At 61.2% G+C, this 55,264-nt stretch carries 62 protein-coding genes and 2 pseudogenes (1 of these 64 cut by a window edge); 19 read left to right on the forward strand and 45 right to left on the reverse strand.

The window, feature by feature from the left end:
• Window positions 1–79: 79 nt before the first annotated feature.
• Together BP846_RS10650 and BP846_RS10655 are read right to left on the reverse strand one after the other, a co-directional pair.
• Window positions 80–622 (reverse strand): RNA-guided endonuclease TnpB family protein, encoded by a 543-nt coding sequence (locus BP846_RS10650; protein WP_292395216.1) that lies wholly within the window; start codon window positions 620–622, stop codon window positions 80–82.
• A 178-nt stretch (window positions 623–800) separates the two neighbouring features.
• Window positions 801–872, reverse strand: a pseudogene (locus tag BP846_RS10655) (helix-turn-helix domain-containing protein); the annotation flags it as partial.
• A gap of 331 nt (window positions 873–1,203) precedes the next feature.
• Between BP846_RS10655 and BP846_RS10660 the strand changes: the two are divergent.
• On the forward strand, window positions 1,204–1,668 hold the full coding sequence (locus BP846_RS10660; RefSeq protein ID WP_292395217.1) for an LEA type 2 family protein: 465 nt from the start codon (window positions 1,204–1,206) through the stop codon (window positions 1,666–1,668).
• A 15-nt stretch (window positions 1,669–1,683) separates the two neighbouring features.
• On the opposite strand, the gene BP846_RS10665 is transcribed toward BP846_RS10660, so the two are convergent.
• From BP846_RS10665 to BP846_RS10680, 4 genes are all read right to left on the reverse strand, one after another.
• On the reverse strand, window positions 1,684–2,283 hold the full coding sequence (locus tag BP846_RS10665; protein WP_292395219.1) for a CDP-alcohol phosphatidyltransferase family protein: 600 nt from the start codon (window positions 2,281–2,283) through the stop codon (window positions 1,684–1,686).
• A gap of 168 nt (window positions 2,284–2,451) precedes the next feature.
• A complete protein-coding gene (locus BP846_RS10670; protein WP_292395221.1) occupies window positions 2,452–2,667 on the reverse strand; it encodes a hypothetical protein in 216 nt (71 codons plus the stop codon).
• 82 nt (window positions 2,668–2,749) lie between these two features.
• The gene (locus BP846_RS10675; RefSeq protein WP_292395223.1) at window positions 2,750–3,928 is read right to left on the reverse strand and encodes an FAD-dependent oxidoreductase; all 1,179 of its coding nucleotides are present in this window, start codon (window positions 3,926–3,928) and stop codon (window positions 2,750–2,752) included.
• 118 nt (window positions 3,929–4,046) lie between these two features.
• Window positions 4,047–4,547, reverse strand: coding sequence for a rubrerythrin family protein (locus BP846_RS10680; RefSeq protein WP_292395225.1), 501 nt, complete (start codon window positions 4,545–4,547; stop codon window positions 4,047–4,049).
• A 151-nt stretch (window positions 4,548–4,698) separates the two neighbouring features.
• On the opposite strand from BP846_RS10680, the gene BP846_RS10685 reads away from it, so the two are divergent.
• The gene (locus tag BP846_RS10685; protein WP_292395227.1) at window positions 4,699–5,565 is read left to right on the forward strand and encodes a cation diffusion facilitator family transporter; all 867 of its coding nucleotides are present in this window, start codon (window positions 4,699–4,701) and stop codon (window positions 5,563–5,565) included.
• Here the strand turns inward: BP846_RS10685 and BP846_RS10690 are convergent.
• A complete protein-coding gene (locus BP846_RS10690) occupies window positions 5,557–6,165 on the reverse strand; it encodes a flavodoxin family protein (RefSeq protein WP_292395229.1) in 609 nt (202 codons plus the stop codon). The two genes, BP846_RS10685 and BP846_RS10690, sit on opposite strands and share 9 nt — an antisense overlap.
• A 126-nt stretch (window positions 6,166–6,291) precedes the next feature.
• Between BP846_RS10690 and BP846_RS10695 the strand changes: the two genes are divergently transcribed.
• The 8 genes from BP846_RS10695 to BP846_RS10730 all read left to right on the forward strand — a co-directional run bounded on the left by BP846_RS10695 (window position 6,292) and on the right by BP846_RS10730 (window position 13,283).
• Window positions 6,292–6,531 (forward strand): hypothetical protein, encoded by a 240-nt coding sequence (locus BP846_RS10695; RefSeq protein ID WP_394339972.1) that lies wholly within the window; start codon window positions 6,292–6,294, stop codon window positions 6,529–6,531.
• Window positions 6,532–6,546: 15 nt separating this feature from the next.
• Window positions 6,547–6,675 (forward strand): desulfoferrodoxin FeS4 iron-binding domain-containing protein, encoded by a 129-nt coding sequence (locus BP846_RS10700; RefSeq protein WP_292395233.1) that lies wholly within the window; start codon window positions 6,547–6,549, stop codon window positions 6,673–6,675.
• A 2-nt stretch (window positions 6,676–6,677) separates the two neighbouring features.
• Window positions 6,678–7,034 (forward strand): carboxymuconolactone decarboxylase family protein, encoded by a 357-nt coding sequence (locus tag BP846_RS10705; RefSeq protein WP_292395235.1) that lies wholly within the window; start codon window positions 6,678–6,680, stop codon window positions 7,032–7,034.
• 3 nt (window positions 7,035–7,037) lie between these two features.
• Complete coding sequence (locus BP846_RS10710) at window positions 7,038–7,682, forward strand: peroxiredoxin (protein WP_292395237.1); 645 nt, start codon at window positions 7,038–7,040, stop codon at window positions 7,680–7,682.
• Window positions 7,683–7,723: 41 nt separating this feature from the next.
• Window positions 7,724–8,338, forward strand: coding sequence for a flavodoxin family protein (locus BP846_RS10715; RefSeq protein ID WP_292395239.1), 615 nt, complete (start codon window positions 7,724–7,726; stop codon window positions 8,336–8,338).
• On the forward strand, window positions 8,335–8,961 hold the full coding sequence (locus BP846_RS10720) for a flavodoxin family protein (protein WP_292395241.1): 627 nt from the start codon (window positions 8,335–8,337) through the stop codon (window positions 8,959–8,961). Before BP846_RS10715 ends, BP846_RS10720 begins: the two co-directional genes overlap by 4 nt.
• A gap of 193 nt (window positions 8,962–9,154) precedes the next feature.
• Window positions 9,155–11,578: a PAS domain-containing protein gene (locus BP846_RS10725; protein ID WP_292395242.1), complete on the forward strand. Its 2,424-nt coding sequence runs from the start codon at window positions 9,155–9,157 to the stop codon at window positions 11,576–11,578.
• Window positions 11,484–13,283 (forward strand): PAS domain S-box protein, encoded by a 1,800-nt coding sequence (locus tag BP846_RS10730; protein WP_292395382.1) that lies wholly within the window; start codon window positions 11,484–11,486, stop codon window positions 13,281–13,283. Before BP846_RS10725 ends, BP846_RS10730 begins: the two co-directional genes overlap by 95 nt.
• A gap of 18 nt (window positions 13,284–13,301) precedes the next feature.
• Here the strand turns inward: BP846_RS10730 and BP846_RS10735 are convergent, their stop codons facing one another.
• Entirely contained in the window at window positions 13,302–13,886 is a 585-nt protein-coding gene (locus tag BP846_RS10735; RefSeq protein ID WP_292395384.1) for a site-2 protease family protein, read from the reverse strand.
• Between the two features lie 100 nt (window positions 13,887–13,986).
• Here BP846_RS10735 and BP846_RS10740 point away from each other — a divergent pair, with 100 nt between their 5' ends.
• The gene (locus BP846_RS10740) at window positions 13,987–14,271 is read left to right on the forward strand and encodes a chorismate mutase (protein ID WP_292395244.1); all 285 of its coding nucleotides are present in this window, start codon (window positions 13,987–13,989) and stop codon (window positions 14,269–14,271) included.
• A 7-nt stretch (window positions 14,272–14,278) separates the two neighbouring features.
• On the opposite strand, the gene argB is transcribed toward BP846_RS10740, so the two are convergent.
• From argB to BP846_RS10765, 5 genes are read right to left on the reverse strand one after another with little or no spacing between them, the layout of a single operon-like run.
• A complete protein-coding gene (gene argB, locus BP846_RS10745) occupies window positions 14,279–15,148 on the reverse strand; it encodes an acetylglutamate kinase (RefSeq protein ID WP_292395246.1) in 870 nt (289 codons plus the stop codon).
• A complete protein-coding gene (argJ, locus tag BP846_RS10750; RefSeq protein ID WP_292395247.1) occupies window positions 15,145–16,296 on the reverse strand; it encodes a bifunctional ornithine acetyltransferase/N-acetylglutamate synthase in 1,152 nt (383 codons plus the stop codon). The genes argB and argJ overlap by 4 nt, the downstream gene beginning before the upstream one ends.
• On the reverse strand, window positions 16,293–16,778 hold the full coding sequence (locus BP846_RS10755; protein WP_292395249.1) for a CBS domain-containing protein: 486 nt from the start codon (window positions 16,776–16,778) through the stop codon (window positions 16,293–16,295). The genes argJ and BP846_RS10755 overlap by 4 nt, the downstream gene beginning before the upstream one ends.
• 10 nt (window positions 16,779–16,788) lie before the next feature.
• Complete coding sequence (argC, locus tag BP846_RS10760; RefSeq protein WP_292395251.1) at window positions 16,789–17,775, reverse strand: N-acetyl-gamma-glutamyl-phosphate reductase; 987 nt, start codon at window positions 17,773–17,775, stop codon at window positions 16,789–16,791.
• 26 nt (window positions 17,776–17,801) lie between these two features.
• Complete coding sequence (locus tag BP846_RS10765; RefSeq protein ID WP_292395253.1) at window positions 17,802–18,707, reverse strand: ADP-ribosylglycohydrolase family protein; 906 nt, start codon at window positions 18,705–18,707, stop codon at window positions 17,802–17,804.
• 159 nt (window positions 18,708–18,866) lie between these two features.
• On the opposite strand from BP846_RS10765, the gene BP846_RS10770 reads away from it, so the two are divergent.
• Window positions 18,867–20,591: a M28 family metallopeptidase gene (locus BP846_RS10770; RefSeq protein WP_292395255.1), complete on the forward strand. Its 1,725-nt coding sequence runs from the start codon at window positions 18,867–18,869 to the stop codon at window positions 20,589–20,591.
• Window positions 20,592–20,640: 49 nt separating this feature from the next.
• Here BP846_RS10770 and BP846_RS10775 read toward each other — a convergent pair whose 3' ends face one another.
• The 6 genes from BP846_RS10775 to BP846_RS10800 all read right to left on the reverse strand — a co-directional run bounded on the left by BP846_RS10775 (window position 20,641) and on the right by BP846_RS10800 (window position 24,908).
• Window positions 20,641–21,543: a hypothetical protein gene (locus tag BP846_RS10775; RefSeq protein ID WP_292395257.1), complete on the reverse strand. Its 903-nt coding sequence runs from the start codon at window positions 21,541–21,543 to the stop codon at window positions 20,641–20,643.
• A gap of 8 nt (window positions 21,544–21,551) precedes the next feature.
• A complete protein-coding gene (locus tag BP846_RS10780) occupies window positions 21,552–22,493 on the reverse strand; it encodes a calcium-dependent protein kinase (protein WP_292395259.1) in 942 nt (313 codons plus the stop codon).
• 219 nt (window positions 22,494–22,712) lie between these two features.
• On the reverse strand, window positions 22,713–23,180 hold the full coding sequence (locus BP846_RS10785) for a hypothetical protein (protein ID WP_292395261.1): 468 nt from the start codon (window positions 23,178–23,180) through the stop codon (window positions 22,713–22,715).
• A gap of 101 nt (window positions 23,181–23,281) precedes the next feature.
• The gene (locus BP846_RS10790) at window positions 23,282–23,527 is read right to left on the reverse strand and encodes a hypothetical protein (protein WP_292395263.1); all 246 of its coding nucleotides are present in this window, start codon (window positions 23,525–23,527) and stop codon (window positions 23,282–23,284) included.
• Between the two features lie 333 nt (window positions 23,528–23,860).
• The gene (locus BP846_RS10795) at window positions 23,861–24,340 is read right to left on the reverse strand and encodes a hypothetical protein (RefSeq protein WP_292395265.1); all 480 of its coding nucleotides are present in this window, start codon (window positions 24,338–24,340) and stop codon (window positions 23,861–23,863) included.
• A gap of 160 nt (window positions 24,341–24,500) precedes the next feature.
• Window positions 24,501–24,908 carry a bacteriohemerythrin gene (locus BP846_RS10800; RefSeq protein WP_292395267.1) on the reverse strand — a complete coding sequence of 136 codons (408 nt, stop codon included), beginning with the start codon at window positions 24,906–24,908 and terminating at the stop codon, window positions 24,501–24,503.
• Between the two features lie 172 nt (window positions 24,909–25,080).
• On the opposite strand from BP846_RS10800, the gene BP846_RS10805 reads away from it, so the two are divergent.
• Window positions 25,081–26,829: a M28 family metallopeptidase gene (locus BP846_RS10805; RefSeq protein WP_292395269.1), complete on the forward strand. Its 1,749-nt coding sequence runs from the start codon at window positions 25,081–25,083 to the stop codon at window positions 26,827–26,829.
• Window positions 26,830–27,106: 277 nt separating this feature from the next.
• Here BP846_RS10805 and BP846_RS10810 read toward each other — a convergent pair whose 3' ends face one another.
• The 5 genes and pseudogenes from BP846_RS10810 to BP846_RS10830 all read right to left on the reverse strand — a co-directional run bounded on the left by BP846_RS10810 (window position 27,107) and on the right by BP846_RS10830 (window position 34,843).
• Window positions 27,107–27,424 (reverse strand): hypothetical protein, encoded by a 318-nt coding sequence (locus tag BP846_RS10810; RefSeq protein WP_349680780.1) that lies wholly within the window; start codon window positions 27,422–27,424, stop codon window positions 27,107–27,109.
• A gap of 348 nt (window positions 27,425–27,772) precedes the next feature.
• Window positions 27,773–28,792, reverse strand: a pseudogene (locus BP846_RS10815) (RNA-guided endonuclease InsQ/TnpB family protein).
• Between the two features lie 336 nt (window positions 28,793–29,128).
• Window positions 29,129–30,967: a hybrid sensor histidine kinase/response regulator gene (locus BP846_RS10820; protein ID WP_292395271.1), complete on the reverse strand. Its 1,839-nt coding sequence runs from the start codon at window positions 30,965–30,967 to the stop codon at window positions 29,129–29,131.
• Between the two features lie 4 nt (window positions 30,968–30,971).
• Window positions 30,972–31,406: a response regulator gene (locus BP846_RS10825; protein WP_292395273.1), complete on the reverse strand. Its 435-nt coding sequence runs from the start codon at window positions 31,404–31,406 to the stop codon at window positions 30,972–30,974.
• 11 nt (window positions 31,407–31,417) lie between these two features.
• Window positions 31,418–34,843, reverse strand: coding sequence for a PAS domain S-box protein (locus tag BP846_RS10830; RefSeq protein WP_292395274.1), 3,426 nt, complete (start codon window positions 34,841–34,843; stop codon window positions 31,418–31,420).
• A gap of 830 nt (window positions 34,844–35,673) precedes the next feature.
• Between BP846_RS10830 and BP846_RS10835 the strand changes: the two genes are divergently transcribed.
• The 3 genes from BP846_RS10835 (at window position 35,674) to BP846_RS10845 (ending at window position 36,795) form a co-directional block, all read left to right on the forward strand.
• Window positions 35,674–36,009 carry a hypothetical protein gene (locus BP846_RS10835; RefSeq protein WP_292395276.1) on the forward strand — a complete coding sequence of 112 codons (336 nt, stop codon included), beginning with the start codon at window positions 35,674–35,676 and terminating at the stop codon, window positions 36,007–36,009.
• Between the two features lie 63 nt (window positions 36,010–36,072).
• Window positions 36,073–36,417, forward strand: coding sequence for a hypothetical protein (locus tag BP846_RS10840; RefSeq protein WP_292395278.1), 345 nt, complete (start codon window positions 36,073–36,075; stop codon window positions 36,415–36,417).
• A 258-nt stretch (window positions 36,418–36,675) separates the two neighbouring features.
• The gene (locus tag BP846_RS10845) at window positions 36,676–36,795 is read left to right on the forward strand and encodes a helix-turn-helix domain-containing protein (RefSeq protein ID WP_292395280.1); all 120 of its coding nucleotides are present in this window, start codon (window positions 36,676–36,678) and stop codon (window positions 36,793–36,795) included.
• Window positions 36,796–36,989: 194 nt separating this feature from the next.
• Here the strand turns inward: BP846_RS10845 and BP846_RS10850 are convergent, their stop codons facing one another.
• On the reverse strand, window positions 36,990–37,388 hold the full coding sequence (locus tag BP846_RS10850) for an NUDIX hydrolase (RefSeq protein ID WP_292395282.1): 399 nt from the start codon (window positions 37,386–37,388) through the stop codon (window positions 36,990–36,992).
• Between the two features lie 112 nt (window positions 37,389–37,500).
• On the opposite strand from BP846_RS10850, the gene BP846_RS10855 reads away from it, so the two are divergent.
• Entirely contained in the window at window positions 37,501–38,424 is a 924-nt protein-coding gene (locus tag BP846_RS10855) for an AEC family transporter (RefSeq protein WP_292395284.1), read from the forward strand.
• 248 nt (window positions 38,425–38,672) lie between these two features.
• On the opposite strand, the gene BP846_RS10860 is transcribed toward BP846_RS10855, so the two are convergent.
• From BP846_RS10860 to BP846_RS10900, 9 genes are all read right to left on the reverse strand, one after another.
• Window positions 38,673–39,098: a HEPN domain-containing protein gene (locus BP846_RS10860; RefSeq protein WP_292395286.1), complete on the reverse strand. Its 426-nt coding sequence runs from the start codon at window positions 39,096–39,098 to the stop codon at window positions 38,673–38,675.
• The gene (locus BP846_RS10865) at window positions 39,095–39,640 is read right to left on the reverse strand and encodes a nucleotidyltransferase domain-containing protein (protein ID WP_292395288.1); all 546 of its coding nucleotides are present in this window, start codon (window positions 39,638–39,640) and stop codon (window positions 39,095–39,097) included. The genes BP846_RS10860 and BP846_RS10865 overlap by 4 nt, the downstream gene beginning before the upstream one ends.
• Before the next feature lie 240 nt (window positions 39,641–39,880).
• Complete coding sequence (locus tag BP846_RS10870; protein ID WP_292395290.1) at window positions 39,881–40,342, reverse strand: hypothetical protein; 462 nt, start codon at window positions 40,340–40,342, stop codon at window positions 39,881–39,883.
• 62 nt (window positions 40,343–40,404) lie between these two features.
• A complete protein-coding gene (locus BP846_RS10875) occupies window positions 40,405–40,704 on the reverse strand; it encodes a hypothetical protein (protein WP_292395292.1) in 300 nt (99 codons plus the stop codon).
• 326 nt (window positions 40,705–41,030) lie between these two features.
• A complete protein-coding gene (locus BP846_RS10880) occupies window positions 41,031–41,603 on the reverse strand; it encodes a hypothetical protein (protein WP_292395295.1) in 573 nt (190 codons plus the stop codon).
• 243 nt (window positions 41,604–41,846) lie between these two features.
• Entirely contained in the window at window positions 41,847–42,581 is a 735-nt protein-coding gene (locus BP846_RS10885) for a hypothetical protein (RefSeq protein ID WP_292395297.1), read from the reverse strand.
• 30 nt (window positions 42,582–42,611) lie between these two features.
• Complete coding sequence (locus BP846_RS10890) at window positions 42,612–43,058, reverse strand: hypothetical protein (RefSeq protein ID WP_292395299.1); 447 nt, start codon at window positions 43,056–43,058, stop codon at window positions 42,612–42,614.
• Between the two features lie 27 nt (window positions 43,059–43,085).
• Window positions 43,086–43,535, reverse strand: coding sequence for a hypothetical protein (locus tag BP846_RS10895; protein WP_292395301.1), 450 nt, complete (start codon window positions 43,533–43,535; stop codon window positions 43,086–43,088).
• A gap of 127 nt (window positions 43,536–43,662) precedes the next feature.
• Window positions 43,663–44,265, reverse strand: coding sequence for a hypothetical protein (locus BP846_RS10900; protein ID WP_292395303.1), 603 nt, complete (start codon window positions 44,263–44,265; stop codon window positions 43,663–43,665).
• A gap of 565 nt (window positions 44,266–44,830) precedes the next feature.
• Between BP846_RS10900 and BP846_RS10905 the strand changes: the two genes are divergently transcribed.
• Window positions 44,831–45,517, forward strand: coding sequence for a hypothetical protein (locus BP846_RS10905; RefSeq protein WP_292395305.1), 687 nt, complete (start codon window positions 44,831–44,833; stop codon window positions 45,515–45,517).
• Window positions 45,518–45,559: 42 nt separating this feature from the next.
• On the opposite strand, the gene BP846_RS10910 is transcribed toward BP846_RS10905, so the two are convergent.
• From BP846_RS10910 to BP846_RS10955, 10 genes are all read right to left on the reverse strand, one after another.
• Entirely contained in the window at window positions 45,560–46,378 is an 819-nt protein-coding gene (locus tag BP846_RS10910) for a winged helix-turn-helix transcriptional regulator (protein ID WP_292395307.1), read from the reverse strand.
• A gap of 684 nt (window positions 46,379–47,062) precedes the next feature.
• Window positions 47,063–47,371 carry a hypothetical protein gene (locus BP846_RS10915; RefSeq protein ID WP_292395309.1) on the reverse strand — a complete coding sequence of 103 codons (309 nt, stop codon included), beginning with the start codon at window positions 47,369–47,371 and terminating at the stop codon, window positions 47,063–47,065.
• A gap of 228 nt (window positions 47,372–47,599) precedes the next feature.
• The gene (locus tag BP846_RS10920; RefSeq protein WP_292395311.1) at window positions 47,600–48,253 is read right to left on the reverse strand and encodes a hypothetical protein; all 654 of its coding nucleotides are present in this window, start codon (window positions 48,251–48,253) and stop codon (window positions 47,600–47,602) included.
• 16 nt (window positions 48,254–48,269) lie between these two features.
• Entirely contained in the window at window positions 48,270–48,476 is a 207-nt protein-coding gene (locus BP846_RS10925; protein WP_292395313.1) for a hypothetical protein, read from the reverse strand.
• Window positions 48,477–48,658: 182 nt separating this feature from the next.
• A complete protein-coding gene (gene comE, locus BP846_RS10930) occupies window positions 48,659–49,780 on the reverse strand; it encodes a sulfopyruvate decarboxylase subunit beta (RefSeq protein ID WP_292395314.1) in 1,122 nt (373 codons plus the stop codon).
• Complete coding sequence (locus BP846_RS10935; protein WP_292395316.1) at window positions 49,773–51,062, reverse strand: cysteate synthase; 1,290 nt, start codon at window positions 51,060–51,062, stop codon at window positions 49,773–49,775. The genes comE and BP846_RS10935 overlap by 8 nt, the downstream gene beginning before the upstream one ends.
• On the reverse strand, window positions 51,059–52,300 hold the full coding sequence (locus BP846_RS10940; RefSeq protein WP_292395318.1) for a methanogenesis marker 16 metalloprotein: 1,242 nt from the start codon (window positions 52,298–52,300) through the stop codon (window positions 51,059–51,061). The genes BP846_RS10935 and BP846_RS10940 overlap by 4 nt, the downstream gene beginning before the upstream one ends.
• Window positions 52,297–52,917: a (Fe-S)-binding protein gene (locus BP846_RS10945; protein WP_292395320.1), complete on the reverse strand. Its 621-nt coding sequence runs from the start codon at window positions 52,915–52,917 to the stop codon at window positions 52,297–52,299. Before BP846_RS10945 ends, BP846_RS10940 begins: the two co-directional genes overlap by 4 nt.
• Before the next feature lie 3 nt (window positions 52,918–52,920).
• A complete protein-coding gene (locus BP846_RS10950; RefSeq protein ID WP_292395322.1) occupies window positions 52,921–53,628 on the reverse strand; it encodes a GTP-binding protein in 708 nt (235 codons plus the stop codon).
• Window positions 53,625–54,404 (reverse strand): ATP-binding cassette domain-containing protein, encoded by a 780-nt coding sequence (locus BP846_RS10955; protein WP_292395324.1) that lies wholly within the window; start codon window positions 54,402–54,404, stop codon window positions 53,625–53,627. Before BP846_RS10955 ends, BP846_RS10950 begins: the two co-directional genes overlap by 4 nt.
• Before the next feature lie 102 nt (window positions 54,405–54,506).
• Between BP846_RS10955 and BP846_RS10960 the strand changes: the two genes are divergently transcribed.
• Entirely contained in the window at window positions 54,507–54,992 is a 486-nt protein-coding gene (locus tag BP846_RS10960; protein WP_292395325.1) for a helix-turn-helix domain-containing protein, read from the forward strand.
• Between the two features lie 123 nt (window positions 54,993–55,115).
• Here BP846_RS10960 and BP846_RS10965 read toward each other — a convergent pair whose 3' ends face one another.
• Window positions 55,116–55,264, reverse strand: partial view of a hypothetical protein gene (locus BP846_RS10965; RefSeq protein ID WP_292395328.1) — the 3' portion only. 418 nt of this gene lie beyond the right edge of the window; only the last 149 of its 567 coding nucleotides appear in the window; its start codon lies beyond the right edge, outside the window — the gene reads right to left on this strand; the stop codon is at window positions 55,116–55,118.

Below are 55,264 nucleotides of genomic sequence, written 5' to 3' on the forward strand. Positions count from 1 at the left end.
AACTACCCCCCGCTTGCGCAGGGGTCTTCCTGCTTCAACCCCCTCCCCGCCGGGAGCGAGTCCACAGGCTCGACGGCGCTCATCCGGCGCCTGCAAGTGCGAATTGTTTGATATTGATCGCGGCGTTCAGGTCCCGGTCGTGACAGGTGCCGCAGTCCGGGCACGTCCACTCCCGATCCTTCAGCGTCAGATCGGCCTTCCGGTACCCGCAGACCGAACAGGTCTTTGATGAGGGCTCGAAGACCCCGATCTTCAGCAGGGTTTTCCCGGCCTCCTGACATTTGTATGTCAGCATCGAAAGGAACGTCCCCCAGCCGGCGTCGCTGATCGCCCGGGCCAGAGACCGGTTCTTCACCATGCCGTCCACGTTCAGGGACTCCACAGCCAGGGCTTGGTTTTCGCGGACCAGTCGAGAAGAGAGCTGGTGCTGGAAGTCCTTTCGTTGATCGGCAATTTTTTGGTGACGCCGGGCAACCTTGAGCCGGGCCTTGTTCCGGTTCCGGGAACCCTTCTGCTTGCGGTCGAGCCGGCGCTGGAGCACGGTTAACCGCGTCTGGGCGTTCCGGAGATACTTCGGGTTTGCCACCGCATCGCCGGCCCTCGAAGAAGTTCGTGAACGCACGGGAGAGATGGATAATCGATTGCTGCAGCGATTGGGCGTTGACCTCTTTCAGCCACGGCAACTCCGCTTTGAGCGCCGGAAGCTGGTTCGTGAGGTCGTATCTGGACAGGCTGATGCCCCCGTCGTGGTACGCCGTGTTCTTGAGGTTGAGGGCCCAGTTGTATACGAACCGGCAGCACCCAAGGTGCTTGGCGATCAGAGTCTTCTGATCCTCGGTCGGATACAGCCGGTACTGGTACCGCCGCAACATACGATAGGGTCATGGTAACTCCCCTCCGGCATAAAGAATACCCGGGCGGTGTGAAAGTGAAGAAGGGGCGCCGCTTTCACCTCCCCCTTGCGGAGGGAGTCTGCCCGCTCATGCCGCCTTCAACCCCGCAGAGATAGAGGCGGGGCCCATAATGGACCGGAGTCCCTGAAACAAGTGATACGAATGGATACCACCTGGATACTTCTCACAGGAGGAGTCCTGCTCGCGCTCCTCATTGCCCCCGCATCTGCCGTCCTTGAGAACACACCCGGTGCCGGGGCTGTGAGAGGAGGGGTTAGACCTATATTCCAGCAAGATATACCGGACCTGCATGTGGCGTCCCGCCGTCATCCTCCTCACGGCTGCTCTGCTCTGCAGTGCTGGCTGTGCGGTTCCTCCGCTCAAGGATCCGACCGTCACCGTCGACGGGATCGGGATCGAGAATGTTACGTGGGGGAGCACCGACCTCTCGCTCCGGCTCATCATCGATAACCCCAACCCCGTCGGCGCCACCCTGACCCGGGTCTGGTTCGACGTCCACTTTCTCGAGAGCGGGCAGGCGGTCTACCTCGCACACGGGGAGCAGGAAGGGATTGAGATCCGGCCCGACGGCGAGACCGCCGTCTCCATCCCGGTGACCGTCGATAATCCGCCGCTCGTGCAGGCGTTCCTGCGCGGCCTGCAGGACGGGGCGATCGTGCTCCGGGTGAACGGCTCCGGGACTCTCGACTACGGCATCGCGACGTTTGAGGTCCCCTTCAACCGGACGATCGAGGTGCGGCCGGGGCAGGGATGACTCCCCCGGGAGCGATCACCCCGGAGGCCGGGGGGGCCGGGACCCCGCACATCGCCGGACGTGGAGAAGCCGCCGGACGGCGGTGGCGTTCGTGGCGGCCGCAAGGATTACAAGCGCCGGGAGGACGAGCCCGGTGAGCAGTCCGGCGATCATGACCGCGATCCGCTCCGGCCGGGCGAAGATGCCGGCACGGCACGCTATTCCGAGCCCCTCGGCCCGGGCCCGGGCGTAACTGACCATCAGCGACCCGATCGCGGCCGCAAACGCCGCAACAACGCCCCAGGGAGCTGCAGCCCACGCGTAGTGGACAAGCAGCCCGGCGTAGATCGCTGCCTCCGCGTAGCGGTCCAGGAACGAGTCGAGGAACGCACCGAAGACCGAAGCGGCACCGCTTGCCCGGGCAAGCGCCCCATCGAGCGCGTCAAAGACACACGATACCGCGACAACGAACCCGGCGGAGAAGAACGAACCGGCGGCGCAGAGAACCCCGGCGGCCGCCATCCCGGCAAACCCGAGCAGGGTGAGGGTGTTCGGGGTCACCCCGGTCCGGGCGATGAGGTCTGCCACCCGCATGAGCGCCCCGTTCGTCCTTGCCCGGAGCCGCTCCTCGATCACCGACCCGCCTCCCGGGGGAGAAGAATCCCGGGTGCCCCCGCCCAATCCATGGCAGGGAATCGTCTCTCCCGGGAGATAAGGGTGTCTCTCCGGAGGGCGGGCAATGATCACCCATAATCATGGAGTTCTACAGCGGGGAGCGGGAGCTCCGGTTAATGGAACACATCATCAATGCCTCCCAGTCAACTGTTTCGCCTCGCTTAGCCGTTCGCAAGCCCCGCCCAACAGGTGCGGGGTAGTTGACCATAGGAGACCAAGGGCTTCCCTCCTGTAGCGCTCCCGGTAGTAGGAGAAGTCATAATACTCGGTGAGAGTCCTGCAGGCAAACTCGCAGCGCGCCCGCTCGTCGCGGGAGAGCAGGATCTCCCCCGTCCGGAGGACCATGAACGCGAACGAGAGCGGGGCCGCGGACAATAAGCATCTCCTCGAGCACCATACGTCCTCTACACCCTGTCGGCGTATCCTCTCATGCCGGCGGTTCAGGGACGCAGGAGAGACCCTTCCCGAGGAGGAACTCGTGCGCCTCGAGCGCCGCCTTCGCCCCCTCGCCGGCGGCGACGATGATCTGCTTGGCCTTGACGCAGGTCGCATCCCCGGCCGCAAAGATCCCCGCGATGTCCGTGTGGCCGTTCTCGTCGACGAGGATCTCGCCCTGCTCGTTCAACGCCACCAGGTCCCCGAGGAACCCTGTGTTCGGCGCGAGCCCGATCGCAAGGAAGAGCCCCTCCACGTCGAGGACCGCCTCCTTCCCGGTATCCTGATCGCGGATCGTTATCCCGGTCAGGGCCGTATCACCATGGAGTTCCGTCACCTCGTGGTGGAGGAAGATCCGCACGCCCAACTCCTCTGCCCGGGCTACGTAGACCTCATCGCACCGGAGGGTGCTCCGGACGATCAGGGCCACGGAACTCGCGATCCTCGTCATCTCGATGGCGGTCTGGAGCGCCGCGTTCCCACCGCCAATGACAGCGACCGGCCTGTCGCGGAAGAGTGGGGCGTCGCAGGTCGAGCAGATGGAGACACCTCTTCCCATCAGCCGGTTCTCGCCCGGGAGCCCAAGGGTCCGGGGCTCTTTCCCGGGAGCAAGGATGACCGTCCGGCAACGGTGGGTGTTCTCCGAGACGGTCCGGACCAGGAAGATGTCACCCTCTTTCCGGATGCTCTGGACACTGTCGAGCTCAAGGACGATATCGGATCCACGGGCCTGTTCCTCGAACTTCCGGATAAGCTCCTCGCCAGTGATTGTCGGGAACCCCATGTAATTCTCGATCGCCCAGCTCCAGGCCGCCTGGCCGCCGACATTCTCCCCTATGACGATGGTCTTCATGAACTTTCTCGCACAGTAGACCGCAGCCGTCAGCCCGGCCGGCCCGGCACCCACAATGACCACATCGTGGACCTCATCCGTCACCGGCGGCCCGAAGAGTTCCCGGAGCCTCTTCGCATCGAACCCGACGATCATCTCATCGCCAGAGACCGTGACCGGCACCCCCCGCTGCCCCGAGACCCTGATCATCTCCCGGGCCGCCTCGCGATCCTTCCCGACGTCGACGGTCTCGTATTCGACGCCGTACTTCTTGAGGAACGCCTGGACCATCCGGCAGTAGGGGCAGTTCTCCGTCGTGTAGACCTTCACACCAGCCATAAGAGGGGGTATCTCAGGACCCCTATTTAACTTGTGAGGTGGGGTTTGGGGCAGACCCCGCGGGCGGGGGGGTGGTTCGCGGAACCCCGACGCGGCGGCGCCGGACCCAAAAAAGAGATTACGGGACCTCGCGGAACATGCGCTCCGGAACCCCGCAGATAGGGCACTTCTCCGGTGCCGCTCCGAGCTCAATGTTGCCGCAGACCGGGCAGAGGTAGACCTTCTCCACGTCGAGATCCTTTCCTTCCCGGACAGCCTCAAGCGCCTGGAGGTAGAGGCCCGCATGCACCTCTTCCGCCCGCATAGCGTGGGTGAAGACGATCGAGGCCTCGTTCTTCCGCTCTTCCTTCGCCTCGGCAACGAACGCGGGGTACATCTTCGTGAACTCGTAGTTCTCCCCCTCGATCGCACCTTTCAGGTTCTCTTCAGTGCTCCCGACAGCGTTCAGGATGAAGAGGAGGCGTTTTGCATGGACAGCTTCTGCCTCGCTTGCCGCCCGGAAGAGTTTCCCGACCGCCGGGTAACCCTCGGCGGCTGCTTTCTCGGCAAAGACTGAGTATTTTCGGTTCGCCTGGGACTCCCCGGCGTACGCGTTCTGAGCGTTCTCATCAGTCGGCATATGAAATCAATTTGGGATGCCTCTTATTAAACCTTTTATCTCTGTGGGGCTCGGCGGCGGCATGAGCAGGAAGCCCCCTGCATAAGCGGGGGGTAGGTCACCCTGTGCTCCGGAAACCCTATGCCACTGGAGGCACCATTACCGGGATTGTATGCAGGGTGACCGGGTGCAGCGGGTCTTCATCATCGTCCTCATCTTAAACCTCGCCGTTGCACTTGCAAAAGCGGCCTTCGGTCTCCTCGCCGGGTCGGTGAGCATGGTAGCGGACGCCCTCCACTCGGGGTTCGACTCCTTCTCGAACATCGTCGGGATCATCGCCCTGTACCTCGCAGGAAAACCCCCCGACCCGGAGCACCCCTACGGCCACGGCAAGATCGAGACGCTCGGGACTCTTGTCATCGGGGCGATGCTCCTCCTGACCTCCGCCGGTATCCTCTTCGAAGGCTACCGGCGGCTTGTCAATCCTGTCACCCCTGCGATCACCCCCGTCACCGTGGCGGTTATGGTCGGGACACTCATCATCAACATCGCCGTCTCCACCTACGAGCGGAGACGGGGCGAGGAGTACCGGAGCCAGATCCTCATCGCCGACTCCCTGCACACCAGAAGTGACGTCTTCGTCTCCACCGCCGTCATCGGAGGATTCCTCGCGGTCAGACTCGGGTTCCCACAGGCCGACCCGATCATCGCCTTCGCCATCGGCCTCCTCATCGCGAGGATGGGAGTCGGGATCCTCTACGATGCCGCAGAGGTCCTCACCGACGCGATGAACCTCCCCTGCGACCCGGCGCTCATCCGGGCGGTGGTGACGGATACACCCGGGGTAGCCGGGTACCATGACTTCCGGTGCCGGGGAAAACCAGGGGAGATCTTTGCCGACATTCACATCACCGTCGACCCGGCTCTCCCCGTCGCCGGGGCCCACGCGATCTCCGACGAGGTGGAGCGGCGGCTCAAAGAGATGGTGCCGGGGCTCGCCGAGGTCGTCGTTCATATCGAGCCCGACGACTCACCCTGAGGCCCCACCGCCAGAGAGAAGCCGCCCGAGTTCGTAGCCCTTCCGATATGCCGCCTCCATCACCTCCGGCCGTGTCCTGATATCCTGGATTGTGTCCATATCGTTCTGGAGCACCTCGTCCCAGTAAGGGCAGTCGATGATCTCTCCAAACGCTCTCGCGGTCATCTTCGCGCCCTCGAAAACAGTCGGTAGGTTCATCCCCGCGATCGATAGAAAGAGCATCTTCCGTCCTCTTCGCCGCTCGGGGGTGACAAAGGACTTTCCCCGGTGGTACTTGGCCATGTAAAAGACCTGGAACCGGTCTATGAACGACTTGAGTCTCCCGGGGATCCCCATCGTCATCACCGGAGTGGCGACGATCAGGCCGTCCATCTCCCGGAATTTGTTGTATATCTCAATCATATCGTCCCGGATCCGGCAGGTCTCGTTCTCCCTGCAGTAAAAGATCTCCATGCAGGGCGCAACGTCCAGGTGCGTGACCGCGATCTTCTCGACCTCGCATCCGGCCTCCTCCACGCCCCGGATAGCCTCATTGAGGAGGCGGGCGGTGTTCCCGTCGATGAGCGGGCTCCCGAGCAGAGCGATAACCTTCTTTGGCATGTTGCAGGGTTGCACACGGCCCTATTAATAGGGTGCGGGGCTCCCGGGTGCCGGAGCCCGAGCCGGCCTTGCCGGGAGGATACTGCTAAATACCTTGAAACGATATGATCGCTCCGGTGAATGCCTGTGGCCGAACCAGGAACCAGAACAACAGCAAAAGCAGGAGAGAGGCCGGGTCCCGGCCGGTTCATCTGCATCGATTGTGGACGGGAGGTCAGGATCGGCAGCACCGACGAGGATCTCGTCAGGTGCCCGACCTGCGCCTGCGAGATGTACAACTGCCTCCCGATGACCCACATCAGGCCAGACATTAAAACACCGGAGGATGCTCTGCATCCCCCTGAGAGGAAGGCCAAGACCGAGTAATATGAGGTGAGAGAAATGGTGAACGTATCAGCAAAAGGGCAGGTATACCACTGCGAGATCTGCGGGAACGTGGTCGAGGTCCTGGAAGTCGGCGGCGGGGAGTTGGTCTGTTGCGGCGAACCGATGGTGCTTGAGGGGGAATAGACGTGGCAGAGGAACAGAAAAATCTGGAGGAGAAGATCGGGAAAGTGCCCGAGATCTTCAAGGAATTGAAGGAGACGGATCCCGACCTCTACAGTCAGGTTATGGGGCTTGACCAGATGATCTGGGCCGACGGCGCCCTCTCGAAGCAGACAAAGAAGATCATCGCTATCGCTATCGCCGCCGCGCTCCGGGACGGGCACGCCGTCCGGGCGCAGATGGCGGGTGCCGGGAACCTCGGCGTATCGAAGGAAGAGATCGAGGAAGGACTCAGGGTCGCGTTCCTGCTCGCGGGGATGCCGGCCTACGTTCACGGCAAGACCGCCCTCGAGGAGTACCTGGGCAACCGGCCCCGGAGATGAATCATGGAACCACAAGAGTTACCCCAGATGCCGGTTATCGGCGAAGCGGCGCCCGAGTTCGACGCGCTGACCACCCACGGACGCCTGAAACTCTCCGACCTCAAGGGAAAATGGGTCATCCTCTTCTCCCACCCGGCCGACTTCACGCCGGTCTGCACCACGGAGTTCATGGCGTTTGCCGGGATCGCCGACGAACTCGCGAAACTGAATGTACAGCTCGTGGGCCTCTCGATCGACAGCGTCCACTCGCACCTCGCCTGGGTCAGGAACATCAAAGAGAAGATGGGCGTCGACATCCCGTTCCCGGTCATCGCCGACCTCGACATGAAGGTTGCACGACGCTATGGGATGATCCACCCCGGGCAGAGCAACACATCCACCATCAGGACGGTCTTCTTCATTGATGACAAGGGCATCATGCGTGCCATGCTCTACTACCCGATGTCCAACGGCCGCTCCATGCCCGAGATACTCAGGCTCACGAAGGCCCTCCAGACCTCGGATAAGCACGGCGTCGCGACGCCGGCGAACTGGGAGCCCGGAGAGAAGGTTATCGTCCCGGCCCCAAAGACACCCGAAGAGATAGAGAAGAGGATGAAGGAAGGGTACGAGTGCAAAGACTGGTATCTCTGCTTCAAGAAGATCTAAACCCGACACTTTTTTGCCTCCGGCCGGACAGTACTCTTCATATGACCATTGACGTCCTCGCGTTTGCGACCTCGCCCCGCCGCCACGGCAACTCTGAGACCCTCCTCGACTGGGTGCTCGCGGCGATGGAGGGAGAGGGGGGGACCACGGTCGAGAAGATCGTCGTCCCGGAAGTCGATATCCGGCCCTGCCGCGGGTGCAACGCCTGCGAGAGGCTCAACCGGTGCGTCCAGCGGGACTACATGGACTACGTCAACGACCGGATCATCGCGGCCGACTGCATCGTTCTCGCGTCCCCCATCTACTGCATGGGGCTTGCGGCGCAGGCGAAGGTGCTGATAGACCGGACACAGGTCTTCCGCTCCCGGAAGTACGTCCTCCACCTCCCGGTCGTCCCGCCGGAACGGAAGGGAAAACGGACCGGGATCTTCCTCGCGACCGCCGGTCAGAACTGGAAAAATGTCTTTGATGCGGCAATCCCGTCGGTGAAGTGCTTCTTCAACGTCGTCGACGTCCGGAATAAGGATATCCGATACCTGATGGTGAACGGCGTCGACGAGAAGGGGGCGATCGAGGGCCACCCCACCGCCAGGAGCGACGCGCAAGCCCTCGGGAAGGAAGTCATCGCGCACCTCCGGGAGGTCGGGGTGACATGACCGAACCCATACGGGTCCTCGGGATCTCCGGCAGCCCCCGGCGGCACGGGAACACCGAGACCCTGCTCGACGCCGTGCTCGAGGGCGCCCGGGAGGCGGGGGCCGCGGTCGAGAAGATCGTCCTCCGGCCGCTCGATTACGCCTCGTGCCGGGGGTGCAACGCCTGCCACCGGATCGGGGTCTGTGTCATCCAGGACGACCTCACGCCGGTCTTCGAGAAGATCGCCGCCGCTGACGTCATGGTCATCGCATCCCCCATCTACTCGATGGGGATCACGGCGGAGGCGAAGGGGCTGATCGACCGGGCCCAGTACCTCTGGGCACGCAAGTTCATCCTGAAGAACCTCTACTTCGCCGCCGGGCACACCCGGCGTCATAAAGGGATCTTCGTATCGACCGCGGGGCTCGGGTGGGAGAACGTCTTTGACGCGGCGTTTCCGGCGCTCACGGCGTTCTTCAACACCACCGGGTTTGAGTACTGGGACAACATCATAGCAAACGATCTGGACCGTTACGGTGGGATTGCGGGCCACCCCACTGCGCTCGCCGAGGCGCGGGAGAAAGGACAGAGCGTGGTCGCCCTCCTCCGGAAGATGCAGGCAGCGGGGGAATCCGGGGCCTGATTTTTCCCATTTAAGGCGACAGAGTTCAATTTTCTCCATAACCCCGATGGGGGTCTGGTATCGCGAAGCGACACGGGGAACGGGATCGAAAACGTTTCCCCGGATGTGAAACCGGAACAGATTAATAGCCATTAATAAAATCCATCATTTAACTACCTCACAGGCGCTTTTGTGGGGGACAAAAGGATCGTATGTGACCCCTTTCGAACCACCAGAAGATCTCTACGGCATGCCACCGGAGTACCAGATATTTGACGACGTCGATCTAGGGATCCTCCTCGTCAGTGAAGATTTCACCGTTATCCGGGCAAACACGGCTTTCCGCCGGCTCGCCGGAGGCGAACCCATAGAGGTCCCGGGTGAGGCCGCCGGAAGGATCCGGGCGGCGGCCGGGGACGGGATCCCGGAGTTCGAGTGCCGGCTCCGCGCCCCGGACGGAAGGGAGCGGCGATACCGCTGCTCGGGCCGGAGGGTGCCGTCCGGTGTGGGCTGGCTGCTCCTCTTCCGGGAGATGCCGGGCGACTACGAGGCGATCGTCGAGTACACCGGGACGGCGACGATCCTCATCGAAGGCGACGGCACCATCTCAGTGGCGAACACGGAGTTTGAGCGGCTCTCCGGGTACACGCTCCGGGAGATCGTCGGAATAAAACGGCTGCCCGAGTTCATCGCCTCCGAAGACGAGCGCCGGCGGATCATGGGGTACCACACTCTCCGGCGGAGGGCTCCCAGCGCCGCACCGAAGAACTACTCCTTCACGTTTATCGACCGCTCCAGCAACCTTCACGCTGTCGAGGTTACCATCGGCCTGATCCCGGGGACCGCCCGCTCGGTGATGTCGCTCCTCGACGTGACCGAGCGGAGGCGTGCGGAGCAGGCGTTGCAGGAGAGCGAAGAGCGGCTGAACCTCGCACTCCTGGCGGCAAACGACGGGCTGGTCGACTGGGACGTCAGCACCGGCAGGATCTTCTACAGCCCCCGGAATTTCACGATGCTCGGCTACGAGCCGGGGGCGTTCGCGCTCACGATCCCCAGGATTCTCGCGCTCGTCCACCCGGAGGACCGCGGCCGCGTGGAGGCGGCGCTCGCCGACATGATCACCGGAGAGCGCGACCACTGCAAGATGGAGTTCCGAGCACGATCCGCATCCGGGGAGTGGTTCTACGTGCTTGATCGGCTCCGGGTGGTCAAGCACGACGGTAGCGGTATGCCGCTCCGGATCGTGGGGACGCACTCCGATATCACGGAGCGGAAGCAGGCAGAGAAAGAACTTCTGGTCCGGGAGATGGCAATGGAGTCGTCGCTCTCCGCCATCGCTATCGCCGACCTTGAGGGACGCCTGACCTACGCCAACCAGGCGCTGCTCGCGATGGGTGGGCTCACCGACCCCGGTCAGGTTCTTGGACGGAACATCTCAGAGTTCTGGGTCGAACCCGAGAGGGTCGCGGAGGTGCTCCGGACACTCGCCGAACGAGGCAGATGCACCGGAGAATTGGTCGGCCGGAGGGCCGACGGGGCGCATTTTACCGCCCATGTGACCGTGAACGTCGTCAGTGACGGATCCGGGAGTCCGGTCTGCATCATGGCCACCGTCATCGATATCACCGAGAAGAGACGCATGGAGGAGGCGCTCCGGGAGAGCGAGGAGCGCTACCGGACGCTTGCGGAGTCGGCACCGGACATCATCTTCCTCGTCAGCACAAAAGGAGACGCTCTCTACGTGAACGGTGCTGGCGGCCGCCTGCTCGGGGTGGAGCCAGAGAGCCTCCGGGGGAAGAACCTCAGGGACCTGTTCCCGCCTGCTGTCGCGGAGCGATGGCTTGCGAAGATCCGGATCGTGGCGGAGAGAGCCGGGGGGATCCTCACCGAGGAGACCCTGCTCCCCGGGGACGGCGGCGGCACCTGGCTTGAGACGCGCCTCATCCCGATGGTGGGGAGCGACGGCATCGTCCGGAGCCTGCTCGGGATCAGCCGCGACGTCACCGGCCGGAAGCAGGCGGAAGAGCAGCTCCGGTTCCAGGCCCTGGTGCTCTCGCAGGTGGAGGATGCTGTGACCGCGTTCGGTACCGGGGGGAGGGTCACCTACATGAACCAGGCCGCGGAGCGGCTCTACGGTGTTCCTTTAAGCGAGGCCATCGGCCGGCCGGGATCGGAATTCTTCACCTGCGAATGGCTCCACCCGGACGATAATGAAGCGGTAAAAAACGCCCTCCGGGCCTCCGGGACCTGGCACGGCGTTGTCCTCCACCGGAAGAGGAACGGGGAGACCATATTCGTCGACGAGACCCTCAGCACCCTGACCGGCGAGGACGGGAAGAGCACCGGAACGCTCTGCTCCCTCCGCGATGTTACCGCACCGGGCCTCGGCTACCCGCAGCGGCAGCGGGTCCTCGTCCGGAACGCTCTGCTCCCTCCGCGATGTTACCGCACAGAGGCGGGCCGAGCTCGAACTCCGGATCAAGGATATGGCGATAGCGTCATCGCTCGATGCCGTCGCCCTCATCGACCTCGAAGGGAGGATCATCTACGTCAACCGTGCCTCTCTCGCCGTGCACGGGTGGGAGCGGGAGGAAGAGGTTATCGGGGAGCCGTTCTCGACGATCTGGGCCGACCATGAGGGAGTGGAGCGGATCCGGGAAGGGACCCTCCGGAACGGATCCTGGCTCGGGGAGATGGAGGCTCGACGGCGTGACGGAACGACCTTCCCCATGCAACTTGCTCTCTCCGTCGTCACCGACGAGTCAGGGAGGCCGCTCTGCATGATGGCCTCGGGAATCGATATCACCAGGCGGAAGCAGGCCGAGCAGGAACTCAGGATCCGCGATATGGCGATGGCATCGTCGTCGAGCGGGTTCACCATCGCGGATCTTGAAGGCCGCCTGACCCACGTCAACCAGGCCTTCCTCTCGATGTGGGGTTACACCTCGGTCTCCGAGGTTATCGGGAGGTCAGTCACGGAGTTCTGGCAGGACGAGGAGGAGGCCGAGGCGGCTCTCCGGGCGCTCCGCGAGACGGGCAGGTACACCGGCGAGCGGGTCGGCAGACGCCGTGACGGGGCGACATTCTACGTCATCTTCTCCGGAAACCTGGTGACGAACGACACCGGAGCACCCATCTGTCTTGCGGCATCGCTCACCGACATCACCGGTCTGAAGCGGGCCGAGACGGAGATCCAGGCACATAACCGGGAACTCTCGATCTTGAACCAGATCATCGGCGTATCGACATCTGCAAGGGATATCGGTGATGCGCTCGGGGGCATGCTCGGGGCGACCCTCGCCCTCCTCGACCTCCGTGGCGGCGGCATCTACCTGATCGAGCCGGGGCGGCAGAGCGCACGACTTGTCTGCGTCCAGAACCTTCCGGAGGATCTCCTCCTGCCGCCGTGCATCCCGGATATCACGGCCCTGCCGTACGCGGAGGTGCTGGTGGCAGGAGAGCCCCTCTTCTTCGACGACCACCCGCGCCCCCGCTACCCGGGAGAGGGGAGCGGAACGCAGCACCCGTATGCCAGCATCCCGATTGTGGCGCACGAGAGGATCATCGGGGCCCTGAACGTGGTCCTCGGGGACGGCAACCGGTTCACCGGCGACGACCGCTCCCTGCTCGTGGCCATCGGAAGGGCGGTCGGCGCCTCCGTCGAGCGCACCATGCTGATCCGGCAGTTTGAGATGGCCGAGCGGGAGGCAAACCTCTACCTCGATATCCTCAGTCACGATATAAGGAACGCGGAGAACATATCAAGCCTCTACACCGACATCCTCATCGATATGCTCGAGGGTGAGGCGAAAGGTTACGCGCAGAAGGTCCGGAGCAGCATCAGGAAAAGCATCGAGATCTTAAGGAATGTCTCGACGATCCGCCGGATCCATCACGAGACGGCCACGCTCGCGCCGGTCGACCTCGACCGGATGATCCGGGATGAGATCAGTGCGTTTCCAGAGATCCGGATCCACTACGACGGCACGGCGCTCGCGGTCATGGCCGACCCTCTCCTCCCCGAGATCTTCACGAACCTCATCGGGAACGCCGTCAAGTTCGGCGGGCCGGAAGTCGAGGTCACTATCGGGGTGGAGGAGAGCGCCGACGAAGTCCGGATCTCGGTCGAGGACACCGGACCGGGGGTTCCCGACACAATGAAGGAGGCCGTATTCATGCGGTTCGGGCAGAGCAGGAACCGGAAGAGCGGCCAGGGTCTCGGGCTCTCCATCACCCGGATGCTCGTTGAACGCTACGGAGGCCGGATCCGGGTCGACGACCGGGTGCCGGGCCACCCGGAATGCGGCGCGGCCTTCCGGTTCACGCTGAAGCGAGCGCCCTGAAAAGAGAGGGGTTCCCCCTCACAGGAGCGACCAGATGAGGATCCCGGCGGAGGCGGCCATGAGCGCCGCGAAGATGGCCGGGTTCCAGGCAAGGACTTTGCGCCCGTCGAGAACGCTGATCGGGAGCATATTGAAGGTCGCGATCATAGCGTTGACCCGGAGCCCGACGAGGCCCACGAGGCCGATGAGCCCGCCGCCGAAGATCATGAGGGCTGCGAACGGTATGCAGAGGAGGAGGTTCGTTATCGGCCCTGCCGCTGATATCCGCCCGTTTTCGGTCCGTGTGGCGTTTCCGTAGATGTAGGTCGCCCCCGGTGCCGCAAAGACGACCCCGACGAGCGCCGCCAGCACCACAGCGACGAGGAGCATCTGGTTATCCTTCTGGAATTCGGCCCAGTAGCCGTAGCGCATGGCGGCAAACTTGTGCGCCAGCTCGTGGAGGACGAAGGCGACCCCCACCGTGAGAAGGGACATCACGAAGAAGAAGAGGAGCCCGGCGACGTCCACTCCGCCCCTGATGTAGATCAGGGTGAAGGCGATCGAGATGGCAAGCCACGCGATCAGGAGATCCCGGCGCTCGCGTGGCGGTATTCGTTCCAGCATCCGGTACCAGGTTTGTCCCGGCATGATAATATCCTTCGCTTCTCTGGGGGACATGGGCCAACCCATCAGGTTTATTCCCCGACCGGGGCAACTATGGAGTATGTCCCTTGATGCCGTCAGGAACGAGATCCGCGAGATCGACGAGAGGATCATCGATCTGATTGCAGAACGGCAGAGACTTGCGGCGAGGATCGCCCGCCTCAAGCAGGAGGACGGCCTCCCCATCCGTGATGGACCGCAGCGGAAGGCGGTCCTCGACCGGGTCTTCACCCACGCCGTCGAGAGCCGTATCGACCCGGTCGCCGTCCGGAACATCTTTGAAATCCTGATCGATATGAACGAAGAGCGGCAGCGGGAGTGCAGTGGGGACGGCAACCTACCCTGAAAAAGGGTTATAAAGAGAGCATCGTGCCGACGCCCTCGTCGGTGAAGAGCTCGAGGAGCAGGTTGTGCTCCCGGTTACCGTTCACGACATGGGCGCTCACGACACCGCTCCTGACCGCCTTCATACACCCTTCAAGTTTCGGGATCATACCGCCGGCTATCGTCCCGTCGCCGATCATCCCCTCAGCCTCGGAGAGCGCGAGGCGATGGTAGACCTGGGTCCGGTCGGCGTTCATCACCCCGTCGACGTCTGTCAGGTTGATCAACTTAAACGCCCCGAGAGCGATAGCGATCTCGGCTGCCGCGGTATCGGCGTTGATGTTCAGGCTGCCGCCCTGCCGGTCGAGAGCCATCGGCGCCACCACCGGGATGTAGCCCTGGGCGAGGAGGCAGTGGAGCACCTCGGGGTCGACTTCCTCGATCTCGCCGACCCGGCCGAGATCCACCTCCTGGACGACATCCCCCACCTTCACCCGCTGGGGATCCATCTTCCGGGCTATGAGGAGGTTGCCGTCGTTGCCGGAGATCCCGACTGCCCGGGTGCCGCAGTTCGCTATGAGGGAGACGATCCCATCGTTGATCTTCCCGACAAGGACCATCTGGGCGATCTCCAGGGTCTCGAGATCCGTAATTCGCAGTCCACCGACGAACTTCGGCTCTTTGCCCATCGCCTGCATCTTTGCGGTGATCTCGGGGCCCCCGCCGTGCACCAGGACGACCTTCATCCCCACGTAGCGGAGGAGGACGGCATCTCGTATCACCGTCTCGAGGATGCCCTGGTCGACCATCGCATGGCCGCCGAGTTTGATCACGATCGTCTTGCCGTGAAACTTCTGGATATAGGGGAGTGCCTCCATCAGCACATCTTCTCGTTTCATGTCGTATACTTCCCGTTGATCTCGACGTATTTCTCGGTGAGGTCGCATCCCCACGCCGTCGCCTTCCCATCACCCGTAGCGAGGTCAAGGTCGAATGCGACGGTACCACCGCGCATCGCGGCCTTCGCCGCTCCGAGGTCGGCGACGATCTCGCCGCGGATGACGAGTGGCGTCCGCCCGGCCCCCTCGCCCACAGAGAGTGAGACCGCGTAGGGGTCGAACTCGGCGCCCGACCGGCCTGCGGCCGCAACCACCCGGCCCCAGTTCGGGTCCTCGCCGTAGATGGCGGTCTTGACAAGCGGGGAGGCGACGATCGTCCGCGCCACGGCGGCGGCCTCATCCTCGTCGACGGCGCCCCGGACTGTGACCGCGAGAAGCTTCGTCGCTCCCTCGCCGTCGCGGGCGATCTGGACCGCAAGGTTGCGGCAGACGGCCTCGACGGCTCTCGCAAGTTCTTCGCGGTCCACCCGGCCCGCGGCGCCGGTCGCAGTGCAGAGGGCCACGTCGTTCGTGCTCGTATCCCCGTCGACCACGACCCGGTTGAACGACCGCCGGGTCGCCTGCCGGAGGATATCGTGGAGGACCGGGGCCTCGACCTCCGCATCGGTGTAGAGGAACGCGAGCATCGTCCCCATGTTCGGGGCGATCATCCCGCTCCCCTTGGTGATCCCGCCGACAGAGAATGACTCCGTCTCGACGAGGGCATGCTTCGGGAAGGTGTCGGTGGTCATTATCGCCCGGGCCGCTGCGTCCTCGGCGTCGCCGTTCCGGGCAAGGTGCGGGGCCGCCCGCTCACACTGGTCCCTGATGAGCGGGAGGTCGAGGTAGCGGCCGATCACACCGGTGCTCGCGACACCGACTGACTCCGGCTCGAGCCCGAGCGGGGCGGCAGCGACGGCGCACATCTCCACCGCGTCGCGGTATCCCCGCTCGCCGGTGTAGGCGTTCGCACACCCGCTGTTCACGACGACAGCGTCGAGCGTTCCTTTGCGCATCCGGTCCATCATCACATCGACCGGGGCCGCCCGCATTTTATTTGAGGTGAAAACGCCAGCCGCTGTCCCGCTCGCACGGATCAGCGCAAGCCCGAACTTTCCTTCCTTGATCCCCGAGGCACTGACGCCTCCTACTGCACAGATACTCTTCATGCTTCTTCCTCCTCGACAGGTGCCCCGATGCCCCTGACGATATCGGCCCGGGTGACGATCCCGACCAGTCTTCCGTCTCGGAGCACCGGGAGGCGCGCTATCCTCTCACGGAGCATCAGAGAGGCTGCATCGGTGAGATCCGACTCCTCGTCGATGGTGAAGACCGGGCTGCTCATCACCTGCCGCACTTCCATATCGCTGATATCAGCAAGCGCCCGCTTCGTCTTCTCCCAGTTGATGAACTCCCTGACCGGGACCTCGATAACCTCAAGCGGCGACGGGAGCCAGAGGTCGCTCGAGAGGTCGCCGGTATCGAGAAGCGATATGATATCGGTCTCGGTGACGATTCCCGCCACCCGCTCACCCTCCATAACGGGAAGCCCGCCGATATGGTACTTCCGGAGCAGCCCTGCCGCCTCACGCACCGGTGAGTCGACCCGGACGGTCACGGGGTCCGGTGTCATAACATCCCTGACCAGCACCACTGTCACCTCAGGGGAGCATCCCCGCGCTGCGGAGACCGTCGTTCTCGGCGAACCCGCACATCAGGTTCATGTTCTGGATCGCCTGGCCGCTTGCGCCCTTGACCAGGTTGTCGATCGCCGAGACCGCAACGACCCGGTCGCCCTCGCTCTCCACCGCCACGTCGCAGAAGTTGGTTCCCCGCACGGCGGCAAGGCTCGGCTTCTGGTAGCGGACGAAGAACTCGTTCTCGTAGAACTTCCGGTAGAGAGCCTCGGCCTCTTTCTGCTCCATCGGCTCGCGGAGGAGGATGTGGGCCGTCGTGAGGATCCCCCGGTTCACCGGGAGGAGGTGCGGCGTGAAGTAGCACCGGGCGTCCGAGCCGAGCCGGGCAGCTTCCTGCTTCATCTCCGCAAGGTGGCGGTGGTTCGTCCACTTGTAGGCGCTGAAGTTGTCGCCGACGTTCGGGTAATGCGTGGTCGCGGAGGGCGAATTTCCGGCCCCTGAGACCCCGGTCTTTGAGTCGTAGATGATGGTGTGGGCGTATTTGGCGAGCGGTGCCGCCGCGAGCGTCGCCCCGGTCGGGAAGCATCCCGGGTTCGCGACGAAGGACGCGCCCCTGATCTCGTCCCGGTGGAGTTCGGTGAGGCCGTAGGGGACCTTGAAGTAGGCCTCGTGGGACACGCCGTAGGTCTTTTCGTAGACATCCTTCGCGAGCCGGTAGTCGGCCGAGAGGTCGACGGTCTTGATTCCCCGCTCCACCAGTGTCCCGGCCACCTTCATCGCCGCAGTGTGCGGTACGGCGAGGAAGGCAAAGTCGGCATCGATATCGCCGGCTTCGGTATTCCGGAACACAAGATCGGTCAGCCCCCGGAGGTGGGGGTGGATTGAGGCGACACTGACCCCATCCAACTTTCGGGATGTCGCAGCGACGACATCCGCGGACGAGTGGTGCAGCAGGAGCCGCATCAACTCGCCGCCGGTGTATCCGGATGCACCGATGATCGCAATTTCCATAAGGAAGATGTGTCTTTTATAGAATCTTAAGGCTTTGTGGTGTATCGTTCGTAGAGCCGGGCCGCCATCGACTCGATCTCATCCTTTCCTTCGAGTCCTTCGAGGAGATCCCCTGGCAGCGCGGTTTTCCCGTAGACCGCACCCGCGTAGGCGCCGCAGATGAACGCGATGGTGTCGGTGTTCCCGCCGACGTGCGCAGCAACGGTGAGGAGACTTGTGACGTCTTTGATGCGATAAATCAGGAAGAATGCGAGTGGGACAGTCTGGTAGACGGTTACGTCGTTCCCGATAACAGAAAGGGCGCTCTCTAGGCTGATACCTTCGTTTGCAAGGCGGACGGCGTCGTGGATCTTGTTGCCGAGGGCAACGTCTTCGAGGCTCGCGTGCTTCTCGGCGAGGGAGAGTGCGTCGGATCGGCCGCGGACGGCGTAGTGGACGAGCATCGCGACGGTGACCGCACCGGCGTGCGCCGCCGGGTGGGTATGGGTGATGCTGCAGGCCTGGACCACCCGTTCGGTCACATCGACCGGGTCGCCGTAGGCGAGCGCGAACGGGATGGAGATGCTGATGCAACCGGCGGTGTTGGAGGCGACCCCACCCGGCTTCTTCCCGGAGAGAAGGAGGTGCCGGCACGCGGCGTCCACGGCGCCATCGGGAAACCGGAGCTCGTCGTTCATGTACATCCGGGCAAGGGCGGCCGCATACCCCTGCTCCGAGTAGGTGCCGTCGGTGAGCAGCCCGGCGACAAGAAGCATCATCTGGGTATCGTCGGTGAACTGCCCGGGTTTTAACCCGGCGTTCGGGTGTCCCCGCCACGCCCGGCGGTATCCCTCATGGAGGCGCTGGAAGTCGGGCGGGGTGCTCTCCCGCGCCATGCCGAGCGCATCCCCGATGGCGGCCCCGAGAAGACAGCCCTTGAACTGATCGAGCATTTAAGTAGTATCTCTCGTAAGATCCGCCTTAAGGATTGTCATTCAGCGTGCAGGGGAAGCGGGGGGAGACGGTCACGGCGATGCTGCCGTCCGGGGGACCGGAGATCGCTTATATCGTGACGGCGAACCCTCCAATCAGGATACCCGGGAAAGAGAACCATGCAACAACTATCGATACGGGCGGTCGCCGCCGTGCTTCTGATCGTGATCGCCGGGATCGCGCCAGCGGCCGCACTCGACGATCACACGGCCGATCCTGCACGGATCGAGGAGATGACCCGCGACCTCTGCACGTTCGAGCGGGCGTTGGGGTCGGAAGAGCGGACGGCGGCCGCGGCCTATATCACCACCGCGATGGAAGAGCGCGGGCTCTCGGTCAACACCGCGAGGTTTGCGTATGCCAACTGTTACTTCGACCCGCCGCTTGCCCTCTCCTCAAACATCATCGGCGTCAGGAAGGGGGCGACCGACCGGATCGTCGTCATCTCTGCGCACTACGACACTGCCGTCCCGGAAACGCCCGGCGCCGACGACAACGCTGCGGGCGTGGCGACGATGCTCGAAGTCGCCCGGATCCTCAACGCCACCCCCCTGAACCGGACGGTCTATTTCATCGCCTTCGGCGGCGAGGAGACCGGGCTTGACGGGAGCAGGCGGTGGCTCTCCGACAACCCGGACCTCCACGACCGGATCGTCGTCGCGATCAACCTCGACTGCGTGGCATCCGGGGACCGTCTGCTGGCCACGGTGCTCCCCCAGCACCGGTGGATCCTTGACGCGCTCCCGCCGTCGGCGTGCATCGAGGAGACGCCGGCCCGGCTGCTTGACGCTGCACGGGGGGACGAACATGCCTTCCGTGCCGCCGGGATACCGACGATCCGGCTCTACGAGCGCGACAGTCATGCAATCATCCATACCCCCGACGACCGGCCGGAGCGGCTCAACTACACCCTTGCCGCAGAGTGTGCAGAGATCGTCACCGGGACGGTTGTGGGGCTTGACGCGGGCGGTGACGGGCCGGGAATCGACCTTTCGGTCGAGAACGGGACAGTCATCTTCACAACTCTGAATGACGCACCGATCGAGGTGATCGTCGACGGCACCAGCCTCGGGGTGCTCCCGTCGGGGTCGGTCACCCTCCCGAAAGGTCCGCACGTTGTGCAGGCAGCCACCTACGGCCCCACCGGGGCGAAAGCGGTTGCGACGGTCATGGGGGAGGGGGTAGAGATCGTGCCGCCGACGGTATCGGGGAGCGCCGTCACCATCCCCTGGGGAGCTGACCCTGGCGAAGACCCAATGATCCACCTCACCTTTGCGGCCGTCCCGCTCTCCTACCGCCTCGACCGCCCGGAAGAGGTCGCCCGTGTCGACGGTTACTTTGACGGGGTCCTGATCCGGGATCTCAATAACGGCCAGGGGGTGATCCCAGTCCGGGGGCCGCACTCCTTCACAGTCGTGGCCTACGGAGCCGACGGCTCGGTCCTCGGGACCGACCGGACCGACTTCTTCCTCCAGCAGTTCGGGATGGTTAACCTCGACGGCGGGCTCCTGCGGGTCGATGAGACCGGCGGGGTTACCTGCTCCGCGTCGGCCCGCACCTACACCTACAACTACACTCCCGGTGAGATCTACGATATCGTGGGGGGGTGCGACTACCGGGACACTGCGGATGTATTCCTGCAGACGGCGGAGTTCCGGGTGGACGGCCCCGGCGGCCGGAAGTGTGAACGCCGCTTCTTTGATGTGCCGGTCCTCAACGACACCCAACGACAGGAGATCGGTTTCTGGCTGGAACCGGAGGGGCCCGGAGTCTATCGCTGGACCATCTCCTGCAGCGAGGGCGACCGCAGGGCTGCGGAGACCGGGAGCCTCGTCCTCAACTGAACCGGCTACCCAGGGGCCGGTCGGTACCCCCGCACCAGCGCCCACTCAGTCATCGGGCTCTTCCCGGCCTCATAGCGTCGATCAGGCTCTTTGAAAAGCTTGCAACCCGGCTCCCGGTAACATCCGGAGAACCCTCGGCCCCATCCGACAGCACGCAGCGATCGGTCGCCAGAGGCCAGAATTTCGGGATGACGTCCCGCTCATCGTAGATGACATGCACGATTCTCTGCTCCCCGCCGATCTCGACGGTCCCTGCCTGGGCGATAACGAGCGACATCGTATTACTCTTGATCGTCCCGAGGATCACGTCGCCGCCGACCGTGAAAGATGCGGAACTCTCCGGGCTCCCGGCGACCGTCCCCTCGAAGAACCAGATGCGGGGGAGGGCGACGGCAAACGTGCCCGACTCGTTCTTAACGAAGGCCCGGGCGCCTTCTGCGACGGGACCCAGCACCGGTTCAAGGTCGAGCACGAACTCTTGACCACGGAGGCGGAGCGCTACCTGGCTCCCCGAACCCGCGTCTGCGATGAATGCCCCCGGATCGGCGGTCATGAGGTCGTACTTCCGGAGGGGCGGGAGGTTTGTGAGGTTCACCTTGCCGGCCGGCGGGACCGGGGTGAAGTAGCCTGAGTCGGTCACGACCACCTGCGCCGTTGGGCCGGACGGCAGGCCCGATACCGTCACAGACTCACATTCGGGGAACGTCACGTTCTCCCCGAGCAGGATCAGGCCGGGGTACTTCTCGGCCAGTTCTGGGCCCGGGCGCACCGGTTTTTCCGTAACTATCGGTTTGTTGTACATCGACATATCCCGGGGTGTGACCCACTCGTCGAAGGTATCAAGCCAGTTTGTGTTCTCCCCACCGGCAGAGACCACCGGGATGAAGAACGCCCCGATGAGCACTGATGCCAGCAGCAGGCCAGGCAGCCGCACTTTGATGCTGTTCATCATCTCCCGAATCACTCCCCTGCATCAGCAAAGACGTATTCGATATACGGTTCAGGAGCACCGCCCCGGACCGCGATTCCGGAAAACGCATACACCGGCCGGACCAGATCCTGCACGACACCTCTCGGCTCCATCCAGTAACCGATCGTGACATTCTCAATCGTGATCTGATCATACTCCCCACCCACGTGAGGGCGGACGGTCCTTGCTGCGCGAAGATCCTCATATGCCTCCTTGGGGGATCGGAGGCTGACATTCCCGTCCGGCGTCACCTCACGCCAGGTCTTCACGAGCCCGACGACCTCGCCGCCGTCACCCAGGATCACCGCAAATTCGTCGCCATAGACCGGCTGCCCGTCGAACGACCGGCCGAACCGGACCGCTTTCGTCACATCGTACGACACCTCCGGTTCGCTCCCGCCTGCTTTCCAGACCTCCTGCTTCTGGTTCACCTCGGTCTTCACAACCCGGGCATCCGGCGACTGCATGCCGGTCTTCTCAAGGAATGCAAGAGCAATCTTCTCTGCCTCCGCGTCCGCGGGAAGGGCTGGCTGCCGGGTCACTTCGGTCGGGAACTCTTTGTCAAGGATGTGGTAGGCCACGGAGCCGGAATGTGCATACACCGATACCTGCTCCTCCGGGTCCTTCGAGGCATCGATGAGGAGGAACTCACCAGTCGCCTCGCTGGCCGCTTTCGGTTCTCCCGAGAGCCCGAATTGTTCTGCAATCTTCCGGACCTGCTCTTCCGTGATGGCGGCAGGGACTACCCGGTAGAGCGTATATGAGTCACGCACCTCTGGGAACTCGGCAGTGAGAGAGTACTTCTCTTCACCTGCGCCCGCCACGGCGGGAAGAGGATTCGCCGGGGTCTGGCACGGACCAAGAACCCATGCGCACCCGGCTATGATCGCGAGAGCGAGACAGACAAGCACACCAACCTTTTTTAGTGCCATATTAAGACCTCGATTTAATTACATTGGTACAGCCACCGGTAGATTCACTGTCAACAGTATCCACGCATGAGAACTCAACGTACTGCTATATCCCTTTTCTGTGACACGCGTCTACACGTCGGGTCTGTCCGATCGCTTCGCTACCGAAAAACAGTCGGCAAGAGCCCGGGGCCGAGCCGAACGGCGGAGATCAGATCCTCCCGGCGGGACCGCGGTCGTTCAGTCCCCCGGAGTGGCCGGGGAGGGCCTCCCGACCCGGATTGCGAGCACCCCGCAGGAGAGCGCCGCTGCTGCAGAGAGAGCACCGAAACCCGGCGCGGCGACAGCCGGGTCGTCCGGGGCCGCCACGAAGATGTCGTCTCCATCGCTCACTGCGATTGCCCGCCCGTCGGGGGACCAGTACGGAAAACCGTCCAACTCGGGAGTATCGGTGAGCCGGAAGACCTCGGCCGCGGCTGCGGTTCCCTCAGTAAGGCTTGTTCGTAGCATCAGTCCACCAATGATCGGTCTACAGCGACTAGAACGGCTCTCGGGGGGATAGTTATCGAGTTCAAAGAGCGGGGATGAGATGAACTTGACCGGAAGGTTGCTGATACCCATCGCCCTTCCCCGGCTCTCGAGTGTCCCGTACAGGTTATCCATCGCTTCGGGATCCATCGTCCGGTTTTCAGCGATGGAGACGAACACGTAACCTTCAATATCATAACCGAAACCGTGAATCGGACCGTCAGGATAGTACCAAGGCTTGATATCGCACCTGGCATCGGCCACAAACTTATCGAGGCCATCTAGGTGCGCCGCATCTCCGCGTCTTTGAGGACGGGTAGTGCCCCATACCTGCGAAGAACAAGATCATGCGCATTCAGGTACTCGACACCAGCCTGAATGTCAGCCTGAGAGATCTCCTCTACAGGCGTTTCTTCAACCACTGGCGTACCAGGACCGATCGGTGTTGCAGAAACCGTACCAGCAGATACTAGCACAAATAGTATCAGTGCTGCCAAAAACAGTGGGAACCCAAAGCCCGCCTTCATTCTTCTGTTACCTCCATTGTTCGCTACACAAACAGAGGAAGAAAGGACCGTATCCGCAAGTGCGTACTAACTTCCTCGGTATCCAGGGTGCGTCATCCGGGACGTCAGACCTGGGGATGGGCGCCCCCCGCGCATCTCAGGATACCGATTTCGGTATCCACGCATGAGAAGTCAACGTACTTCTATATACCTTTTCTGCGGCACGCGTCTACATATCGGGTCTGTTAGTTCGATTTGATACCAAAAAGCAGCCGTCAAGAGCCCGGAACCCGGGCCGTGCCGAACGGCAGAGATAGGATCCCCGCCCCGGCAGGGCCGCGGCCGCTCCGGTCATCACTCGCCGATCGATGCGGCGACCTTCGTTATCTCACCTGCGGGGAGTCGCCCCGTCATGCAGAAGGAGGCATCGTTCCAGTTCCACCGGAGCAACCAGAGAGAGCCATCCGAGGGATCGTCACCCTCGTAGACCAACCGGCCCTCGATGCCGTCGCCCTGGACGATCCGTTTCTCGTTCCCGGCGACCGTCGGGCCGGGGCACGGGGCGTCCGGGGACGAGAGCCTTGTGACTCGGAGGTCGCCGGCGGTGCTGGTGTAGATGAGCGTGACGCTGCCGTCAGAAGAGCAGGTGGCGTTTGCAAAGACGTAGCCTTCAGGGAGGTAGGACGGCACGGGAATGTCGGGGCCGAAGACCTCGCGGGCCTCATCGAGCGTGCCTGCGTATTCAGGCGTGACCGCCGCCGGCTCCGTGCCGGTGCACCCGGCAGCGGCAATGAAGCAGCAGAGCAGGATAATGGGAGGGAGAATGGGTTTCATAACGATTCCTCGGTGCGGATGCCCGGAGTTGCGCGGCCGACCATGGAGGGAAGAGAGAGGCATGCTCCCCTGTAGGGGGCCGGCTCCGGCATCCGCACAGTGAGGCTTTCGCCCCGACCTATATACCTTTTCTGTGTCGGGGACATGCATATCGGGCCGGTCAGGAGAGGCCGTGCTCATGGAAGCAGTCGGTGTAGCGCGTATCCGACCCCCGGATGTGAGTCGCCACCCACTGGCTGAGGAAGTTCATGACCTGAATCGAGAGGCCGAGCCTGCCTTCCTCGAACCCCTGCGCAAACTCGCCGACCTTCGCGACAAAGGCCTGGTGCTCACGCCGATGCGCGGCAAGGCCGGCATAGCCGAACTTCTGCATGTACTGCTCCTCGGCCGAGAAATGATACTGCGTGTAGGCGGCAAGATCCGCAAGCACCTTACCGAGAACATCTTTCCCGCGTTTTGCAAGCATCGCATCGTGGAGGTCGTTGATGAGCGATACAAGCCGCTGGTGCTGGCCGTCGATCTCTTTGACGCCGACGGAGAGGTCGTCGGACCACTTCATGAATGTCATGATCTGGGATGGTGCCTCCCTCCGCATAAATTGTTCGCTTTTTTACGAACATAGAGACGATGAACACCAACCATCGCCCATCAAGCCGGTGATCACTTATAACACGGCGGCGGACCCTCTAATCAGGACACCGGCCGCGTAATGGATTCCGCGCAGCCGGGGAGACGATACCATGCAGCAACTATCAATACGGACGGCCGGTGCCGTGCTCCTGATCGTGCTCGCCGGGATCGCACCGGCGGCCGCTCTCGATGAACCGACAGCCGATCCCGCAAGGATCGAGGAGATGACCCGCGACCTCTGCACGTTCGAGCGAGCAGAAGGGTCGGAAGAGCGAACGGCGGCGGCGACCTATATCGCCGGTGCGATGGAGGAACTTGGGCTCTCGGTCGACACCGCGAGGTTTGCATATACCAACTGTTACTTTGACCCGCCGCTCAGTCTCTCCTCAAACATCATCGGCGTCAGGGAGGGATCGACCGACCGGATCGTCGTCGTATCCGCACACTACGACACCGCCACACCGTACGACACCGCCGGCCCGGAGACGCCCGGCGCCGACGACAACGCTGCAGGCGTCGCGACGATGCTTGAGGTCGCCCGGCTCCTCGACGACATCCCCTTGAACCAGACGGTCTACTTCATCGCCTTCGGCGGCGAGGAGACCGGGCTTGACGGGAGCAGGCGGTGGCTCTCCGACAACCCGGACCTCCACGACCGGATCGTCGTCGCGATAAACCTCGATTGCATCGCCTCCGGAGACCGGCTGCAGGCGACGGCGCTCCCTCAGCACCGGTGGATCCTCGATGCGCTCCCGCCGTCGGCGTGCCTCGGGGAGACGCCTGCGCAGTCGCTGGCCGAGGCACAGGGAGACGAGCACGCTTTCCGTCTCGCCGGGATACCGGCGCTCCGGATCTACGAGCGGGACAGTCACCTGATCACCCATACCCCCGAAGACCGGCCGGAGCGGCTCAACTACACCCTCGCCGCCGAGTGCGCACGGGTCGTCGCCGGGACGGTTGTGGGGCTTGATGCGGCCGGCGACGAGCCTGAGATCAATCTTTGGGTCGAGAACGGGACGGTGACGTTCACGGCCACGGACAACGCCTTGGTTGAGGTGATCGTCGACGGCACCAGCCTCGGGATGCTCCTGTCCGGGTCGGTGACCCTCCCGGGAGGGTCACACGTCGTGCAGGCGGTCACCTACGGCCCCACCGGGACGAAAGCGGTCGCGACGGTCATGGGGGAGGGGGTGGAGATCGTGCCGCCGGCGGCATCCGGGAGCGGCATCGCTATTCCTTTTGGGAGCATAGCCGAACCCGGCGAAGAACCTCCGTTCCACTTCGGATATGCGCCAACCCTGCTTTCATACCACCTCGACCGGCCGGACGAGGTCGCCAGGGTTGACGGTTACTTTGACGGGGTCCTGATCCGGGATCTCGAAAACGACCATGCGGTGATCCCGGTCGCAGGGCCGCACTCCTTCACGGCCGTGGCCTACGGAGCCGACGGCGCGGTGCTCGGGGCCGACCGGGACGACTTCGCACTGCAGGGTTTCAGGAGCGCGCATCTCGACGGCGGGCTCCTGGAGGTCAATGAGACCGGCGGGGTTACCTGTTCCGCGTCGGCCCGCACCTACACCTACACCTACAATCCCGACGAGCGGTATTATATCGTGGTGGGATGCGACTACCGGGACACCGCGGACGTGTTTCTGCAGATGGCGGCGTTTCAGGTGGAACGTCCCGACGGTTATAAGGATGACCGCCGTTTCTTTGACATGCCAGTCCTCAACGACTCCCGGAGGGAGGAGAAAACGGTCATCCTGGACCCGGAGGGGCCGGGCACCTACCACTGGACCGTCTCCTGCAGCGAGGGGGACGGAAGGGCCGCGGAGACCGGGAGCCTCGTCCTCCGGTGAACCTACCTGAACTCCGATGCCGGTAACAGTCCAATATATCGGACATATGTCCAAAAGTTTGGACGCTCGGGGGGAGCACCTCAGGGGGCCCTCCCCTCGTTATCATATTGCAATCAGGCGCAACCATACATGCCCGGGCGAGCCCCCATGTCGCGGGTGTTTAAGGTCTTCCTCCGCCGCTAAGCCCTACTCGATCTCATAGCACCAATCAGGCCCTTTACGAGGCTTGCAACCCGGCTTCCGGTAACATCCGGAGAGCCCTCGGTCCCGTCAGGCATTACGCGTCGGTCGCCAGAGGCCAGAACTTCGGGATGATGTCCCGCTCATCATAGATGACATGCACGATCTTCTGCACTCCGTCGATCTCGACGGTCCCGGCTTGGGCGATGACGAGCGACGTCGTGCCGCACCGGACCGTCCCGAGGATCACGCCGCCGCCGACCGAGAAGGATGCGGAACTCCCGGGTTCCCCGGCGACCGTCCCCTCGAAGAACCAGATACGGGGCAGGGCGGCAGCGAATGTGCCCGACTCATTCTTAACGAAGGCCCGGGCGCCTTCGGCAACAGGGCCCGGCACCGGTTCGATGTCGAGCACGAACTCCCGGCCGGAGAGGCGGGAGGTTTGTGAGGGTCACCTCGCCGGCCGGCGGGACCGGGCTGAAATACGCAGGATCGGCCACGGCCACGTGTGTCGTAGGGCCGGCCGGCATCCGCTCTCGATCTTCTCTCACCATGACCACCGCAGGACCCAGCAGGTCTACAAGAGACAGGTCAGAATCCTGCTCCAGAACCTGGAACAGTGGGAGGAGTTCGTGGCCAGCCGATCCCGGATCGAGGATGGCTTCAAGGTGGCCAAAGAAGCGTTCTCGTTACGGAGATTACACCGCTATTCAAGACACTCAGTCGTGACTGCTCCCCCTCCTCTCGTCGGGGGCGTCTTGGGTTATCCCTGAGATTGCAGTCCCAATCTCATAATATTGATCGCTGCGTTCTGATCCCGATCCATCACCAACCCACAATGCGGGCAGGAATGAACACGATCAGAAAGCGTCTTTGCGACGACCATTCCACATCGGGAACACTGCTGAGACGTGTTTCTGGGGTTCACCAGGATCACGCGCGAGCCAGCCTCTTCCGCTTTGCTCTCAGTGATCGAGATGAACATCGTCCAGGCGACATCGGCAATGCTTTTTGCCAGGCTGTGGTTTTTCTGCATGTTTGCGATATTCAGATCCTCGAACACAATCGTCCCGAACCGATCCACCAACTTCCGGGAGGTCTGGTGAGCAAAATTGAGCCGTCTGTTGGCGATCCGTTCGTGAACGTGCGCGACGATCTACCGGGCTTTCTTCCGTTCTGGAGTACCTTTCTCCGCTTTTGAGAGCCTTCTCTGTGCTTTTGCAAGGGCTTTCTCGTCCGTGCGGAAGAACCGTAGATTCTCGATCTTTTCTCCGTTCGAGAGGGTGGCAAAGGATTCGAGACCAACATCGATCCCGACTGTGGTCTCCTTCCGTGGTGCAGGCGTGGGATCGTACTCGACCGAGAAGCAGGCATACCACTTCCCGGTCGATGACCGCCAGATCGTGAGCGTCTTGATTGTCCCTTCAACCGGGCGATGAAGGACGACCCTCACGTCTCCGATCTTCGAGAGATGGAGGTGGTTTCCATCGAGGTTGAACCCATACTGAGGATAGGTGAAACTGTCGTATCGCCCCTTCCCCTTGAACCGAGGGTATCCAAGGGTTTCTCCTGCCTTTACGCGCCGGAAGAAGGCTTTGAAGGCAAGATCAACGCGCATCTGAACATTCTGAAGAACCTGAGAATGAACCTGGTTTAGATCGGGTCGCTCCTTTTTCCATTGGGTCAGGATCTTGTTGGTTTCATAGAGAGAAATGGGACGCTGCTCCTGCTCCCACGCGTTCTTTCGCAATGCGTAATAAGGGTGCCGGAGGACGGCATTCATCCCCCACTAAAGTGGGGGGCCTTCTGCCTGTTTTCTTCGTAAAAGTCGTCGTGGTGAATGTACTTCTGGTAGGGGCGACAATAGCAGCGGGAGTTAACGAAAAGAAGAAATTACAGAGGGTCGCGGAGTGGTGAGGCGGGGAGGGGGCTAATCTTCTTGCTTTTGATGTGTAGCCGCCTGTTCTACATACCCTGGAGATGATTTTCGTAACTGTTGAAATACCGGCAATGCTCAACACCGCGCGCAAGCCCGTCGACCCCTTGCGCAGCCAGGCCACGAGGGAGCGTACAGGATCCGGCAGTTCTACGAGGCGAAGCGGAAACCTGCCCCGCTTCGTTACGGGGGTTTCAGGGACAACCGATAATCGGTGACCGATCCGGTTTCGCGTATCCGCCAGGCTTTGGGGGGTACTAAGATCTCAAATCTTGCTCCTTTCCCTTCCTCACCGGTCTCCTCGATTGTGATACCTGTGATGCTGAGAATCTCCCTGGCTAGAAATAGACCATATCCGGTATTCTTCCCGACGCCCCTGTAGAAGATCCTTTTCTTCATCTCCTGAGGGACACCAGTCCCGTTGTCCTCGATAATAATGACACCGGAACCATCCATCTCCCGGAACGACACCGTAATCTCCGTCGCCCTTCCCCCATGACGAACGGTGTCGTCTATCAGATTGAAGAACACCCGCTCAAGGAGCGGATCCGCATAGACCTCCAACGGACCCACGGCAATATCCAGGTGGACCCCTTCAAGTGGGGCGCTCTTCGCCGCTTCCTGCACCACCCGACCCACGCACTGCCACGTGGCGGTCTTCATCCCCATATCCTGATAATCGCGGGTGAACATGATCTGTGCCTGGATAGCCCTGACCGCCCTCATCACGCCCTTGAGATTCTCCTCTGCGGTCGAGCCGGGGGACACCCCCTCTTTGAGGAGTTCGAGATCCCACGTAACCGCCATGATACTGTTCAGGATATCGTGCCGCGTAATGGACGACAGCAGGTTCAGTTTTTTATTGACCTCGCGGAGCGAGCGGCGGTACTGTTGCATCTCCGTAACGTCCTTGGAGATCCCGACGCAACGGACGGGGCGACCGGACGGATCCCATTTGGTTACCTCACCCCTGGAGTACACTCCAATCCACTGGCCGGTCGTGCCCCGGATGCGGTATTCGACATCGAAACAGGGGATTTTTCCGGCAAGGTGTTCATCGAGCGCCTGCGTGACCCGATGAACATCGTCCGGGTGTATGAGTCCGAACCAGGCATTCCGGAAGCCGCCTGCTTCATCGGGAGAAATGCGGACCTGATCAACCCAGGAACTGTTCAGGACCGCCCTGTCGGCCGCGATATCCCAGTCCCAGACAGACAGATCCGCCCCTTTCATAGCAAGGTTCAGGCGCTCTTCACTTTCTCTGAGCGCTTTTTCCATACTCTTCCGCTCAGTGACATCAACGCACGAAAACAGGATGCAGAGGGGATTGCCGGACTTATCGGCGACAAGGTGCACAGAGACCTGAGCGTCGATACCCGATCCCTGTGCCTCCAGGACCGTCGATTCGCCGATCCAGCTGCCTTCGTTGAGCACGGTACGCAATATTTTCGGGGTATCGTCGTCAAACGTGATGAGATCGCCAATCGGCCTGCCAAGCAAATCCGCTTCGTTGCACCCTGTCAGCTTGAGAAACGACCCGTTCACACACGTGATGGTCCCTGCAAGGTCCGTCGTCGCGATGCCCTCAAGGGACGAGGCAATGGCGTATTCGTGTATCCGTAACACTCGTTCCAGTTGTTTGCGTTCAATTGCGTAGTGGATAACCCGCGACAGCCTATCGCTGTCGAGGTTCCCCTTGATGAGGTAGTCCTGAGCGCCTTCCTTCACGGCCTCAAGGGCCATAGATTCAACGTCGAACCCGGAGAGCACGATGATCGGAATTTCCGCCGTCTGGTTGAACACCCTTCTGAACGTATCCAGCCCCCAGCTGTCGGGCAGGGCAAGGTCGGTGATCACGATATCAAACTGTCCTATCTGTATCTGCGCCATCCCTTCGGAGAGACGTTCCACCCATACGAGATCGAACCGTTTTTCTTCGAACGCATTCAGTATCTCCCGGATCAGCAACGCATCGGATGGGTTATCCTCGATAAGAAGCACTCTGAGGGGGTACCGGATCATGACATTACGCTCCACCCGGCAGCGTAACAACGTGCAACCAGAAGTGCTCAATCGACTGGACCACGCAGATGAACTGCTCCCAGTCGACAGGTTTGGTGATGTAGCAGTTCGCGGCGAGTTTATACATCCGGAGAATGTCTTCGTCCGCTTTTGAGGTCGTCAGAACGACGACCGGGATGCATTTTAAGTTATCATCCGCCCGTATCTCCTCAAGAACTTCCCTGCCGTCCTTTTTAGGCAGGTTCAGGTCAAGCAGGATGAGATCCGGACGGGGTGCCTGTGCATACCGGCCCTCGCGGTGCAAAAATGCCATCGCTTCCACACCATCCCGGGTAATATGCAGTTGGTTGTGGACTTTCCCTTCTTTAAAGGCCTCTTCCGTCAGGGATATGTCGCTTTCGCTGTCCTCGACAAGAAGTATCTCGATTGGACGAAACATCGCATTTGCTGTCATACATTATCTCCTAAATTCTTTGCAACGGTAAAAGAGAACGTCGAGCCCTCTCCCGGTTTCGATTCAACGGATATGCTCCCTCCGTGCCGTTCGGCGATGCGTTTACAGATAGCAAGCCCAAGGCCGGTTCCGGGATACTCCGAACGGGTGTGGAGGCGCTGGAAGATCACGAATATCCGTTCGAAGAACTGTGGATCAATGCCGATCCCGTTATCCCGGACGGAGAACTCCCATGCATCGGGGAGCTCACGCGCAGAGACCCGGATCTGCTGGGTCCGATCTCCGCGGAATTTCAGTGCATTTTCGATCAGGTTCTGGAAGATCTGCCCAAACTGCGTTGCATCGCCCATCACCGTCGGGAGGGGATCATGGGAAATGACGGCTGAACTCTCCTGAATTTTTACCTGAAGATACTTCAGGACGTTGTTCAAAACAGCCTCGCAATCCGTCGGTTCGAACGGTTTTCCATGAGTTTGCACCCGTGAATACATCAGGAGGTCGTCGATCAACTGCTTCATCCGGCTGGCTCCATCGACGACGAACGACATGTGCTTCTCGGCGTCGGGACTGAGCTGATCCATGTAGCGTTTTGCCAGGATCTGGGTGTGGCTTGCAACGGCCCGAAGCGGCTCCTGCAGGTCGTGCGAGGCGACGTATGCGAAATGCTCCAGTTCCTGATTGCTCCGCTTCAAATCCTGTGCGTATTTCACCAGCTGCTTCTCGGATAGTTTCCATTCGGTGATGTCCAGCAGTGACGCCACACCCCGTTTTGTTCCCGGTATGAGCCCGATAACCAGCACGACATCCCTGATCTCCCCGTTGCCCCGTACGATCTGCGCCTCGTAACTTCGCGCGACTGATTTAGGCTCGTTCCTCCTCCGACGAAGATACTCCTCGACCCTCTCGATACTGTCCCCTTTGAAATACCCGCTCAACTGTTTCCCTTCTATTCCAGCGGCCGGGATGCCCAGCAACTCCTCCAGCCTCGTGTTTGCGAGGAGTATTGTCCCGTCATCCTCGAATATCGCCATTGCCGTCCCGGTATGCTCAAAGACAGTCCGGTAGGTCTCTTCGGATTCCAGTAGTTTGCTCTCGATCCTCTTCACATCGGTGACGTTGCGGATCGACTGGATCGCTCCGACCTCCGTCCCCGTACTGTCGTAGAGGGGCGATGCCTTCAGCCAGAAGTGGGCACCTCCCCCGCTAAAGACATAGGGGACAAATGTCTCGCCATAGAGCGTCTCTCCCTTTCTCTGGAGACCGGCATAGCGTTGCGGGACGGCAGACACGTCAAGACCTACGTAGTCGATGAGGCAGGGCTTTCTTTCGTTGTAGAACGGGAGCGCGTACTCATGGTTGCCCTTCCCAATGATCTCCGCCTTCGGCACCCCGGTCAGGTTTTCCAGAGCCCGGTTCCAGGCGATGACCACACCGTCCGAGTCTATGACAAAGGTGGCGTCGGGGAGGAACTCGATGATATCCCGATACTTATGGTGTGCTTCTATGATCGCTTTCTCCGCCTTCTTCATCTCGCTAATTTCATGAAATACAAGGACTATCCCGAAGATATTCCCGTCTGCATCCCGGATCGGTGCGGCGCTGTCATCAATCGGCCATACGGTTCCGTCCCGCGAGAGGAGTTCGGTATGGTTCGCAAGGCCGACGATAATACCTTCCTGAAGGACCTTTCTCACAGGGGTTTCCACTGCTTCACCGGTCTCCTCGTTCCGGATGACAAAGATCTCCTCAAGCGGCTTTCCCTGGGCCTCTACATCCAGCCACCCGATCAGCCGTTCGGCAACAGGATTCATAAAGATGACGAGGCCCTGACTGTCGGTTGCGATCACGGCATCCCCGATACTCCGGAGCGTTATGGAAAGCCACTCCTTCTGCTCCTCCAGCGCCAGTCCTATCAGTACCTTTTCGGTAATGTCACGGAAAACCGCCGAAAAACCGAAAATAACTCCATCCTCATCTTTGAGTGGCGACAAGGTCAATGACACATGAATCCGGCTGCCGTTTTTTTTCAGGCGGATAGTCTCAAAGTTCCCGACGGATTCTCCTTTCAGGATCTTCTCGATAATTCCGGCGGTCTCATTCCGCCGGTCGGGAGGCGCCAATACGGATATATGATGACCGATGATCTCGCCGGCGGTGTATCCGTATACCTGCTCTGCGCCCCGGTTCCAGCTGCTGATGAAGCCATCCGGCGTTATACCGAGGATCGCATCGTTAGAGGTTTCGACGATGGATTCAAGCAGGGTTTTTGCTTCTCCGGCCAGGCTCTCTCCCGTAACATCCCGGAAAACCAGCACCGCGCCATCAATATTCCCGCCTGTATCACGGATCGGCGCACCGCTGTCGGCGATCAGCCTCTCTGTACCGTCACGGGCGATCAGCACCGTACGGTCGGCGAGCCCGACGACATTCCCGCTCCGGACGACCATGTCAACCGGATTCTGGTGCGGTTCGTGTGTTTTCTCGTTGACGATGCGGAATACGTCGATAAGGTCGCGGCCGATCGCTTCGCCTTCGCGCCAGCCGGTAAGATTCTCTGCAACTCTGTTCAGCAGCGTCACTCTACTGTCCCTGTCGGTGACGATGACACCATCACCGATCGAATGAAGGGTGACGTTCAGGCGCTCCCGCTCAGTTTCAAGCGCTCTTTCCACCCGGATCCAATCCGATACATCGATGAGGGACAACACCTGTTTGTCCGTACCAGGAACTATGACATTCGTAACCAGAACGTCTCTCACGTCTCCATTTCGCCTGACGAAGCGGAATTGATGACTTCTCGAAGTTTCCTCATGATGTGCGTATCGTTTCCCGAATAGTTCCTTAATCCGTTCGAGATCGCCAGGGGCGATGAAGTCCATCCACATCATCGATGCAAGCTGCTCCCGAGCGTATCCGGAGAACTCTTCGAACCGCTTGTTTGCAAATGCTATTGTTCCTTTTTTATCCAGAAGCACCGTGGCCGCGTCGGAATTCTCAAAGAGTGACCGATATCGTTTTTCAAATTCACCGTTTGCCGTGACCGCCTGACGCTCTCCTGCGAACCGTCGGACAACCGTATCGAGCTCTGCGAGCACAGTTTCGGAATATTCACCTTTCCAGAGATAGTAATTCGCACCATGGTTCAGCGCGTCGATGACGATCTCTTTATCTTCGTCGGCAGTGAACAGGATGAACGGTGTTTCGTTCCCGGACGCCCTCAGCGTCTTCAAAAACTCGATCCCGTTTATCCCGGGTATACCATGATCGGATATGACGACGTCGTACATTCCGTTCACTAATTTTTCCAGACCTGCTTCCGTAGAATTTACGGCTTCAACGGTAATGCCTTTGAAATTCTGAAAATGAGCCTGTAAGACACGCGGTAACGTTGAGTCGTCACCGATGAACAGCACTGAACTCATAAATGCCTTTCACAGCTGGCTTTACAATTTAGTCGACTTATAGTTATCGAAAGTGCATTGAACTTTTAATGTTTCAATATTGATATTTAAACGTCAGGAGTCCCTGTTATCAGGATACCCACGTTTTTATTCGGTACACCGCGCATTATGCGTGACAGTGGCGACAGGGGCGCGACCTGCCGCGGCCTAATGCTGACGCAGTCTCTCTGTCATTTAGGCAAGTCTATACAGAACAATGTGGTAGTCCGGTTAGAGAGCAGATATCCCGGGGTCCTGTGGTATTTCTGGCCTGAGTTTAAATCCCATGGGGCACGTCTGTTTTCTGTACTATCGAGAATTTCGAATAACCTTCTCTTTTTCAAGGTACTTTATAGTCTCCGATCAATCTTTTCTCATGAGTAGAGCCCATCAAATCAGAGGGGGATCATAATTTGACGACATGCCTCTCGGCATGGCTGCCCCTGTTACTCTATCAAGTTGCTCTTTCTGGCTCTCTACCCTTTTCCCGCTCTCTTCCCTCATTTTGAAGGTGCCGTCTTGGCACTCGACCAAACCGAGGTCCGCCGCAAGAAATGGTTGCTCCGCTCATTTTGCCGGACCTCTCTGTTCTTTCGAGCGTTGCCGCTCAGATCAGCGCACTCAGTACACTCGGGTTCTCGATCCCTGCCCTACACCCGACCGGACACACAGACGCTGACATGGGTGGTGACGTTGAAAGGCGAGCTGGAGGGCAATGTCCTCCAGGGAGGGCTCGTCGTCGATGCACGGGCAGGAGAAGTGCTGGTGGTGAGCCCATACCTCTAAATCACTCCTTTTCCTAAGTGGGAACAATGCACTCGATGATGTGGGTATGGGCTAGTCTTTGCGCCGTTCTCGTCCTTGCTGCGGCGAACCTCACCCTGCTCGCCGCCTTCCCACCGGAGCAGGGACACGTGCAGGAACCGCTCAAGCGGGCGGACTGGGTACTGCCGTTCGGGCCGGGGTTCGAGTACCCCGGCCCCTACGAAAGCCCGATCCTCACCTACGACGCCGATAACGAGACCTGGCACCTGCGGAACGCTACCTCCTACAACCAGGCAATCAACCTCGGCGAACGCTACAGCCTCGACCCGACTCACCCGGAGGATATCCGGTACACCCCTGATATCACAATCGAGGGCGACTAAATCAGCCTCGACTTCTTCATCCGGAACCTTGCGGGCGAAGACTGCGCCCGCGCCGATCTTGCCGTGACGACGGGGACCGAAAGCCTGAACGCCACCACTGGGTCCCCGGAGGGGGACATCCTCCCCGGCATCGCGACGACGCTGCCCATCGATAACCTCGCCGCCGGTGAGTGGCGGGAGGTGCGGGTGACAGCAGATCTTCCAAGACCTGGGCTGGAGGAACTCCTCTACCTGACGATAAGTCTTGCCGCCCCGTACGCCTTCACAACCCCGAACGGCGCGCCGGTCACCTTTGACTTCCGGCGGGTGAGCGTCGTCGAGTCCGGTGCCACCCCCACCGGCGGGGGCGGGATCGACCCCGGCTACAACAGGGCCCGTCTTCCTCGTGCGTCGGCGGCTTTATCGTAGCGGGGAGAGATGCACCCGAACTGGTCCCGCCGCCGACCCTCCGGGCGGGGTGACGGGGAAACAGCACACCCTTTTTACGAAACCCGGGGTTCCGGAACGCTTTTCTTTCCCGACAAAAGAATACCTGATCGTCTCGGGCCAGGCCCGCTGACGGAGAGATTTCGAAATATAGAAGAAACTGCGCTCGACCGGGGCGACATCGCTGCTCTCTCCTCCGACGTCCGGGTCGCAATCCTCAAAGCGCTTGATTCCCGGCCCATGACGACGAGCGAGCTCGCCGACGGGCTCGGTCTTGGCCGGTCGACCGTTCGCGAGCACCTCGCCGTCCTTACCGATGCGGACCTGGTGACGCACGGAAATGGCGAGGTTACACCCTGACAAAGAGAGCCCAGCGGATCCTTCATCCCAGAAAGGACCACCGGAACACCTTCCTCCGCGGTTTTGCCGTCTAGGGGGGAAGCGTCGTCCGAGATCCCCATCTCCTCTACGCGGGAGAGGCGCTCCTCGGCGTGACGCTCGTGCTCTGGTACCTCGCGGTGCGGTGCCGGTGGTGACGGTCGGGTTTCCCCTGCTCACTCCCCGCTCCCGAACAACCCCCGGAACTGCTCCGCAAGGTCCATCGCCGCCGCCTCCTTGGGCACGACCCAAGTGTAGTCCTCGTGCTCCGGACTGAGGCTGACCTCGGTCCTGTCGGCATCGCAGGCCATGACCAGATAGGCGATCCTCTTCGTTGGAAGGTCGAGTTCTCCGGCGCCCGCGACGTGCCTGAGGGTGACCCGCATCCCGGTCTCTTCCCGGGCCTCCCTCCTGAGGGCACGGTCGAAGGTCTCCCCGGGGTCGAGCGTCCCTCCGGGAAGGTCCCACTTTCCCGGGTTGATGGGGTCGTCGGCGGCACGCTTCAGGAGGAGGACCTTCCCTGTGCCGTCCTGGATGAGCGCCGAGACGGCGAGGTAGAACGGTCTTTCCGGCATACGGCAAGATAGATCCCTACCGGCAAAAATACCTCCCCCACGGCAGAACCGTAAAGAGTCATCAGAACCCACACTTGTGGGTCAAGAGGGAGCGCTTCTATTCATGAGTGGGATGGCCACGGATTTTCTGGTAGTTGCAGACCAGATCTTCATCTTGGTGCTGTTGATCGCCGCTGGCTACGTCGCCGTCTCCACAAAGATCATGGATCCCCGGGCCACCCGGGGGCTCTCCGGACTCCTCATCAACATCACCATCCCGGCGTTGATCGTCGCATCCATGCAGGTGCCCTTCACCCCCGCACGCCTCGCCGGCGCCGAGACCCTGCTCCTCGCAACCGGGGTTTTCTATGTCTTCTCGTTCGCCGTTGCCTGGGCGGTCTCGAAAGCCATGCGGGTCCCGCCTGCAAAGGAGGGTGTTCTCCAATTCGCGATCGTCTTCGGGAACGTGGGGTTCATGGGGTTCCCGGTCGCCCAGACGCTCTTCGGCGCCGACTCCCTCTTCTACGTCGCCATCTTCAACCTCGTCTTCAACCTCCTCGCCTTCTCGGTCGGGATAGCGATGCTCACCGGAGGAGACAGGAAGGGATTCGATCCGTGGCTGCTTGCGAACCCCGGGATCGCGGCCTCCGTCGCCGGGTTCCTCCTCTTCCTCGGGTCGGTGGAGATCCCAAGCCCGTTCATCGACTCGATCGCCCTCCTCGGCGGGGTGACCACGCCGCTTGCGATGATCATCGTCGGGGCGATGCTCGCGACGTTCCCGGCACGTGAAATGATCGGGAACTGGCGGGTCTGGGCGGCAAGCGCCGTCCTCCTCCTCGCGGTCCCGGTGGCCTACCGCTACCTCTTCTCTCCGGTCTTCTCAGACCCCCTCATCAACGGCGTCATGATCACGATGGCCGCGATGCCGGCCGCCGCAAACACCGTTATCTTCGCGGAGCAGTACGGCGCCGACTCCCGCCTCGCGTCGCAGATCGTCTTCGTCTCGACGATCGGGTCGCTTGTTACGATTCCGCTGATGACGACGGTGCTGTTGTAGGGCGGGAGAACGCACGGACTGGTGGGAGGTCGACTCCAAACTGGCCTGTCCGGGCTCTTCGACCGGGCCGGATTCTCCACCGGGACCTGCACAGAGCCCGCACCCGGTGCGTAGAGGAGGAGCAGGGGCCGCGGTCGCGCCGATCAGCGCTTACCAACCGCTGCGGCGACCTTTAGCGGTCTCGATCGAGAGGTTCCGGCCTCCCATCGCCACCCTGCAGCGTTGGCCTCTTCCCGTCATTCCTTGTCTTAATCGAGCAATCGCCTGATCTGATCCACTACCACGCTCGCCGATGCCACCACGTCGCGGGCATCGGCTTCTGAGTAAACGCAGCCATAATCCGCGCCTTCCCGCGTGCGCATGGCGAAGTTGAAGTCTTCGAGTATCGATGCCGGAAGAAGGCCTTCGTCAACGTAGAGAGCCTCTATGGCATACCTGAGGCACGAATGGCTCTTCTCATGGTATCCTCCAGAGAAGACAAGGGCGCGTAGGGCGTGAAACTGCGCATAGTAGCCCTGGATGATTGCCCACTTTATATTCTCCTCTGTGAGAGAATGCTCTGCAACAGCCAGATCCCGCTCCGCTTCCCGCAGTTCCTTTGCGACCAGTTCATGGTCGACCGGGATGCGGACAATCTTTCCCCGTTGCAGGCACTGTTCAAACCGATACTTCATCGTTCCTCCTCGATCAGGACCTTTCCCGCAAGAATCCGCTCGTAGAGAGCCGGATCGGTCGCCTTCAGGGACCGAAACTCTCCGGGCGTGAGGATGAGCGGCGATATCTCGCGGTCGAGCCCGGCCTCGACCACGGCGATGCTCTCTGCTGCAGCCCTTGCATCACCCGTCTCGATGAGGAGATCGATATCGCTCTCATGGGTATCGTCGCCGGTCGCCGTGCTCCCGAAGAGGATCACCCTCGTTACGTCGCCCCGCAGGCGAAGGATCAGCGGGTTGAGTTCGATGAGTGTGGCACAGATCTTCACTTCGCGGAGGAGCGGGCTCTCCATCGCTGCCCGATAGACCACAAGGCGCCCACGCTCTTCGCGGTGCACCAGACCCGCCTCCGCCAGGCGGGTAAGCGTCTCACTGGCCGAACCCACTCCTATCCCGAGCAGCCGGGCGAGCTCGCGGACATAGTAGCCGTCGTGATAGTGCCTGCCCAGGAACCGGAGAATCGTGAACGAGGCTCCGGAGAGTATGTTCATATCATCGAACATATGTTCAGATTTTTGAACGATTGCCTATGTTAACCTGCCGGTGCGACCCTCAGGTCCGCGGGAACTTACCTGCACAGCAGTCACACCCCTGCCCGTCAACGGGGGACCAACCCGCTCACGCAGGCAATAAGCCCCCTGGCCCGGGTGATTTTCCGACCCGACAAAGGTCATCCGGGTCCGGTGAACCCCCAGGAAAGGGGCTGCCTGCCGGGGCGGCAGAGCCTCGCCGGGCTGGGTTCTTCAGCTGTTACGGGGCTCGGTTCCTTCGGTTGCCTCAACCAGGTAATACCCGAGTCTCCTGAGCAGGTCATCCTGCTCTCCTTGCGAAAGCGTTGACTCCCCGGCGTAGATCTCTCTGATCTCTGTAACAAACCGGGTCTTCTCTTCCTCTGAAAGATTCGTGGCGGAATCCCCGATAAAAGCCCAATCCTCTTCAGTTGGTTCGCATTTCTCTGGTTCAATGTCCCTCCAGGACGAGGGAATCGGGACGCCCTGCGGCGATTCCAGGTCTCCAGTTATCACGATGACGGTCATCTTTCCGGCCTGCCCGGGCTCTTTGGCTGGGGTTTGGTCGGGGTCCGGGGTCGATATCTCTACCGAGCCCTGCACAGCGGCCGCACCCGGTGCATGGAGGAGCAGCAGGCCCACGAGCAGCGCCGCCAGGAGCGGGAGGAGGAACCATGTTGCCGCTCTTCTTTTCATCTTACCTCCCTCCTCAGATCGTACTCATCCTGCATCATAGACCGTCTTTCCCCCGCACACGATCACGGCAGCGGGTGTCCGTAATAGGTCATCAGGAAACCCCCAACAGCGGTAAGAACTGTCACTGTGGTCCCGTAGAGACGTACAGCGCCAGGACTGGCATTGGCAGCAACTTTGATGAAAAATCGTGAGGACAGGACCAGGAGAACTACGGGAACGGAGGCCAGCCCGGCCAATATCGATGATACCAGGTGTGCCGGACCTATATACCCCGGATACCAGAGCAGCGCGGTGTACCGGATGGCCGTAGCGACTATAAAAAGCACCAAAAAAATGAGAAACAATCCGATTTTTCTTTTCATCTCTTCTGCCTCCTAGTTTGGTGAACTACCCCAGCCTGAAGACCGGGAGACTTTCCGTTCCGCCCCCGCAAGTTAGCAAGTTAAAGTGCTCGGGGAAACGAGCGGCATAGAGTGAGGAGTCAACGTTCTCCTATAAATCCTTTGTGATACGCATCTACGTATCGGACCTGCTACATCAACTCCTGACCGGAACCGACCGCCACGAACCCGGTACCGGGGAACCGGAAAACTATCCACGATACAGGCAGCCCTTAAGATATCCCCGTACTGCCACTCCCGGTCGCACCAATCAATCCGGGCTCACCCCGCAGACGGGCCGTCAGTTTTCAGTCCACTCCCCCGGGTGCACGCCGCCGTTCCCAGAGATAGAGGACGGGAAATGATGCGATACCGACAAGCACGATTGCCTGGAGGAGAGGAAGAGCGGGATACCCCAGCACCAGGTAGCGCAGAAGGAGAATCGCGGAGGCTATGACGTAGAAGACGACCGATCGTGCTAAAGTGATGCGGCGCTCGCCGCCGTCGATGAAGACAATCCGCGCCAGGAGTATGCCGAGGACGACAAGAACAGGGAACCAGAAGGCCTGGCTGATAGAGGATGCAAGGGACGCGTAGAGATAAATCAGGAGGATTACAGCGATGAGAACGGCATCGACCGCTTTTTCGACGAACCTTCTCTGCTTCTTTTCCCCTTCTCCGTATTCCCCCGACCGGAGGACATGGCGGAGGATACTCGCGGGGTTTGGGTCATCCAGGTTTTCCTTTCGCCTGTACCACACCATGATGAGAAAGTGCGCCACAGTTGGTACCAACGCCAGGGGAAATATGTAGGAGAGCGGTACCGGGAGGTAGTCGTTCATGATGAGAATGCTGATGGTGATAAATGATATCGAGGTCATCCCAAAATCCCTCTGTCGGGAGGGGGACACCCCCTCCCGGTCCCTCCCCCGCGTTGCGATACCCGGTGGGAAGCCGTGTCAGTGATTTGGCGCTAAGATCCGGCCCAATTCTCTGGGAATTTGCGTAAGAATGCTCAGAATCGTGGGGATATTAGATCATCGAACACTTTTGGGACGACCTCATCCAATAGGTTGCCCCAATTGAGCGCCAGAATTCCTCTTTGACGATAGAATCGATCTTCATCAGAGCCTGAACCCCCCTGCAATAACCTGGTATTCAGCCGGAACCGGGATGAACCCAGACTCTGTGCCTGGCACGGTCGCATTCACCGTCGTTGTCCAGGTATTCTCCGCAATAAACCGCCTCATACCCCCCTCTCCCCGATACTCAAGGCTGAACGAGACCGGGGCTGTTTCTCCCGGCGACGGGAAGAAGCCGTCGAGGAAGACGACCGTGGTGTAGGTGCCGTTTGGTAACCGGCAGAATTCATCGAGACTCGTGTTTTCGGGCATCGCGAGCACGGGCACGAGCAGCCGCGGCTCCCTTTTCATCTCCCATGCAGTCAGGTTGGTAGGCCGCAAGTGCAGGGGCACCCGCCGCAGTTCGTCTTCCGTCTGCCACTCATCAAACGATACGGAGATGTCCGGCGCGTAGCCGTCCGTCGTCGTGAATGCCAGCATCTTCCCGTAGGGTGTCTCCCGCACCGCCGCCCGCCACCCGAAGACTCGCTGGCTGGAGAACACTTCCTCCGAGATCACCGGTTCGCCTTCTGCATTCGCAGGGATAGGAACCATGACCGTGGCGGTGCCGTTCACGGCAAGACCGGATAGATCGGTGATCTCGATCACGTAGGAGTTGCCCGGCAGGATGGTCTCGGTGAACGCGGGAGCAAAGAGGAAGATCGCCACGACGAGGATGCAGACCGCGACGAGCACGGCCAGTATAGTTTTCCGGGTTCTCTTACGTTGTTCGTCCATCTTCTCACCAAAGGGGGGTCCGGTCGACGTTCATGGCCATGTCGTCAGGACCACGTAGTACGCACCCTCGTACTCCACGAGCGGGTACAGCCCCCTCTCCCCTTGGGGACCGTAGGCATCGTGGAGCGCCTTGCTCTCCCGGTACGAGACGTTAGTTCCCCCGATGACGCGCTGATCCCGGTAGCCCCACTCCCACGCCGACGGGTTGCGCTCCTCGCCCCGGATGACTGCGTCGAGTGCGGGATGCCGTTCGAAGTCCCGCTCGGTCAGGGGGACGACCATGCTCTCTCCCGGCTCCGCTCTCTCCATGACGTAGAACATCGGCTGTCCGCCCGAGTTCTCGTAGGCGTAGACGATGAGGGCGTCGGCGAGCATGAAGCCGAGGACGACGGCGACAACGCCAACGAGGCCGCATGCGAGAACGAGCCCCGCTGTCTTGAGCCGGTTCCGGGATTTCGGATTCGTATCTTCTTCCATTCCAATAGCACCTGTTTTGACCCGACCCTAGGGTATCAGGATGAGAAAGTAGTAATACGCACCGTCATATTCGATGTACGGCTGGTTTCTCGCCTCGACATCGGGGCCAAACGACTCGATAAGTACTTCCCGTTCCAGGTATGTCACCGGGGCGCTCCCTATCGTTCGCTCGTCGAGGACACCGTACGGTGTGTCTCCCGAATACCAGGCTCCGGGACCCCGGTTGTCGCCCCGGATTGTGGAGTCGAGCGCCGGGTGCTGCTTGAAGTCTTTCTCGGTCAGGTGGATGATCGATGCATTTTCCGGCGGCAGTTTGCCCCTGATCTCCCAGACGTCCAATCTCGGGGATCCACCGCTTGCTTCGAGCCAGGTGAAGAAGGCGGTGCACGTGAGCACAACCGTCGCGACGAGGAGGATGACGCCGATGAACGCCAGAACCCGCACGATAATCAAACGTCTGTCGGGTTTCGATTCCATATGACCTCCTTTATCACCCGAGCCTGCTAGAAGGAGAACGCTCTACCCATTCCTCGCCTCTGACGCATGTTGGCCCTGATTTCCGCGGCCCCAAACCCATCGGTAACTTTTCGCCGGGACTCATCCATCAAAGATAGATACCCCCGGCAATAACATGGTATTCGGCCGGGACCGGGATGAACCCAGACGCTGTGCTCGGAACGGTTGCATTCACCGTCGCCGTCCAGACGTTCTCTTTTATCAGGTGTTTCATGCCTCCGCCTCCCTGGTATCTGAGGTTGAATATGATCGGGGTAGCATTCTCCTCCGGCGGGACGAAGCCATCGAGGAAGACGACCGTGGTGTAGGTCCCGCCCGACGTTCGGCTGAATTCTTCGACGCTCATGTTCTCGGGCGTCGCAAGCACGGGCACGAGCAGCCGGGGTTCTTCTTTCGTCTCGAACTCCCCGAACGGCACGGAGATGCTTGGCGCGTAGTCGTCCGTGGTCGTGAACGCAAGCATCTTCCCGTACGGCGTCTCCCGGACCGCCGTCCGCCACCCAAAGACCTGCTTGCTGGAGAATACCTCCGACATCACCGGTTCACCCTCTGCGTTCGCCGGAACCGGGATCATGACCGTGGCGGTGCCGTTCACGTCAAGATTGCCAATGCCGGTGATCTCGATTATATAGGCGTTGTTCGGTGTAGTCGTCTCGACGAACCCAACAGCAAGGAAGATGAGGAAGATCATCAGGACGACCACCACGGCGAGGATGCAGAGTGCTATGAGCAGGTTCTTGACCTGCTTTCGGGTTGTTGATGTTTTTCATCCATTCGCTCACCAGAGGGGGCCGATCTGCAGCACACCCGATCATACCCTCAACCACACAGGCGCACCGCGTTGAGCGGCCATACAATGACCTGGGCGTTCTGGCATATACCTTTTCTGTCACAATCCTCTACACTTCCAGGGATGTGCCCAAAAATGAAGGAACAGAACCCCGGTAAGAAACAAAAAGAACAAGGAGGCCTGTTCGGCTGCAGTGGATAGTGTGCCAGGAGCAGCAGCACCGATAGCTGCAGTCATAGTTCTTTAGACAACCCGGAGCAACCCTGTGGTCAATGGAAAGTAGGTGATCTCCTCGAAAGGAGGGTTCCTCCAGAGCCGCACTCATGTAAAGGTTATGCCCGGTTCCTGGCAACGGAGGACTCTGCAGACCAAACAGGGCCCGTAAAGCAAGTACGCAAGTCCTATCATCCGTGACAACGGTACCATCAACCATTGAGACTGCGCATCCTGGTCCAGGAGCCCAATAATGAAAAAGATCCCGCTCATCGTCTGGATAATCCTCATCTGCCTCGTCCTCGTGCACTACTTCTACACGCCCGAAAAACCTGAGATCGTCACGGGAGCGATGAGGATCGACCTAGGGGAGCATCAGCCCGATCTCGTGAACCTCTGGGACGCACTGGTACGTGAACAGAGGTTCGCGAACGAGTCGGCCATACTCATTCAGTTGAACCAGTTTATCGATAAGGATGGAGCGGTGCAGTGCACCCAGGTCTACTACACCGGGGACGTGGACGAAGGGCAGCACTTTTATGAGGTATACGCCTATCCAGGCGGCAATGCGCTCTACAAAGACCAGGTACTCGAGTTCCCCCTCCAGGGAGCGCATCCTCTTGCCATCTTCCGTGAAGCAACCCTGATCAATTTTGCCGACCTCACCCGGGGAGAATGCAATCTAACGCTTCAGACACTCAAACATGAGAAAGAGCGAAGATATAACGAAACCCACGGCGACCTCTGCGTCCTCTCGGAAGGCTCGCTCCGTCCCCTGAAAGAAGCGGCGTTCTCTCACGGCACCTGCTGGTACACGATTGAGATCGTCCCGGAGGTTCCGCAGCCGGAAGGGAACGCGACCACCGACAGCGTGCCCAATCGCCTCATCCTCTTCACCGAACAGGATATCGCCCTGGCCGATACGGTAATTTATGCATGATGCGGATGCTCAACCCGACCGGTTCCAATTTTGGGAGAGGTATCATCCCGAATCCCTAGATCCCCGGAGCTTCACGGCAGCGTAAGGTGCCTGCTTCCCCGCCTCAGGGTGTGCGCAGGAATTCCACGGTTCATGGTCCTCTAGATACTCATCCACATCCGGGCAGAGATAATGTCGCATATTTCGCCCGTCCCTCTCGTTTCGGATGATACCATCCCAGATCAACGACTTCATATGGCAGGTGACATTCGGGCCCGACATGATGAGCCTGAACGCGATATCCTTTCTCGTGCATCCCGGGTGCCGCAGGACAAAGCGTAATATCCGGCTCTTCTGGTGATCATGGAGATATCCGGCGATCTTCCTCTCCAGGTCGGAGAAAGGATCTGCATTGACAAAATAACTCACTCCTCCGGAGTTCTGCTCCGGGAAAACCTTACCCACCCTGCATAACACTTCCACGTGGTATCTGGTGGTCCCGATGTTCATACAGAGCACCCGGGAGAGAGCTTTCATAAGGATTCCAGGGTTCTCCTGTATGCACATATACACCGCATTTCGGTTTTCGTTGTCCAGGACGTTCCGGTACGTGACTCTTTTCTGGCCGAGGCGCAGCCATATGGAGAGCGAGAAGAGGATCTGTATCGGGATGAAGAGCGCCGGGGCGGATACGCACACGAATTCAATGGTAAGGATGTTCAGGGGAACATTCCAGATATACAGCGGAGTCGGATCCGAAGGTAACTGCTCCGGGTATGGGCCATGAACTGGCTGAATGGGAGTGGCGCACGCGACAGACGGCAGTAGCAGGATGCAGAAGACAATCAGAGCAATTCTGGCAATCCGTGACCCTGGAGCCATGGAGTTACATAAAACTAGTGGCAATAAAAATGTTTAGTTTCAGAAAATAGTTAAATGCATTCGGTTGAATCCCGGCCACATCCTCTCCGCAGACCTTAAATTTCCAGAGCCCGGGCACAGGGTTGGGTATCCCAAAACGGATCTGCCCATCTGGGGGTCACGACCGTCATCGCCACAAAGTATGACCCCAAATGGATACCGCGTTCGATCTATCTCGTCGTGGCGAATATCCGCGTCAGCGATAAAGTTGCTTGACCAACCAAGGTCACGTGTATCTCCACTTAACCTGCATCTCCCCTCCATTCCGGAACAACCAGACATCGACCGAATGATCCGCTAACGGTGGTACAAACGACGGTAAAAGCGCCGGATGACCAGTAGAACCAGGCCGACAAAACAGAATATAAGAAGTATCGCGAGAACAAGACCGGCAAGCTGACCAAAGATCATGAAAAAGGGATCGAACTCCGGATAAAACCCCTTAATGGTGTGATAAAAGAGTAAGAGGAAGAGCATCACGGCAAACAACCCCGTTAAAATTGAGTCTATTGATACCTCTTGCCGCATGCTTCATCCACCTGTTATGAAACCGTTACCGTAAACCGAACACTGTCCCAAACCGGAACTCCAGAAAGTATCTTCAGTTCGTCACTCGAAGAGATAAAATCTGGGAACCCCACCGCATTACGGCGCATCCTTCCTGCGATGCATTCGGATGAGATAGTACCCCACCAAGAGCACGATCATGGCCCCCAGAGCAACCCCCAGAAGCACAGGATTATAGAATACACTGAATACACTTTCAGATCCCTGATACGCCACCGTATCTGCGGGTTCTTCGAGCATGGTCTGCTGGGCACCCTCTGTATCAACTGACAATGCCTCGCCATTTGTCGGATCAATCTGAGCGGATGCATGCGCTATGCTGCTGCCAGCAAGGATGAAGAGCAGCAGGACAACACAGAACAACCGCCCCCTACCGATAACATTCACGTCTTATCTTCCTCCAGATGGGGGGAACCCCACAAACTATTGCGGACGCATCACCGGGCGCCCCCACAATGACTTGAACAGAACTCCACTTATAAATTCTGTCCCATTCCTTTACACGTTCTGGGGCTGTTATCAAAACTGCCGAAAACAAATCCTCTTCCTGAGTTAGAAGCACAGGAGATCATTCTTCTTGCGACGGTGTGTGCAACCGTTTCCGGCTGGCAACCCTCAAGGGATGCGATGAGGAACAGGATACTGGAAAAGTTCCGCTGCCTGACATGACCAGCGGAAAAAAGAGGGTGTACTCAATCCCCACAGGAACGAGCTGGAATATCGCGCGTTCTGCCACCGCTTTCGGACGCTTACGATCTGCCGGAGCGGAACGAGAATCCCGAGGAACGGGAGCAGGACGTCGAGCCCGAGTATATACGCCCAGGCCTCGATAGTCGGGAAGAACGAGGCGTGCAGGTAGAACAGAACGAGGGACCCGGTACCGAACCAGGAGAGTATCAGTAACGGCAGGCAGAAGACGATCACGGCAAACCAGGCATACTCCCGTATCGGGATGCTTCCTCCGGTGGAGAACGGTCGAAAGAACCGGGCGAAGAGAACGGCGATGGAAAGGGCGGTCAGGGAATATATCCCCCACAGAGAGAGGCTGAGCCAGCGGAGCGGGATCGGCATGGAAAAGAGAACGGCACCGAAGGCGACCAAGACATACTCCTTTGTCGTGATCCGCCCCCGATCCCGACTGGTGAGGCGGGGCCAGGCGTACCAGAGAAGGAGAACAACAGCGAACGTACAGAGAAGGAAGAAATATACCGGAACCATGAACACCATGGTCTCCAGAAAGATGGCCAGAAATGAAACGCCTTCAGTCATGCCCCCATGGGTACGATCACCCACTTATGCTTCGCAATCTCAGGCCAAAATAAATAAACGACAGCGTCAACGCCGAAGCATAAACTGCTCCGATCAAAAGCCGTGGGTCAGGCTCGATCCAGATTTTCAGTGAAGAGATAACCATCCACAGAGGGAAGAACGCCAGGACGATGACCGGCACCGAAGAGGCTCTCAAAAGTTGGTTGGACTTATCTTCATCCATGAGAACTCCTCCAGAGAAGTAAGCCGTTTACACCGGGATTCATGGTAGAGGGGTCAACGTCCTTCTATATACCGTTTCTGTGCCGCACGTTTACACATCGGGCCTGCCCAATCGACTTTGTGCCAAAAAACACCCTCTAGGGGCTTGGATCCAGCGCCGCGCCGAGTGGCAAAACTATAAAATCACCCCCGAACCGCCCGCATAAACCGCTCCCGGATCTCCCCGGGGGCGAGGGGAATATTCGGGACCGGTGCATTCCCGGGGGCGAGCACAACGTGGATAAAGTTCGGCCCCCGTCCCCGGCTCTCCCAGGCCTCTTTGAGTTCCCCCTCGTCCTGCACCTTGCACGTATTCCGGATCCCGGCGGCACGGGCGAGGAGTTCCATGTCCACCTGCCCGGAGGCCGGGGTGGGCTGGTTTCCCGTGCTCCCGAAGGCCCCGTTGTCCAGGCAGACGATCGTGAGGTTCTCCGGCGCCTCCGCCGCCACCACCGGGAGGACGGCGGTCCCGAGCAGGCTCCCGTCGCCGTCGAGGACGACAACGTCCTTACTCGTCGCCAGCGAGAGCCCAAGCCCGATCGGGGTCGCCTGGGTGTAACTCCCGAGCATGTAGAAGTTCAGGTTCCGGTCGCGGGCCGCGTAGAGCTCCTTTGAGGGGACCCCGATGTTTGCAACCACCGCCTCACTGTCGAGGGCGGCCGCGATCACGCGGATCGCGTCGTTCCTGGTCATCACCGGGTCGCGGAACGTCCGTTGGTAGGCAAGCGCCGACTCCCGGGCCCGGGTCGGAAACATCCGCTCCGGCAGGCAGGCCTCCTCTTCCCCCTCCCAGAACGAGGGGAGGATCAGCCCCACGTGCGGCCGCATGGAGTCGTAGGCGTCGCGGACGACCGTATCGATTAATTCCTCATCCGATGGATCGCGGATGATCGTGAAGGGTATCCCGAGCGCAGCAAGCATCTCCGGGACCGCACGGTTGAACGGCACCTGGGCCGGGATCACCTCCCGGTAGACCCCCCGCCAGCTCGCGAGGAGGGGGAGGGGGAGGCCGAAGGTGACGGTGAGCGACATGATGGCATTCAGGGAGTTCCCGAGCCCCGAACTCTGCATGTGGAGCACCGATCGTGCTCCCGCCATCGCGAGTCCGGCGCAGATCCCGACACCGTCTTCCTCCCGGGTGAGGTTCACTGCACGGAACCGCTCCGGAATCAGGGCGCAGAGGTCCTGCGTCCTGTCGCAGGGGAGCGACGCCACGGTATCGACCCCGAGGGCCCCGAGGCGGTCGAGGACACAGCCCTCACGCATAGGCCGCCACTTCCTGCTCCGCAAGCCAGGCCCCGATATCATCCCTGAGGTCCCCGTCGAGGGTCGATCCGGCCGCGACGCGGAGGAAGGGCTCGACCGGGTAGCGATCGAGGTCCTCGGCCGCACGTTGATACCCCCCGCCGGTAACGTTCAGGAGCACCTGCTTCTTTTGGTCGATGAACCCCTCCTCCACCGCCCGGGCGAGCGACGCGACCGCGACCGCGGCGGCAGGATCGAGGTCGATCTCCTCGGTCTCGGCAAAAAGCCTCCCGGCGCTCCGGGCACCCTCGTTTGCGACCGCATACATCCGACCCCCCGAAGCCAAAAGTGCGTCGCGGACACCGCCCCGGATCCCCCAGGGCGGGTGGCGGTTCGTCAGGACATCGGCGTAGACCCGGGCGATCGAGGCTTCAGCGTCGGGCATATCCTCAGCCACGATCGTCCTCCTCCCCGCCTCCCAGGCCCTGACCATCGGGACGAAGGGGAGGTTCTGGGAGAGGTGGAGTTCCGGGAGGCGGGAACCGAACCGGCCATCGGCGGCGAGCCGCTCCGCGGCCTCCCACGCGGCGATCCCCCCGGTCCCGCTCCCGACCGCCTGGAAGTAGTAGTCCGGGAGCCGGCCGGCGGCGAGAGCCCCATCGAGCATCACCGTCCCCATCCCGTCCCGGCGGGCGACGTTCTTCGCCCCGCCTTCAGGGACGATTCCCGGGAGAGAGCAGACCTCCCTCCCGAATGCTATGGAGTCCGAGTAGTCGCCGTCCACCGTGATGAGGCAGACGTTCTCTGCCGGGACGGTCGTCCAGAGCCGGCCGGCGGCGGCCGTCGGGACCACCACCACGACCGGGGTCCCGGTCAGGCCCGAGACCTGGCAGAACGCCCGGCCGGTGTTCCCCGCTGACGAGACCTGGATGACCCCCGCTCCCTTCTCCCGGAGGCGCAGGGCTGTCGGCTGGGCTTCGAGTTCCTTGAACGAGCAGGTCTCCATCCCTCCGCCCCGCTCGGGCCAGTAGCCGGAGAAGGTGACGGTGAGGTTCGAGAGGCCGAGTTCCCGGGCGAGGCCGACGCTCTCGTAGGAGACCGGGCCGGCATCGACCTTGAGGTGGCCCTCGACCGGGAGCCAATCCTTGTAGCGGAAGACCCCGGGAAGGCTCCGGGGGGTGAGCCGGCGCTCCGCGTAGACCGTCCGGAGAAGGACGTCGCATCCCGAGGGGCAGTCAAGGGTGTAGCGGTCGGGGAAGGACCGGCCGCATCCCGGACACCGGAGGAGGTATTTCCCATTCACCGCATCCCGCCCCCCGTGAAGGTGAACCGGCGGTCGAGAACCATCTCTTTTAAGTCCCGGCAGAGGTCTTCGGCGAGCGTCCGGCCCGACTGGCGGAGGGTGATCGGGACCTTCCGTCCCCTGACCCGGAGCGAGCCCTCGCCGGCCTCGAGGGCGTCGTTCGGGCAGGCGGAAAGACAGGCGGTGCAGGCAAGACAGCGGTCGGGGTCGATACCGGTCTCGCGGGAGAACGCACCCGTGGGGCAGACGGCGGCCACAACACAGGTCGAGCACTCCTCACACCACTCAGGGAAATAGGTCACCTCACGGTCGGGCCGCTGCCAGATGTCGGCGTAGGTCGCCTCCCCGAGGACGGCCCGGGTGTTGATGTCGGCGACCGGGAGGGGGATCTCCTCGTCGAGAACGCGGAGCCCCGCGACCTGCCGGTCGTCGAGGACCGGGATGGCGACGCCGAGGCTCGTGATGCACTCGGGCCCGGCGGAAGTCCTGAACCCGCCCATGTAGCGGGGCTGCATCCCGGCCATATCGGCTATGACCGTGAGGTTGGGCCGGGCCGGGGTGCTCCGGGTCCCTTCGCCGGTCACCATGCCGACGGAGCCGTTCAGGAGGACCGGGGTCCCGGCACTGACCGCGAGCCCGAGCGGGTCGTTCTGGAGGGGGTTGATCTCGCCGCACCCGCTGACCGAAACCTCCCGGCAGGGCCCTTCGAGCCCCTCGATAGAGAAGATCGTCTTTATCCGGGTCGGCTGGGTGTTGACGTAGGCGGTGTAGTTCCGGTAGGCGCTCCGGGTGGTGAAGAGCCGGGCGTAGGAGAAGTCGTCGATGGTCACCCGTGCCTCGACCGAGCGGTCGGCGGCCTCCGCCACCACCTCGATTTCGCGGCCCTCGACGATATCGCGGAAGAGGTGCCCGCCCCCGTAGCCGGCCCCGGCGTGAGCGGTCCCGGAGACGATCAAGTCGAGGAGCCCGAGCCGCTCGTTCGGGCAGGGGCCGGGCATGCAGGGGACACCGTTCGCCCAGACCCGCTCTGCCCGCTCAAACGTCCCCGGCTCAGCGACCGGCACCGAGAGGATCGCCGCGGTCCCCGACATCACCCCCGAGGTCCCGGTGGTGACCACGTCCACGTCCGCAGCCGAGACCTCCGCACCCTCGCGGATGAGGCGCTTGAACTCCGCAGCGGTGTAGACGACCGCCGAACCGTTCCGGATCTTCTCGTCAATCTCTCTCATCGTCTTCATAACAACCTGATATCCTCCACCCGCACATGGAGACCCGAGGACTGTGCGAGGACCATGTTCACGACACCCGTATGTGCGAGGTTCATCATGCAGTAGCCGGGCAGGAACCGCTGCCGCATCCCGAAAGTAGGTTCGCGCCGCACCGTCCGGCAAATCCCCTCGAAACCGACGATGTGGTAGGCCTCAATGTCCTTAAATCCTCCGCCCCGCGAGGCCTGCGGGCCGACGACCAGGCAGGTGAGAAGACCGCTCACCGGGCTTGCATGGATGACCGAGAGGACGTGCTGGACCGGACAGCCCGCACCTGCCGGCCTCCCGACGACGATATCCCCGGCTGTGATCCCCCACTTTTCCACGAGGTCCGGGCGGAAGGGGAGGATGATCTTCCGGGCCGAGACCTCGCCCGGGAGGGGCTCGATGATGAAGTCGTACTCAACACCAAGGATGTCCCGGCCGGAATGGAGGGCCTCGCCCTCGAACCGGGAGGGGGCGGTCCCGGTGCGGTAGAAGACGCAGTCGGGGAGATCCTTCTTTCCCTGCCGGATCAGGGTGAGGAACGCCTCGCAGGTCGGGGCGCCGCAGGCCCCGCAGTCCTTCCCGGGCGGTTTCCACGCCATCGGTCAGTCACCCCGGTAGAGGTAGTCGGCGCCCTCGAGTCTCCGGATGACCCCAAAGTGGTGCTGCCACCCGATCTCCGTCTTCCCGATGCAGATGGTGCAGACCCCGAGCGGCGGGGCACCCCGGAGCACGATGGCGTCCGGGTCGGTTATCGTGGGACATTCCTCGATGGCCCGGAGGAGGTAGCGCATCCCGGTCCCCTGGAGGGCGTTTGTCTCCACGATATCGAGAGCGGGGTTCACCTCCCTGATCCGCTCCCGGAAGACTTCCTTCTCGGCCTGCGAGACGAGGTCGATCCTGGTCACGACGGCGATGTCGGCGAGGGCGAGCATCGCGGCCATCTTCAGGGGCGTGTTCGTCCCCGAGATCGCGGAGAGGACGGCGACACCGAGCCCCTGTGTGGTGTAGGGGGAGCAGCGGAGGCAGAGCCCGGCGCTCTCGACCAGGAGAAGGTCGGCTTCCTCACCCTCGGCCCAGGCGATGGCGTCCCGCATCACCATCACCCCGGCGTGGTCAGGGCAGAGGTCGCCGGAGTAGACCTTCCGCGCCGGGATCCCGAACTCGGCCGCGAGTTCCTCGTCCTCGAACGCCCGGACGACATCGATCTTGAGGTAGGCGATCCGGTGGCGGTCCTGGAGGGCACGGATGGCCTGCCGGACGACAGCGGTCTTCCCGGCAGACGGCGGCCCCGCGACGACGGCGAGCCTCATGCCCCGACCGGTTCCGTGATCAGGTTGCCGGCCCGGATCTCCTCCCGCATCTGCCGGAGGATGCCGTCGAGACGGAGGGCCTCCCGGAGGGCCCCGTTCTCCCGGCCGTCCGGCTCGATGACCCGCTCGACCGCCCCGTCCCGCATGACGATCCGCCGGGCCGAGAGGAGGGAGACAAGGGGGTCGTGCGTGACGAAGATGACCGCCTTCCCCCCGGCCCGGAGGACTTCGATCACCCGCTCCTTGAAGATCCCGGCGTTCTCCACCTCGTCGAGGAGGAGGACCGGCGCTGCCGCGACCATGACCGCGTCCGCCACCAGGAGCGACCGGGTCTGCCCGCCGGAGAGCGCGGTCATCCGGGCGTCCGGCCGGATCGCCTCGCCCGTGAACTCGTTTGCAAGGTCGATCGTCCGACCGACGATGCCCTCGTCATCGATCTTCCGGGACCGGACGTGCATCGCGAGAAACTCCGCGACCGTGAGGTCGGCGAGACACCTGGTGTTCTGGGTGATCAGGGCGACGGGTTTGTGCGCCGGGTCGCGAATGAACTCTTCCGGCGGGTAGGCACCGTTGACGAGGACCGTCCGTCCCGTGGCGGTGTCGTTCCTGGCGAAGACCTCGATATCGTTGATGAAGGCGCTCTTTCCGGAGCCGGTGGGGCCGACGATGGATATCGTGTCGCCCGGGCGGATGGTGATCTCCTCGAACCGTTCCGGCTCGCCGCTCCGGCTCCGGCCGGGGAGGACCGCGATCTCATGGATGGGTTGGGGGTTCATAAAGGGAAGTCGTCGCAGGTCATGATAAGATTTGCCTTATGCCAGGGAATATCTAACCATAATAGGAAAATCTTATCTTTAATATGATACTATAGTAGAGTAATGCTTTCGAGAAGGATCTTCGAGACCGAGTTTGCCGGGGCGCTCCAGGAGGAACTCGCCCGGCAGGATATGAGCGTCCGGGACCTTGCCGACCGGGCGGGGATCCCGCCCGCCACCCTCTACAAACTCACGTCGGGAAAGGCCGATCCGCGCCTCTCCACCGTCCGGCGGATCGTCAGCGTCCTCGAGCCCCGGGAGAAGAGTTTCATCGCGGTGATCGCGGCGCGGTTCCTGCTCGACGACCTCGACAACCGCGATCTCACGATCGGTGATCGGAAGTACCGTATCCGGGGCTACTCGGCAAACTCCCTCGAAGAGTGCATCGTCGCCGCGGCGCGGGCGGACAAGGAGGGAGCGCTCGGGATCATCTGCGCCCCCATCCTTGCGCCGATCGTGGAGAAGATCGTCGACTGCCCGGTGGCGATCATCAAACCGCAACAGCAGACGCTGATCGAGGCGATCGAGACGATAGCAAAGAGGGTTTAGGGGAGGCCGGGACTTGGCGCGGTCTGGGGGCCGCCCCGCTACCAGGATTGAAGAGTCGGCTCTCCTGATGGCCCATGAATACCTGCGGCTCTAAGACCACCAGAAAACGAGCCCTGGGTGAGATCAGTCAAGTATTCCCTCCATGTTGATGATCGAGTACGACGGATAGAGATAGAAGATCGTCGTGTCGTTGTAGATCATGGCCATCCGCTTGTTCCGTTCGTCGAACACATGGTTGGTATTCGTGAGTTTATCCGTCGCCTGGTGATAGC

This window comes from Methanoculleus sp. UBA303 (assembly GCA_002501655.1).
Lineage (GTDB): Archaea > Halobacteriota > Methanomicrobia > Methanomicrobiales > Methanoculleaceae > Methanoculleus.

Bases quoted from the DNA above. Each gene is read 5' to 3' on its own strand.
- BP846_RS10660 (WP_292395217.1), top strand. From the start codon at position 1,204: ATGTGGCGTCCCGCCGTCATCCTCCTCACGGCTGCTCTGCTCTGCAGT.
- BP846_RS10670 (WP_292395221.1), bottom strand. From the start codon at position 2,667: ATGGTCCTCCGGACGGGGGAGATCCTGCTCTCCCGCGACGAGCGGGCG.
- BP846_RS10675 (WP_292395223.1), bottom strand. From the start codon at position 3,928: ATGGCTGGTGTGAAGGTCTACACGACGGAGAACTGCCCCTACTGCCGG.
- BP846_RS10680 (WP_292395225.1), bottom strand. From the start codon at position 4,547: ATGCCGACTGATGAGAACGCTCAGAACGCGTACGCCGGGGAGTCCCAG.
- BP846_RS10685 (WP_292395227.1), top strand. From the start codon at position 4,699: ATGCAGGGTGACCGGGTGCAGCGGGTCTTCATCATCGTCCTCATCTTA.
- BP846_RS10690 (WP_292395229.1), bottom strand. From the start codon at position 6,165: ATGCCAAAGAAGGTTATCGCTCTGCTCGGGAGCCCGCTCATCGACGGG.
- BP846_RS10700 (WP_292395233.1), top strand. From the start codon at position 6,547: ATGGTGAACGTATCAGCAAAAGGGCAGGTATACCACTGCGAGATCTGC.
- BP846_RS10710 (WP_292395237.1), top strand. From the start codon at position 7,038: ATGGAACCACAAGAGTTACCCCAGATGCCGGTTATCGGCGAAGCGGCG.
- BP846_RS10715 (WP_292395239.1), top strand. From the start codon at position 7,724: ATGACCATTGACGTCCTCGCGTTTGCGACCTCGCCCCGCCGCCACGGC.
- BP846_RS10720 (WP_292395241.1), top strand. From the start codon at position 8,335: ATGACCGAACCCATACGGGTCCTCGGGATCTCCGGCAGCCCCCGGCGG.
- BP846_RS10735 (WP_292395384.1), bottom strand. From the start codon at position 13,886: ATGCTGGAACGAATACCGCCACGCGAGCGCCGGGATCTCCTGATCGCG.
- BP846_RS10740 (WP_292395244.1), top strand. From the start codon at position 13,987: ATGTCCCTTGATGCCGTCAGGAACGAGATCCGCGAGATCGACGAGAGG.
- argB (WP_292395246.1), bottom strand. From the start codon at position 15,148: ATGAAACGAGAAGATGTGCTGATGGAGGCACTCCCCTATATCCAGAAG.
- argJ (WP_292395247.1), bottom strand. From the start codon at position 16,296: ATGAAGAGTATCTGTGCAGTAGGAGGCGTCAGTGCCTCGGGGATCAAG.
- argC (WP_292395251.1), bottom strand. From the start codon at position 17,775: ATGGAAATTGCGATCATCGGTGCATCCGGATACACCGGCGGCGAGTTG.
- BP846_RS10765 (WP_292395253.1), bottom strand. From the start codon at position 18,707: ATGCTCGATCAGTTCAAGGGCTGTCTTCTCGGGGCCGCCATCGGGGAT.
- BP846_RS10770 (WP_292395255.1), top strand. From the start codon at position 18,867: ATGCAACAACTATCGATACGGGCGGTCGCCGCCGTGCTTCTGATCGTG.
- BP846_RS10775 (WP_292395257.1), bottom strand. From the start codon at position 21,543: ATGATGAACAGCATCAAAGTGCGGCTGCCTGGCCTGCTGCTGGCATCA.
- BP846_RS10780 (WP_292395259.1), bottom strand. From the start codon at position 22,493: ATGGCACTAAAAAAGGTTGGTGTGCTTGTCTGTCTCGCTCTCGCGATC.
- BP846_RS10790 (WP_292395263.1), bottom strand. From the start codon at position 23,527: ATGAAGGCGGGCTTTGGGTTCCCACTGTTTTTGGCAGCACTGATACTA.
- BP846_RS10795 (WP_292395265.1), bottom strand. From the start codon at position 24,340: ATGAAACCCATTCTCCCTCCCATTATCCTGCTCTGCTGCTTCATTGCC.
- BP846_RS10800 (WP_292395267.1), bottom strand. From the start codon at position 24,908: ATGACATTCATGAAGTGGTCCGACGACCTCTCCGTCGGCGTCAAAGAG.
- BP846_RS10805 (WP_292395269.1), top strand. From the start codon at position 25,081: ATGCAGCAACTATCAATACGGACGGCCGGTGCCGTGCTCCTGATCGTG.
- BP846_RS10820 (WP_292395271.1), bottom strand. From the start codon at position 30,967: ATGATCCGGTACCCCCTCAGAGTGCTTCTTATCGAGGATAACCCATCC.
- BP846_RS10825 (WP_292395273.1), bottom strand. From the start codon at position 31,406: ATGTTTCGTCCAATCGAGATACTTCTTGTCGAGGACAGCGAAAGCGAC.
- BP846_RS10830 (WP_292395274.1), bottom strand. From the start codon at position 34,843: ATGAGTTCAGTGCTGTTCATCGGTGACGACTCAACGTTACCGCGTGTC.
- BP846_RS10835 (WP_292395276.1), top strand. From the start codon at position 35,674: ATGCACTCGATGATGTGGGTATGGGCTAGTCTTTGCGCCGTTCTCGTC.
- BP846_RS10845 (WP_292395280.1), top strand. From the start codon at position 36,676: ATGACGACGAGCGAGCTCGCCGACGGGCTCGGTCTTGGCCGGTCGACC.
- BP846_RS10850 (WP_292395282.1), bottom strand. From the start codon at position 37,388: ATGCCGGAAAGACCGTTCTACCTCGCCGTCTCGGCGCTCATCCAGGAC.
- BP846_RS10855 (WP_292395284.1), top strand. From the start codon at position 37,501: ATGGCCACGGATTTTCTGGTAGTTGCAGACCAGATCTTCATCTTGGTG.
- BP846_RS10860 (WP_292395286.1), bottom strand. From the start codon at position 39,098: ATGAAGTATCGGTTTGAACAGTGCCTGCAACGGGGAAAGATTGTCCGC.
- BP846_RS10865 (WP_292395288.1), bottom strand. From the start codon at position 39,640: ATGTTCGATGATATGAACATACTCTCCGGAGCCTCGTTCACGATTCTC.
- BP846_RS10870 (WP_292395290.1), bottom strand. From the start codon at position 40,342: ATGAAAAGAAGAGCGGCAACATGGTTCCTCCTCCCGCTCCTGGCGGCG.
- BP846_RS10875 (WP_292395292.1), bottom strand. From the start codon at position 40,704: ATGAAAAGAAAAATCGGATTGTTTCTCATTTTTTTGGTGCTTTTTATA.
- BP846_RS10880 (WP_292395295.1), bottom strand. From the start codon at position 41,603: ATGACCTCGATATCATTTATCACCATCAGCATTCTCATCATGAACGAC.
- BP846_RS10885 (WP_292395297.1), bottom strand. From the start codon at position 42,581: ATGGACGAACAACGTAAGAGAACCCGGAAAACTATACTGGCCGTGCTC.
- BP846_RS10890 (WP_292395299.1), bottom strand. From the start codon at position 43,058: ATGGAAGAAGATACGAATCCGAAATCCCGGAACCGGCTCAAGACAGCG.
- BP846_RS10895 (WP_292395301.1), bottom strand. From the start codon at position 43,535: ATGGAATCGAAACCCGACAGACGTTTGATTATCGTGCGGGTTCTGGCG.
- BP846_RS10900 (WP_292395303.1), bottom strand. From the start codon at position 44,265: ATGATCTTCCTCATCTTCCTTGCTGTTGGGTTCGTCGAGACGACTACA.
- BP846_RS10905 (WP_292395305.1), top strand. From the start codon at position 44,831: ATGAAAAAGATCCCGCTCATCGTCTGGATAATCCTCATCTGCCTCGTC.
- BP846_RS10910 (WP_292395307.1), bottom strand. From the start codon at position 46,378: ATGGCTCCAGGGTCACGGATTGCCAGAATTGCTCTGATTGTCTTCTGC.
- BP846_RS10920 (WP_292395311.1), bottom strand. From the start codon at position 48,253: ATGACTGAAGGCGTTTCATTTCTGGCCATCTTTCTGGAGACCATGGTG.
- BP846_RS10925 (WP_292395313.1), bottom strand. From the start codon at position 48,476: ATGGATGAAGATAAGTCCAACCAACTTTTGAGAGCCTCTTCGGTGCCG.
- comE (WP_292395314.1), bottom strand. From the start codon at position 49,780: ATGCGTGAGGGCTGTGTCCTCGACCGCCTCGGGGCCCTCGGGGTCGAT.
- BP846_RS10940 (WP_292395318.1), bottom strand. From the start codon at position 52,300: ATGAAGACGATGAGAGAGATTGACGAGAAGATCCGGAACGGTTCGGCG.
- BP846_RS10945 (WP_292395320.1), bottom strand. From the start codon at position 52,917: ATGGCGTGGAAACCGCCCGGGAAGGACTGCGGGGCCTGCGGCGCCCCG.
- BP846_RS10950 (WP_292395322.1), bottom strand. From the start codon at position 53,628: ATGAGGCTCGCCGTCGTCGCGGGGCCGCCGTCTGCCGGGAAGACCGCT.
- BP846_RS10955 (WP_292395324.1), bottom strand. From the start codon at position 54,404: ATGAACCCCCAACCCATCCATGAGATCGCGGTCCTCCCCGGCCGGAGC.
- BP846_RS10960 (WP_292395325.1), top strand. From the start codon at position 54,507: ATGCTTTCGAGAAGGATCTTCGAGACCGAGTTTGCCGGGGCGCTCCAG.